Source organism: Enterobacter sp. CC120223-11, assembly GCF_900215375.1.
GTDB lineage: Bacteria > Pseudomonadota > Gammaproteobacteria > Enterobacterales > Enterobacteriaceae > Scandinavium.
This window is the reverse complement of record NZ_OBEF01000026.1, coordinates 1-53,575: the sequence shown is the minus strand read 5'-3', so window position 1 is coordinate 53,575 and position 53,575 is coordinate 1. Positions and strand designations below refer to the sequence as shown.

42 protein-coding genes and 10 pseudogenes are annotated in these 53,575 nt (G+C 48.9%); 22 read left to right on the top strand and 30 right to left on the bottom strand.

Translation table 11 applies throughout. The annotated features are described in order from the left end of the window. Positions 1 to 306 precede the first annotated feature (306 nt). The 4 pseudogenes from CRO87_RS21465 to CRO87_RS22995 form a co-directional block, all read left to right on the top strand. A pseudogene (locus CRO87_RS21465) lies at positions 307 to 814 on the top strand (antirestriction protein ArdA). Positions 815 to 935: 121 nt separating this feature from the next. Beyond that, positions 936 to 2,284: pseudogene (locus CRO87_RS23000) on the top strand (conjugative transfer relaxase/helicase TraI domain-containing protein); the annotation flags it as partial. A 60-nt stretch (positions 2,285 to 2,344) separates the two neighbouring features. Beyond that, positions 2,345 to 2,575, top strand: a pseudogene (locus CRO87_RS21455) (type-F conjugative transfer system pilin acetylase TraX); the annotation flags it as partial. Between the two features lie 512 nt (positions 2,576 to 3,087). Continuing rightward, positions 3,088 to 3,180 (top strand): annotated as a pseudogene (locus tag CRO87_RS22995) (DNA-binding protein); the annotation flags it as partial. A gap of 16 nt (positions 3,181 to 3,196) precedes the next feature. Here CRO87_RS22995 and CRO87_RS21450 read toward each other — a convergent pair. After that, positions 3,197 to 4,300: an agmatine/peptidylarginine deiminase gene (locus CRO87_RS21450; protein ID WP_097164935.1), complete on the bottom strand. Its 1,104-nt coding sequence runs from the start codon at positions 4,298 to 4,300 to the stop codon at positions 3,197 to 3,199. A 1,216-nt stretch (positions 4,301 to 5,516) separates the two neighbouring features. On the opposite strand from CRO87_RS21450, the gene CRO87_RS21435 reads away from it, so the two are divergent. After that, a complete protein-coding gene (locus CRO87_RS21435) occupies positions 5,517 to 7,034 on the top strand; it encodes an EAL domain-containing protein (RefSeq protein WP_097164933.1) in 1,518 nt (505 codons plus the stop codon). On the opposite strand, the gene CRO87_RS21430 is transcribed toward CRO87_RS21435, so the two are convergent. The 9 genes from CRO87_RS21430 to CRO87_RS21390 form a co-directional block, all read right to left on the bottom strand. After that, positions 7,035 to 10,520, bottom strand: coding sequence for a transporter substrate-binding domain-containing protein (locus CRO87_RS21430; RefSeq protein WP_097164932.1), 3,486 nt, complete (start codon positions 10,518 to 10,520; stop codon positions 7,035 to 7,037). After that, positions 10,517 to 11,122: a response regulator transcription factor gene (locus CRO87_RS21425; protein WP_097164931.1), complete on the bottom strand. Its 606-nt coding sequence runs from the start codon at positions 11,120 to 11,122 to the stop codon at positions 10,517 to 10,519. The genes CRO87_RS21430 and CRO87_RS21425 overlap by 4 nt, the downstream gene beginning before the upstream one ends. A gap of 266 nt (positions 11,123 to 11,388) precedes the next feature. Next, on the bottom strand, positions 11,389 to 11,835 hold the full coding sequence (locus CRO87_RS21420) for a hypothetical protein (protein ID WP_097164930.1): 447 nt from the start codon (positions 11,833 to 11,835) through the stop codon (positions 11,389 to 11,391). Continuing rightward, complete coding sequence (locus tag CRO87_RS21415) at positions 11,832 to 14,432, bottom strand: fimbria/pilus outer membrane usher protein (RefSeq protein ID WP_097164941.1); 2,601 nt, start codon at positions 14,430 to 14,432, stop codon at positions 11,832 to 11,834. Before CRO87_RS21415 ends, CRO87_RS21420 begins: the two co-directional genes overlap by 4 nt. A gap of 59 nt (positions 14,433 to 14,491) precedes the next feature. Beyond that, positions 14,492 to 15,226 (bottom strand): molecular chaperone, encoded by a 735-nt coding sequence (locus CRO87_RS21410; protein ID WP_097164929.1) that lies wholly within the window; start codon positions 15,224 to 15,226, stop codon positions 14,492 to 14,494. Between the two features lie 4 nt (positions 15,227 to 15,230). Further along, entirely contained in the window at positions 15,231 to 15,950 is a 720-nt protein-coding gene (locus CRO87_RS21405; RefSeq protein ID WP_097164928.1) for a molecular chaperone, read from the bottom strand. Between the two features lie 7 nt (positions 15,951 to 15,957). Next, complete coding sequence (locus CRO87_RS21400; protein ID WP_097164927.1) at positions 15,958 to 16,515, bottom strand: fimbrial protein; 558 nt, start codon at positions 16,513 to 16,515, stop codon at positions 15,958 to 15,960. Next, entirely contained in the window at positions 16,490 to 17,218 is a 729-nt protein-coding gene (locus CRO87_RS21395) for a molecular chaperone (protein WP_097164926.1), read from the bottom strand. The genes CRO87_RS21400 and CRO87_RS21395 overlap by 26 nt, the downstream gene beginning before the upstream one ends. A 42-nt stretch (positions 17,219 to 17,260) precedes the next feature. Beyond that, positions 17,261 to 17,818 (bottom strand): fimbrial protein, encoded by a 558-nt coding sequence (locus CRO87_RS21390; protein WP_255252531.1) that lies wholly within the window; start codon positions 17,816 to 17,818, stop codon positions 17,261 to 17,263. 798 nt (positions 17,819 to 18,616) lie between these two features. Here CRO87_RS21390 and CRO87_RS21385 point away from each other — a divergent pair. From CRO87_RS21385 to CRO87_RS21355, 7 genes and pseudogenes are all read left to right on the top strand, one after another. Next, positions 18,617 to 20,893 carry an inverse autotransporter beta domain-containing protein gene (locus CRO87_RS21385; RefSeq protein WP_097164925.1) on the top strand — a complete coding sequence of 759 codons (2,277 nt, stop codon included), beginning with the start codon at positions 18,617 to 18,619 and terminating at the stop codon, positions 20,891 to 20,893. Between the two features lie 606 nt (positions 20,894 to 21,499). Continuing rightward, positions 21,500 to 21,774 (top strand): annotated as a pseudogene (locus tag CRO87_RS21380) (YjbH domain-containing protein); the annotation flags it as partial. A 30-nt stretch (positions 21,775 to 21,804) separates the two neighbouring features. After that, a complete protein-coding gene (locus CRO87_RS21375) occupies positions 21,805 to 22,944 on the top strand; it encodes a polysaccharide export protein (protein WP_097164924.1) in 1,140 nt (379 codons plus the stop codon). Next, positions 22,932 to 23,375: a protein tyrosine phosphatase gene (locus CRO87_RS21370; protein ID WP_097164923.1), complete on the top strand. Its 444-nt coding sequence runs from the start codon at positions 22,932 to 22,934 to the stop codon at positions 23,373 to 23,375. The genes CRO87_RS21375 and CRO87_RS21370 overlap by 13 nt, the downstream gene beginning before the upstream one ends. A 17-nt stretch (positions 23,376 to 23,392) precedes the next feature. Continuing rightward, positions 23,393 to 25,576 carry a tyrosine-protein kinase gene (gene etk / locus CRO87_RS21365; RefSeq protein WP_097164922.1) on the top strand — a complete coding sequence of 728 codons (2,184 nt, stop codon included), beginning with the start codon at positions 23,393 to 23,395 and terminating at the stop codon, positions 25,574 to 25,576. An 83-nt stretch (positions 25,577 to 25,659) separates the two neighbouring features. Next, positions 25,660 to 25,893 carry a hypothetical protein gene (locus CRO87_RS21360; RefSeq protein WP_097164921.1) on the top strand — a complete coding sequence of 78 codons (234 nt, stop codon included), beginning with the start codon at positions 25,660 to 25,662 and terminating at the stop codon, positions 25,891 to 25,893. A gap of 256 nt (positions 25,894 to 26,149) precedes the next feature. Continuing rightward, positions 26,150 to 27,232 carry a hypothetical protein gene (locus tag CRO87_RS21355; RefSeq protein ID WP_255252530.1) on the top strand — a complete coding sequence of 361 codons (1,083 nt, stop codon included), beginning with the start codon at positions 26,150 to 26,152 and terminating at the stop codon, positions 27,230 to 27,232. 16 nt (positions 27,233 to 27,248) lie between these two features. On the opposite strand, the pseudogene CRO87_RS22920 reads toward CRO87_RS21355, so the two are convergent. Continuing rightward, positions 27,249 to 28,078: pseudogene (locus tag CRO87_RS22920) on the bottom strand (helix-turn-helix domain-containing protein); the annotation flags it as partial. 559 nt (positions 28,079 to 28,637) lie between these two features. Here CRO87_RS22920 and CRO87_RS21345 point away from each other — a divergent pair. Then, positions 28,638 to 28,889: a HigA family addiction module antitoxin gene (locus tag CRO87_RS21345; protein ID WP_176504355.1), complete on the top strand. Its 252-nt coding sequence runs from the start codon at positions 28,638 to 28,640 to the stop codon at positions 28,887 to 28,889. 1,403 nt (positions 28,890 to 30,292) lie between these two features. Here CRO87_RS21345 and CRO87_RS22640 read toward each other — a convergent pair. The 9 genes from CRO87_RS22640 to CRO87_RS21305 form a co-directional block, all read right to left on the bottom strand. Continuing rightward, the gene (locus tag CRO87_RS22640) at positions 30,293 to 31,138 is read right to left on the bottom strand and encodes a hypothetical protein (RefSeq protein WP_141398729.1); all 846 of its coding nucleotides are present in this window, start codon (positions 31,136 to 31,138) and stop codon (positions 30,293 to 30,295) included. Between the two features lie 321 nt (positions 31,139 to 31,459). Then, positions 31,460 to 31,957: a fimbrial protein gene (locus tag CRO87_RS21340; RefSeq protein ID WP_255252529.1), complete on the bottom strand. Its 498-nt coding sequence runs from the start codon at positions 31,955 to 31,957 to the stop codon at positions 31,460 to 31,462. Between the two features lie 50 nt (positions 31,958 to 32,007). After that, positions 32,008 to 32,544, bottom strand: a complete 537-nt coding sequence (locus CRO87_RS21335) for a fimbrial protein (protein ID WP_369680105.1) — start codon at positions 32,542 to 32,544, stop codon at positions 32,008 to 32,010. 15 nt (positions 32,545 to 32,559) lie between these two features. Beyond that, entirely contained in the window at positions 32,560 to 33,102 is a 543-nt protein-coding gene (locus tag CRO87_RS21330; protein WP_097164917.1) for a fimbrial protein, read from the bottom strand. A gap of 10 nt (positions 33,103 to 33,112) precedes the next feature. Further along, the gene (locus CRO87_RS21325; RefSeq protein WP_255252528.1) at positions 33,113 to 33,775 is read right to left on the bottom strand and encodes a fimbrial protein; all 663 of its coding nucleotides are present in this window, start codon (positions 33,773 to 33,775) and stop codon (positions 33,113 to 33,115) included. 42 nt (positions 33,776 to 33,817) lie between these two features. Further along, entirely contained in the window at positions 33,818 to 34,633 is an 816-nt protein-coding gene (locus CRO87_RS21320) for a fimbria/pilus periplasmic chaperone (RefSeq protein ID WP_303622083.1), read from the bottom strand. A gap of 29 nt (positions 34,634 to 34,662) precedes the next feature. Continuing rightward, positions 34,663 to 37,257, bottom strand: a complete 2,595-nt coding sequence (locus CRO87_RS21315; RefSeq protein ID WP_097164916.1) for an outer membrane usher protein — start codon at positions 37,255 to 37,257, stop codon at positions 34,663 to 34,665. Between the two features lie 107 nt (positions 37,258 to 37,364). Further along, the gene (locus CRO87_RS21310) at positions 37,365 to 37,856 is read right to left on the bottom strand and encodes a fimbrial protein (protein WP_097164936.1); all 492 of its coding nucleotides are present in this window, start codon (positions 37,854 to 37,856) and stop codon (positions 37,365 to 37,367) included. Positions 37,857 to 38,037: 181 nt separating this feature from the next. Beyond that, positions 38,038 to 38,559: a fimbrial protein gene (locus tag CRO87_RS21305; RefSeq protein ID WP_097164915.1), complete on the bottom strand. Its 522-nt coding sequence runs from the start codon at positions 38,557 to 38,559 to the stop codon at positions 38,038 to 38,040. Positions 38,560 to 39,085: 526 nt separating this feature from the next. Here CRO87_RS21305 and CRO87_RS21300 point away from each other — a divergent pair. Beyond that, positions 39,086 to 39,412 carry a hypothetical protein gene (locus tag CRO87_RS21300; protein ID WP_176504354.1) on the top strand — a complete coding sequence of 109 codons (327 nt, stop codon included), beginning with the start codon at positions 39,086 to 39,088 and terminating at the stop codon, positions 39,410 to 39,412. A gap of 613 nt (positions 39,413 to 40,025) precedes the next feature. Here the strand turns inward: CRO87_RS21300 and CRO87_RS21295 are convergent. Continuing rightward, a complete protein-coding gene (locus CRO87_RS21295; RefSeq protein WP_097164914.1) occupies positions 40,026 to 40,901 on the bottom strand; it encodes an ATP-grasp fold amidoligase family protein in 876 nt (291 codons plus the stop codon). 319 nt (positions 40,902 to 41,220) lie between these two features. Between CRO87_RS21295 and CRO87_RS21290 the strand changes: the two are divergent. Further along, positions 41,221 to 41,901: pseudogene (locus tag CRO87_RS21290) on the top strand (tyrosine-type recombinase/integrase). 297 nt (positions 41,902 to 42,198) lie between these two features. On the opposite strand, the gene CRO87_RS21285 reads toward CRO87_RS21290, so the two are convergent. From CRO87_RS21285 to vapB, 4 genes and pseudogenes are all read right to left on the bottom strand, one after another. Next, positions 42,199 to 43,188 (bottom strand): RepB family plasmid replication initiator protein, encoded by a 990-nt coding sequence (locus CRO87_RS21285; protein WP_097164913.1) that lies wholly within the window; start codon positions 43,186 to 43,188, stop codon positions 42,199 to 42,201. 581 nt (positions 43,189 to 43,769) lie between these two features. Continuing rightward, a pseudogene (locus CRO87_RS22990) lies at positions 43,770 to 44,021 on the bottom strand (hypothetical protein); the annotation flags it as partial. A 66-nt stretch (positions 44,022 to 44,087) separates the two neighbouring features. Further along, positions 44,088 to 44,516: a type II toxin-antitoxin system VapC family toxin gene (locus CRO87_RS21275; protein ID WP_097164912.1), complete on the bottom strand. Its 429-nt coding sequence runs from the start codon at positions 44,514 to 44,516 to the stop codon at positions 44,088 to 44,090. Continuing rightward, complete coding sequence (gene vapB, locus CRO87_RS21270; protein ID WP_097164911.1) at positions 44,513 to 44,743, bottom strand: type II toxin-antitoxin system VapB family antitoxin; 231 nt, start codon at positions 44,741 to 44,743, stop codon at positions 44,513 to 44,515. Before vapB ends, CRO87_RS21275 begins: the two co-directional genes overlap by 4 nt. Here vapB and CRO87_RS22985 point away from each other — a divergent pair. Continuing rightward, positions 44,700 to 44,860: pseudogene (locus CRO87_RS22985) on the top strand (hypothetical protein); the annotation flags it as partial. The gene vapB and the pseudogene CRO87_RS22985 sit on opposite strands and share 44 nt — an antisense overlap. A gap of 231 nt (positions 44,861 to 45,091) precedes the next feature. On the opposite strand, the gene CRO87_RS21260 reads toward CRO87_RS22985, so the two are convergent. Further along, the gene (locus tag CRO87_RS21260; protein ID WP_141398728.1) at positions 45,092 to 45,889 is read right to left on the bottom strand and encodes a hypothetical protein; all 798 of its coding nucleotides are present in this window, start codon (positions 45,887 to 45,889) and stop codon (positions 45,092 to 45,094) included. Between the two features lie 53 nt (positions 45,890 to 45,942). After that, positions 45,943 to 46,572, bottom strand: coding sequence for a hypothetical protein (locus tag CRO87_RS21255; protein WP_097164909.1), 630 nt, complete (start codon positions 46,570 to 46,572; stop codon positions 45,943 to 45,945). A 551-nt stretch (positions 46,573 to 47,123) separates the two neighbouring features. Between CRO87_RS21255 and CRO87_RS21245 the strand changes: the two genes are divergently transcribed. The 3 genes from CRO87_RS21245 to CRO87_RS21235 all read left to right on the top strand — a co-directional run bounded on the left by CRO87_RS21245 (position 47,124) and on the right by CRO87_RS21235 (position 49,016). After that, positions 47,124 to 47,438: a hypothetical protein gene (locus tag CRO87_RS21245; protein WP_097164908.1), complete on the top strand. Its 315-nt coding sequence runs from the start codon at positions 47,124 to 47,126 to the stop codon at positions 47,436 to 47,438. Positions 47,439 to 47,518: 80 nt separating this feature from the next. Continuing rightward, a complete protein-coding gene (locus tag CRO87_RS21240) occupies positions 47,519 to 48,070 on the top strand; it encodes a hypothetical protein (RefSeq protein WP_141398727.1) in 552 nt (183 codons plus the stop codon). A 151-nt stretch (positions 48,071 to 48,221) separates the two neighbouring features. Next, a complete protein-coding gene (locus tag CRO87_RS21235) occupies positions 48,222 to 49,016 on the top strand; it encodes a site-specific integrase (protein WP_176504357.1) in 795 nt (264 codons plus the stop codon). A 489-nt stretch (positions 49,017 to 49,505) separates the two neighbouring features. Here CRO87_RS21235 and CRO87_RS21225 read toward each other — a convergent pair whose 3' ends face one another. Further along, the gene (locus CRO87_RS21225; protein WP_097164904.1) at positions 49,506 to 49,793 is read right to left on the bottom strand and encodes a type II toxin-antitoxin system RelE/ParE family toxin; all 288 of its coding nucleotides are present in this window, start codon (positions 49,791 to 49,793) and stop codon (positions 49,506 to 49,508) included. Next, positions 49,790 to 50,041, bottom strand: a complete 252-nt coding sequence (locus tag CRO87_RS21220; protein ID WP_097164903.1) for a type II toxin-antitoxin system Phd/YefM family antitoxin — start codon at positions 50,039 to 50,041, stop codon at positions 49,790 to 49,792. Before CRO87_RS21220 ends, CRO87_RS21225 begins: the two co-directional genes overlap by 4 nt. Positions 50,042 to 50,334: 293 nt before the next feature. Here CRO87_RS21220 and CRO87_RS21210 point away from each other — a divergent pair, with 293 nt between their 5' ends. Together CRO87_RS21210 and CRO87_RS21205 are read left to right on the top strand one after the other, a co-directional pair. Continuing rightward, on the top strand, positions 50,335 to 51,540 hold the full coding sequence (locus tag CRO87_RS21210; RefSeq protein WP_097164901.1) for an AAA family ATPase: 1,206 nt from the start codon (positions 50,335 to 50,337) through the stop codon (positions 51,538 to 51,540). Beyond that, complete coding sequence (locus tag CRO87_RS21205; RefSeq protein WP_176504353.1) at positions 51,540 to 52,514, top strand: ParB family protein; 975 nt, start codon at positions 51,540 to 51,542, stop codon at positions 52,512 to 52,514. Before CRO87_RS21210 ends, CRO87_RS21205 begins: the two co-directional genes overlap by 1 nt. Before the next feature lie 81 nt (positions 52,515 to 52,595). Here the strand turns inward: CRO87_RS21205 and CRO87_RS21200 are convergent. Then, a pseudogene (locus CRO87_RS21200) lies at positions 52,596 to 53,096 on the bottom strand (DUF4113 domain-containing protein). Here CRO87_RS21200 and CRO87_RS21195 point away from each other — a divergent pair. Continuing rightward, positions 53,075 to 53,491, top strand: a complete 417-nt coding sequence (locus CRO87_RS21195; RefSeq protein ID WP_097164899.1) for a DUF1380 family protein — start codon at positions 53,075 to 53,077, stop codon at positions 53,489 to 53,491. The pseudogene CRO87_RS21200 and the gene CRO87_RS21195 overlap by 22 nt on opposite strands. The last annotated feature ends 84 nt before the right edge of the window (positions 53,492 to 53,575 follow it).

Sequence of the window (53,575 nt, the reverse complement as noted above, 5' to 3'; positions counted from 1 at the left end):
TGTCATCCTGAATGCTGGCCGGAGGGAAACCTCCGGCCTTTTGCTTTGCATCAGGATTTCGGTGCTTCCGCTGTTTTGCCGGCGCCACCCTCCGGACCCGGTCGCAGTTTAGTTCAAAGGCATTTTCCGCCGTCTTCCCGTTGTTTTCCGTCTCAGTTTTCGCCGTAAAACCGCCCAGCCAGCTCCCGCTATTTACTGCGCTGCGGCTTCGGTGGCGCCCTTGGATCCTTCGCTTTTTGCCCGGTTGGCGTGTGTCGGTACGGCGTAAGCCGGAACGCTCACGATATTAACCACGGAGGATTATTTATGAGCGCATCAACCACCACACCTGCTGTCTACGTCGCACATACCACAAATACAACTGCGGCAGCATTTTCGGCAAATGGTTCAACCTGACGGAGTTTGATGGCCGTGAAGATTTTTACGAAGCCTGTCAGGCGCTGCATGCCGATGAATGGGATGCCTAATTTATGTTTCAGGACTGGGAGGGCATTCCGTCACAGTTTGCTTCTGAATCGTCCATTGACTGGGATTTTATCGCTGCTTACAAACGCGCTAAAGAAGAGGGCAGGGAGGCCCCGCTTTTGTAGTCTGGGTAGAGTATACCGGCGAATGTGATTATGATGCCTTTGAAGGCGCGTATTGCGATGAAGCAGAAAGTGAAGAAGATTATGCCGTTCAGTACGTCGAAGATCACGGGCTGCTGGCGGGTATGCCTGAGTTGCTGCGCGGCTATTTCGATTATGAGGCGTATGGACTGGATTTATTCATGAATGACCTGACGCTGATTAGTGGTTACGTGTTCAGCGCTTAAGGCAACCGGTATACAGGCAGGTGGCTATGCTGCCTGTCAGCCCGCGTTGAAACCCCGGCAGACCTTCTGCCTGCCCCCTGATGATTTCAGGGCGCCTGCGGTGCCTGTATTCATCTTCTGTGCACAATATACCGGGGCCATGGCCATGATGAACGAACGGTACTGGACGGAGGCAGATGTAAATGCCCGTGACGCCGTGGTCATACTGCGTAGCACAGAGGGAGAATCGATGCTTATCTCACCGCAGCAGAATACCGCCCAGGATATCTCCCCGTTTACCTCCCGTAAAATGATCCTCAGCCAGGGAGACCGGGTGCGTTTTACCCGTTCTGATACCGACAGAGGCTATGTGGCCAACAGCCTGTGGGACGTCGCCGGGTTCACGGACGATGGTGCGGTACGTTTTCGTAAGGGAAAGCTGGAGAAAATTGTCGACCCGCAGGCGATGGTTGAAGACCGACATATCGTTTGGCCTATGCGTTGACCGTCTACGGCGTTCAGGGGGCCAGTGAGCGGTTCACGATTGCGCTGACGGATAGTGAAGGGGGCAGGGCCAGAATGGCCTCGCTTGAATCGCTATACGTGACATTGTCACGCGCAAAAGAACATGTTCAGGTTTACACGGACAATCAGGAGTGCTGGCAGGATCTGGTGAAACAGTCAGACAGCGGTAAAACCGCACATGATCTGCTGCATTGGGAGAGCGATCGCGAAACCCTGACGGGAAATCGCCTGCTGGGGACTGCGTCACCGCTGGACAAAACCGCGCTGGGACGCCGTGTTCTGGCCGCGAATGGACTGGAAGGCGACACGATGGCCCGTTTCATTGCTGCCGGGAAAAAATACCCCTCGCCGTATGTGGCGCTGCCGGTCTGGACCCGGCGCGGAAAAGAAGCGGGGTGATGCTGACGGAAATCCATCTGGAAAATTGGGGACGACAGGTGATGCTGAGTGATGAAACCCGTTTGCGGGCCAGTGAGGATGCGCTGTTTGCCGGGCGCAGGCGAGTCGGAACGGACAGACCCTGGTCGCAGACAGTACGGAGGCGGCCATCCGCATGGCGCAGGAAAGCCTGGAAAGCGGCGTGATAATTCGCCTGAACGGGGATGACCGGCTTCTGAACACGGTACGGCTGACCACCGTGCCGGAAGAAACGGAGCAGACCGTCAGGGCGGCCGCTAAGGCGACGGCGAAAGCTGACGACCCTATTGGTCTGATACCGGACGAACAGCAGAAGCAGGAAGAAGCCCGGGAGAAAGCTGCCCATGAGCTGGCAGAGAAAACCGTCTGTGACGGGCTTCCGGATATGGCATCTCCTGAAGAGGTGAAACGTGACCCGCTGGTTTCGACGGATGATGAACGCACTACGCAGCAACTGGTTCGCAAGCAGTGCTGCGTACTGAACGGGAGTGGGTTATCAATCAACCAGAGAAAGCCATCGAGTTTGAAAAAACGCTGGGAGGTGACTGATGCCAGTTCAGTCTTCAGTGCCGGTGCAGAAACGCCGCTACCCGCTTACCTTATCTCCGCCGCAGCGTGGCGTTTCTGGCGATGGGAATGGACTATCTCGCCACGGCCTTTCAGCTGTTTGCGTTGGTGAGCGGGTGCAATCTGGCCGGGCACACACAGCGCCAGCTTTCCCTGAACCGCCTGTGGCTGATGGCACAGCCCGGGTTCTGGCTGGCCTTCAGGGAGGCTGGTATGCATCTGTTTGCCTTCGTCGTGGCCATGCAGGTGGTTCGCTTCCTCCAGGCTACGACTGCGCGCAATGTGTAGTTACAACATTCAAAAGAATGTTTACTACCATCCCACCTGCAGTAACCTAATCTTTCTGAAGCAAAGAGTCCCTCTCAGGCAATAGTTAAACTCGAGCACAGCTGCAACTCTTTAGCCCAACCCACCACTGAAAAGCCCCGCCGCTCCCGGGCCGAAGGCCCGGAACTGCATTGCTTTTAATAATGGATGTTGTAACTAGTATTTTGCGTCGCTGTGAGTAATGTCGCTGAAGGTACTGAATAACACGCACGTAAGCGGCCCATACGGCCCGACTGCGGCCCGACTGCGGCTTCGCCTTGACGTGAGCGCAATAAACACCCTGAGCAATTTTTAGTGGGTCATAGCTTTGCAGGGCATACGTCAGCCGGAACAGGTCGTTCTGCTCAGACAGTTCGCCGGTGCAGGATCGCCAGAGGTAGTTCAGCTTGCTGGCCAGCTTCGCGCTGGCGCCCCTGTTTAAGCTCCGGCGCTACGTTCTTCTGGCTCAGCTGTCAGCGGCCACCCTCAGAACGGCGGGTCTGACCATCGTCAGCGGTGAGGTCGAAGTGAGCGACAGCCTGACCGACACGACACGGCAAGTTCCTGTGTACGCCTCACCCGCCCTGCTTAACGGGGCTGCTGCTGGGTGGTGCAGTGGATACCACCACCGCCCGCGGCTATGCCATCGATATTCAGCTGAATAATTTTACGGTCAGCAAACAGTTCCTGCAGAATATCCAGGGTATTACGGTCAGTCCGTTTATCGCCGAACTCTGGTGCAATGACCGCCCCGTTGCAGACGTAGAAATTAATATATCCCGCGGCAAAATCATCGCTCGCGTATTTTTGCCGTACTGACGCGGGCCCTTCCAGCACCACCACCTTCAGGCGTCGGCCTTTGGCATCCGTCGCGCTGCGTAATATTTCCAGATGGCGTCGGGTGACGGCGTAATCAAACATCGACGAGTCCTGCTCAAGCCCGGCCACCACCGTACCCGGATGAGTAAAGCGCGCATAAAAATCGGTATGCCCGTCGGTGATATCTTTTCCGGCAATGCCTGGCAGCCAGATGATTTTTTTAAGCCCCAGCAGCCGCATCAGCTCTGCCTCGCACGCCGCTTTGCTGATGCCCGGATTGCGGTTCAGGTTCAGAACACAGCTTTCGGTAATAATTGCCGTCCCTTCACCGTCCACTTCTATTCCACCGCCTTCCAGTATTAGCGATGAGCGTATAAACATCGCGCTGGCTTCTTTCGCCACGAACTCTGCGACGTCAGCATCGTGCCCGTGCTCCTGCTTATTGCCCCAGCCGTTAAAATTAAAGTCCACTCCAGCAAGGCCGCCGCTGCTGTTTTTCACGAATACCGGCCCGGTATCACGCATCCATAGATCGTCTATCGAATGTACGATGAGATTTACCGACGGTCCGCAGAGCCTGCTCGCAATATCATAATCTTCTTCCCGTACCAGCATATTCAGCGGCTCAAATGCGGCAATCGTTTTTGCCACCGTCGCCAGGTTCTCGCGAACCACCGGTAATAAATGCGGCTCCCAGATCGCTTCACTGGCGCCAAATGCCATCCAGGTAGCCGTGTGAGGCGCTCCTTCATCTGGCATCTGCCAGAGATTATCCTCGCGGGCAAACGCGATGCTGCTGCCCACGGTTCCCGCCACGAACATACCTGCGGAAGCCATCAGGCCCTGCCTGACGAAAGAGCGTCTTGTCATCATAGGGATAAAACCTTATGTTTTTATTCACCACAGTCACGATGAATAAAGTGAATAAAATAATGAATTAAAGTCAGCACGTTACTTATTAAATAAATAGTAATGTTAACACTATAGTCAAAGTGCGGACGGCTGAAATATAACACAGACGATATATGTTGCAATGTCCGCATTCTATATAACGCCAAAAGCATGTAGAAAGTTGCGTCAGAAATAGTGTGCCTGCGGCAGAGTCCCGGAACAGAAACCCCGGCTTCAGCCTCACGGAGAATACTGATGATCTATTCGTCGGAAAAACGCTTCCTCATAGAGAGGCCCTCACGTTGCGTGATAAATGACATTACTAACATCACGGTGTATTAATCAACGGGGAGCAGGTCACACCTGTGTTTTTAGAGTTGAGTATATCACCTCTGTCTAGATGGGGAAATTTAGTAAACCACTACAACCTGATATTAACAATGCTTCAAGTGACATAATTGAAGTGAAATGAGCAGTTTCCTGCTCCCTAGTGTTTAAAGTATCAATTTTCCCGTCGGGGTAAATTTATTGCCAGTAATAAATCTTAATAATTTCATTTCACTGGAAACCCTTAGCTTAGCCATTAGTTTGTACTTATAGTTCCAAATTGTTTTATACGTGAGATTGGGAAAGAAATCGAAATCTTTTTTTATAGTCCCATGTTCTAAGATATGCTCAAGTATAATAACAGAACGGCAGTCCAGTGTTAGGTCAGAAAATGGGAGGTTAAATCTGTTACTGCAATTAAAAATGACTGACAATAAATTACTACGCAGAAAATGATCGCAAGAAATAATACTTACTGTTCGGTCGGAGGAAAACACATTAAAGCGGAGATCATCATTCAGTATGACAATATGCTTAATCTCCGCAGTAATGTTTGCTGCAATGCAACGATGAATTTTGCGCAAATTTTCACTTTTATAAGCACATACGATGAGTGTAGATTCCATAGCATGACAATTGAATTCAGGCTCTTTAAGTAGCTCACTTAAACCAATTGAAAAATAAAAGTCATTACTACAGTTGCAATATGGCACTTCTGAAGCCTTAGTGTTCTATTTTATTTAGCCAAATACTACTAAATGATTCGAGAGTCTGGTATAAGGTGCATCTGATACTTATGTAGCCTTTTTCTTACATTTCAAATGAGAATGGCTCAACAAGGTGCTATTTTATTGGGTCACCGGAGTGTTTTATGAGTCTGTATCGTCCTAAAAGGAAAGTAACCCTCAGGTTTGTTGTTCAGACCTTGCTTTTGGCTGCACTACCTTCATTGGCCGGGCTGGGCATGCTCTACTTCAGTGCAAATTCTCAGATGCAAAAACAGGCTCACAAAGAATTAGAACTAAGCTATAAGCATTTTGACAAAATCTTTGCTATCGCAGACAAAGTTGCTGTTGATAACAGGTTCATGGCACATCGTCTGTGCGCACAAATCCTTCCGGAGCTAAGACGTGAAGCAACGCGCCAGCTTTATATACGCTCTATTAATATCATCGGCAATAATAAAATATACTGCAGCTCGGTACTCGAGAATGATGAGGAATATCTAAAGGTCTCCCCTGAGGTACAAGAAGGGGGAGTACTGGTCCCTGGGAATGTGATAACGCCAAATTCCTCAGTGCTTTACATACGCCATGGCGACATTATGATGGCAATTGATGGCAGATTGCTGTTATCTTTTTTACAAAGCTCAGTCAGTGGGATTAGACTGTATTTTGTCGTTGGGGGCCGCGAATTGCATGCCTCTGGTTGGGTATATCCTTCAACCTTCTCTGAGCAGTCAATCATTAAATCCTCAAAAGAAACAGGTTTCAGTGTCCGGGCCTCAACAGAACCAGGGGCTGAATGGAATATTATTTTTGGAAGCTACCTGCCACTCTTCTTCATATTTGGCCTGACAGGTTTTGTTGCCGCTTTATTCTATTCAAAAAAATACTTCTCAGCAGAGCTTACTGAGAAAGATCTACGCAATGCAATCAGTAAAGGGGAAATTATCCCCTGGGCTCAGCCAATATTTGATAGTTCGGGGAAGGAGATTTGGGGAGTAGAAATCCTTGCTCGATGGAAAAATCAGGAAGGAAAAGTTATTCCGCCAGACCTCTTTATTCCACTTGCGGAGAAGTCCAATATAATAATGGAACTTACTCGCTCATTGATGATGCAGACTAAAGAAGTGTTTTCTGCAAACATTAATTTAATACCACATGATTTCCATGTGTCATTTAATATCAGCAATCGGTGCTGCAAAACGGATGCACTGGTCGGGGTATGTCAGCAATGGTTGCAAGGCATGGACAATAAATTATCTCTGACGCTGGAGCTTACAGAAAGAGATAGTTTCCAGAATAGTGCTCATTTTAACGTGCTGATGGAAACGTTAAAACAACATGGTGTGAAACTGGCGATTGACGACTTTGGAACCGCAGGCTCTAACCTTGATTATCTAAAGGAAGTTGCTTTTGATTACATCAAAATTGATAAAAGCTATGTTGCGGGGATTGGCTCTGGTACATCCAGCGAGCATATCATCGACAATATTCTCGATCTTGCCCAGAGACTGGGGATGGACGTCATCGCAGAAGGCATTGAGAACGCTGAACAAGTAGACCATCTGAAAGGGAAACATGTGATTCATTTTCAGGGGTATCTTTATTCAGCGCCCGTCCCTCTGGAGACGTTTACCTTAAAATATTTTCATCCTCTGCTGTAATCATGCCAGCATTTCAGCAATGCTTTCTTCGAGCAGCAAAGTGAGGCGCCGGCATTCATTAAGCTGGCCGCTAGCGGCAGCGGCTTCCAGCTCACGACAAATCGTCACAAGGTCGTCATATTTGCCGATAACGAGGCCACCTTTCACACGGTGAGCCAGTTCAAGGATGCTTTTAAAATCTCCTGCCATTATTGCATCATGAATGTCGCTGACGCTGTTACAGGAGTGCTCAAACAAGGAGAGTCTGAATCTCGGGTCACTGGTGTAGTCTGGCTCAATGATAACAGGTTGGGGCGGGTTTTCTTCGTGACGGTACAGCACATGCTGAGCCAGAGTAGAAGAGAGTATTTCAAGCGTTACTGGTTTAAAAATACAATCGTTCATACCACAACGAATGCAATGTTCTCGCTGTTCATCGCGGGCATCAGCAGTGATGCCAATAATGATCGCCTCTTTACTGGCTGCGCGTATTTGCATGGCAAGTTCCTGACCACTTAGACCCCTCATATTACAGTCCGTTAATACAACATGAGGCTGATGAGATAGCCAAAGATCCCAGGCCATCAGAGGATCCTCACACTCAATAACCTGGTAACCAAGATAGGTCAGTTGTTTATTGAGAACCAGCAGGTTGGGGTAGTAATCATCAACAATCAGGATCATGGTATCCTGGCGAATATGAGTTCTGACAACCTTAGAGACTTCATTGGTGACATTGCGCGAGGGAGTTGCTTCCACCGCAAACTCCATTTCTACCGTAGTTCCTTTATCGACTTCGCTGTATAGATTTATTGTTCCTCCCAGTGCTTCGCATAGGCTACGGCTAATAGCCAGCCCCAGGCCAGTTCCCTGTTGGCGTTGTTCTAGCCTGGCAGAAGCCTGAGTAAAAGGCTTAAAAAGTTTTTTCTGCTCAGAAAGTGGAATTCCGCATCCGGTATCAGTAACGCTAATTTTCATTGCGGAGTATTGTTTTTGTGATGAAGGGGAAAGCTCCACCCGAACATAAATATCTCCGACATCGGTAAACTTCACAGCGTTGCTCAATATGTTACTGATAATCTGGCGGAGTCGAAGCTCATCCGTCCGGATCGCCATACTGCCTGATAAATTATCAATATCGAGATGGAGGCCAACACCTTTACTGGTGGCATTACTCTGAAAAAGTAGCATAACCCTTTCGAAAAAGTAGCTTAACTTGACCAACGAATAGTGAAGAACCAGACTGTCTGATTCAATTTTACTTATATCCAGTATATTCCCGATTAGTTCCTGTAACGTCAGTGAGGCGCCTTGGGCTACGCCAAAAGCCGTGCTGTCTACAACGCCTTTTTTCAGGTTATTATTACCAAGCTCAAGCATACCGATAATGGCGTTAAGAGGCGTCCTGAGCTCATGGCTCATAGTAGCAATAAAGGCAGATTTTGCAGCATTAGCCTGTTCTGCCGTAATTTGCGCCTGACGTAATTTTTCCTCAAGAATCTTGCGTTCAGTGATATCGAACCAACCACCAATAATACCGATGACCTGACCTGACTCGTCCATATAGGGTATCAACCAATGATAAATATGCATAACTCTGGAGGAGCCCTTAAATTTTATCTCTCGATCTTTTGCTATCGCAGTTTTTTCTCTGAGCACAAGGGAGAAATCATCACGATATTCAGTAGCAGTATCGGAGCTAATGTCATTGATAGAATTTTGATCATTATCTTTACTGATACTCAGCGACTGAAGGTAAGCTTTATTGCAGGAAATTAATTCGGAGTCTCGGTTCCTTATGTACATGGGATTGGGTGTGCCATTAATAAGAGAGCTAACCAGCGATAATTGATTATCAAGTTTTTGGCGAATGCTGCTTATTTTTCGCAAATTATTTCGTAAGCTTACACCCCACATCAATGCGAGAGTGCTCAGAAAGACAAAGGCTATGAGGAATGATGCAAGATGTATATAATGTTGCTCTATGAATGTTTTTTTTACTGGCGGCGTAGACCATGTCCTGAATACTAAGTCCATCTCGGCGTCCGAAAAATGAGTCAGTGCTTTATTAAGAATATTATAAAGCTCAGGATCCGTTTCGGCGACACCAAAAGAAAGTTTGAACTCTTTGCCATTAACAGGGCTGAACATGTGATAGCTGCCTGGATTTTCAAGGCTTAAATAACGAGCAGATGAATAGATATCTATCACCGCATCAACATCCTCTTTTTGCAACATCGAATATGCCTGACTGGCTGAAGTGACCTGGAGGAGCTTTATCGATGGAGGAAGGAGATGGCTAATCTCATTAATATTAAGTGGCGTAGCGATGATTTTTGGCTTAATTTTTAGGCTGCTTTTATAAGCGCGCTTTGCCGAAATAACCATGACCATCGCTGATTTTGCATAAGCCCGGGTAAACTTATAGCTGTTATCAAATGAATAGAGTGAACTGCTTGCACCATAAACCGTTAATGCATCATCCTGGGTGGTTGTTGTGGAGCGTTGGCTTTTGAAAATAAACTTGAGCCCTACATTTTTACTAATACTGCGTAACAACTCTGGTGAAATACCGACGAACTTGTCGTCTACCAAGGATGAATAGGGAGGCATATCATCAGGTAGTACAACAGTAATCTCTGGATTGTTTTTTATCCACGCCGACTCCTTATCAGTAAGGTAATCTGGCAATCCAGGGATAATAAAGTCGCTGGATGTATCCCATGTTCTAATGATATTACTCAGATCTGAAAATGATATTTTTGACAACCCTTCAGAAAGCACACTCCGTGTTTTTTGATCATTTCGTAGAAATGTCAGGTACATTTTCACTGCGCTATCAGTATTGATTTTTTTCTGCACACGCAAATTATAGTATATTGAATTCCCAGAGAAGTACCCAGTGGAAATAGCATCTCCGATGAATAAATCATTGGTTCCTAATGAAACCGAAAGCATTGCGTTGAGTGGTGTATCAAATTGCTCAAATTCTGCGTCCGGATAAATAGGGTGAACTAAGGATTTTATAGCACTTCTGGATACAACAGCAATGCGAAGCTTTCTATTCTGATGGGTAATATGACTTTTATTTTCGACTGCGACTAAAGAATTATTTTCAATATAAGGTAGTCTGTCAAAACTTTGGGCACAACTTCCCGCCGCTAAATTTTGCACTGTCAGTACGTCTATATCGCCAGTGCATAAAGCACTTTCCGCGTCGGCAATAGTATTATACGAATAAATTATTATTTTTTTGTTTTCTGTCAGGCTAATTCTTCGTAGGACTTCAGCATTAATACCATCGTAATATTGGCCGCTAACAGAAATATCGAATGGCGGAAAATCAGGGCGAACAACCCCAACAATAATTGACCCATCATAAATAGTATTATTGTATGATGCGTCCGGAAATAATGTCAGCTTTTGATAACTATGTTGAAGATGATCTGCATGAGAATAAAATGGGAACAGTAAGATAAGCAGAATCAAAAGCTGAATGGCTCTCATTGAAGATCTTCCTGCTTTGCAATAGTAATTAACTCAACCAGTGACGTTGCTCCGAGCTTTTCCATAATCCGAGTTTTATATGTGCTGATGGTTTTGTTGCTTAAACACATAACTCCTGCAATTTCATTATTAGTCATACCTGCTGCTAATTTTCTGAGCACATCAAGCTCCCGATTTGACAATTTATCAATGGTTGCTCCATTTCCTGGTTCAGGAAATGAAAAATTAGGGAAAAAGTTGTAGCCAGAAGTTAAGGCTCTGATCGCTGCTGCGACATTATCCATTGAATCATTCTTTGAGACAAACCCTGAAGCGCCGGCTTTCATACAGCGGGAAGCATATAGCTCCGACTGTTGCGCAGTATAAACAAGAATTCTACTGTTAATCTCAGCTTTGCGCACAGAATGAATAACGGACATTCCATCCATACCAGGCATACCTATATCTAGGATAACAATGTAATAACTTTCCTTCTTAATATACTGAATAGCCTCTATGCCATCAGCACACTCGTCAATCATCCTGTAACCCATTTGATCAAGTGTGTAACGCAATGCCATACGAACCGGTGGATGATCGTCAACAATGAGTGCTTTTTTCATTCTCAGCCTTCCTGAAATAGTGGCTATTTAAATGTTAATCCTGCTGAATATTATAACTTATAGGTACGACAGAAGCTAATTAAAGAAATAACCGGACGTCTGATGTGGCTATTGAAGTGACTATGTTAGAAGCGTTGTGAACAAAGAGGCGGTTCCGGAACCGCCATCAGTCTATTATTAACATTAATTAAAGGTCACTGACATTTCAGCTAATGCGGTTACTGCCCCAGTGGGCAGGATGTTTCCTCCCGAACACAAACGCCATGTCAGCAGAATAGGGGGTTGGAGTCATACAGGGAGGTAAACGTTATAGCAGGGTCTGAAGTTGAACTGCCCTGCGTGATCGGTAGCCCTATTGTGCCACTCATGTGCTCTATTTGTTGAGTATTAGCTCTGGCATAGGAGGCAGTTACTCTGGCACGGGGAATCAAACCAACTCCTGCTCCAATTGGATAGGCCAAATAGCCAGCAATCATTCTTAAAGAAGAGATACCTATGCAGAGTTTCTCTTTGGCAGAGATAGATGCCAACCCAAAGCTGAGACTAAGAGTTTCGTAGTCCATAGGGCCAACCAGATTTTTATGAAAAGGAATGCCCTCCCATAGGGTCCCTGTGCCCTTGCCAATAGTAATAGTTGTAGCTTGGACTGGCGCTACCATTAGCCAAAGACCAGTAATATCGTAGATTATTGTTTTGATATAGCATTGCTTCATGATTGTCCTTCCTCACACAATATTTTTAACATTCGCACCGGATTATTTTTAGCGGTTATAGACTGACTCATGTCGAATGATGTCCGGCACTGTTGGGCCGTGCTCCGACCCCAGCTCGCCGTTAATTTGCCTTTTTCCGGTAACCCGCTGAGGTACACCTGGCCTGCATCGCCGACGATGCCGCTGCTGGTTTCTCCCCCTTGCTTCGCCAGCGTCACCAAGGTGCCAAAGGGGATTGGCTCACCGGCACGGGTCAGGGTTATCAGAGCCTGATAGCCTGTGCGTGGAGAAAATTTGGCCACCACTACGGCTCCTTTGGTGGGATAGACGTTGGCACTGCTTTGGGGCAAATCGACATCTTCCGGAAGCGTTGCCGGATTCAGGGTGACCATGTTTTTCTGGTAAGGAGAAAGATAGGGCACCACGGCATAGCCTCGGCCGTCCGTACGGACACCGCCGCTCATCACGCTCACGCCGCCTGCACCCGGGGCGCTGACCAGCGCCATGGAGGTACCCAGTGACTGGCTCAGCGTCAGACCGTACGGATGAATGATCAAACCGCCGTTGCCACTTATATTCAGTGAATTGTTGTGCCTGCTGTAGCTGTAACCGCCACTGACGATGCCTTTGCTGCCTTGCCAGCCCAGATTGAGGTTGCTGATGTTATCTCTGCCAGCATTAGCGCTGTCGTTCGACCAGCCCTGCATCAGGTTGTAGGACAAACGTTCTTCCATGGCCGTACCGCTGATCCCTGCCTGCTGTGTCACTCGTCCCTGACTGTCGTTTGCCACCTGATAGCTGGCGTAGCTTCGGTTTAATCGCGGTGACGCGCTGAAGACGCTGAAGGGGACCTGCATCGTGAACGCTAGCTGCCGGTTTTGCGGCCAATCGCCACCAGACTTGATCCGGTCAATGCTGTAAGCGAGGCTATAGCTCATCCCGTGCCAGCCTGCGTTGTATCCCATCGAAAGCGTATTGTTAACCTGTGAATTGCCCCAGTAGTCACTGCGGGAGCCCGACAGGAACAGCGAACCAGCGTTGCCGAACTGTTGCGTGAGGCGCAACTGAAAATCTGAACGCTGACGGGCCAGAGCCCAGGGTTTTTGATCTTCATTCAGCTGGTAGCCGATGTTATTGAAATCGGCAAAGCTGTAATAATTGCGGGTGGAATAACGATAGGCGGTCAAATCCACAGAAGTGCCAGTGCTGAGCAGGCTTTTGGCATAGCGTACCCGCCATGACTGACCATTTTGCTTCTGGCCGTATAAATCAGCAGAAGACAAGGTCACATCTGCCGATAATGCCCCTAGTTCCCCTAACGACACGCCGCTGCCAAGTACGGCGGAGGCGTATTTCTCGGCTATCAGTCCGCCGCCGTAGAGAGTAATGTTATGCGGGAAGCCGTAAACCAGCGTGGCCAGAGTGAAAGGCGCTTGTCTGGAATGCGTGGTGATGCCCCCGTTATAGCGCCCGGCCGTCAGTTCATATTTCACCCCGCCAGGGCGCTGCATTACCGGCAGGGTCGAAAAAGCCTGTCGCCAGGTGCGCACACTGCCGTCCGCTTCGGTGACCGTGATAGTCAGATCGCCGCCCTGGCCGGTCTGGTTCAAATCGGTAATACGAAACGGTCCGGGCGCAACATAAATCTGATACACCGTGTTGCCATTCTGAGTGACGGTCACTCGGGCATTGCTCTGTGCAATACCGCTAATGACGGGAGCAAATCCACGCAGTTTAGTGGGGAGCATCTCTTCGCTGGACGTTAACTTCATGCCAAGAAAGGGGACGCTGTCTAAAACGTCGCTGCCAGTACTATTTTCCCCAATCAGGATATCCGAACGCCATGCCTGAATATCGCGTTGCAGATAGGTATTTGAAAAGTTGCTCCGGCGGCTGCGCTGATCCATACCATGGCTGTTTCGGCTGTCATTGAAGGTATATGTCATATCGCTACGCAAACGCCAAGCCTGCCAGTTCAGCCCGCTACGCAGTCCAAAGAAAAGATTGGTCTGCTGGCTGGAGGTTTGTCCTTGCTGGCTGTTTCGCCCGCCGTTGAGCGTATAGCTGAGCAACATTGCAGGTATGCCGTGATCCCATAGGGTAGGATCTACCTCGTTGCCAGCGTCCGGGCGCATCGCGACCTGCGGAATGCTTAACTCCAGACGCTGCTGCTGAAAATCAAACTTTATCGAGGCATCCGGGATAAGCGTGGCGAGATCGTCAATCGGCTGGTCGACCGGCAAACCGCTCAAAGCAGGAACTGCCGCGGCATTCACCCCCATCTCCACCAGAAAAGCTGGCGTCAGCACAGGCAGAACCTGACCCTTTTTATTGGCCGAGAAGGTCACATTCTGTTGGCCTCGCTCGTTGCGATTCACTAGTATCGTGACAAGATAAGTCCCCGGTGGGGTCTGCCCGGCGCTTTCAAAGGCACTGAGATCGGTGATACTACTCGTATTGCTACCGTCTCCCCCCAGTGAAAGCAGCGCCGGATCAAAGTAGTCACGACCCCACGCAGGGAAAAGGCAGATAAGCAACAGACTTGGGGAAAATGCAATGGCAGCGCCTTTGCGTCTTTTACTCCGGGAAATTGTCATCTTCATATCCGTTTGAGAAGTGCTCATTCCTCTCTCTGCGGAGCAGAGTGGAATAATCATTAATCCTGGTGTTCGGCAGGCGTATCCCAGCCATCCTCGTCGATCAACTGCCAGGTAATCTTTCCGGCAGAGGAGGCGGGCAGCGTATAGGACTGTTTGCCGAAGGGGGGAACCATCAGTCGCAGCGATGGCTTGTCAAGCTGCACATTCCCGACGCTCAGGCGGGAAAATGTCAGCCAGTAGGGGGTCGGATTGCTCGCCGTTAGCTGCTGACCATCGCGGGTGAAATTTAGTTTCGGCGCCATATCCGCAACGGCGCGCTTTTCTAATCCTGCGGGGCGGTAAAACAGTTTGATATTACTGACCACTGTCATCACCATTTGCTTACCGACCGACTTCTGTGCAGGTAATGCCTTCATCGAGATGAAAAAAACTGATTCGCGGTCATTCGGTAATGGAACATCGTTGCGACGGATCCGTAGAACCAGTTCATTGTTCGCCTCCAGGCGGGAAAGCGGCGGGGTGACGATAAAAGGCATCGCCGGCTTTCCTTTCCAGTTGAGATCGACATCCCCAGTACTAAGATCCACGGGCCTTATCCAGGACTGCATCAGGTAGGAGGCAGGCGTCTTGTTGTAGGCGGTCAGCGTCACGCCTTGCTTATCTCCCTCCGGGTAAATTACCCTCAGTACATAAAAAGAGATCCCCGGCGTGTTCTCTTCCGCGGCCTGCGCAAAGTTCACACCGCCAACGGATAACAGCAAAGCTGTGAGGATGTTTATCAGTATTTTCATGGCGTTATTTCCCTGCGCTATCGCTCTCGATGGTTGTCGGCCTGCAAGGTTGAGATAATCCGCCGTAGTCGGTGATGGTTTGCCAGGACAGAGCGTTGAGCGATCTCGTAACGGCTATATTGGTGCTGCCAAATGGCTGGATCATGGCCGACTGTGGATCTAATGCCGCAGTTGTTCCATTCACCGACACGTCGCCCAGCGTTTGAAAATAGGGAGTAGGGTTGGTTATCCGAACGCCGTGCTTTTCACGTTTGAATGTCAGCAGGCAAGCGCCATTATCAGCCAGCGGAGAAAGGCCAGAAGGGCGATAAAAGAGCTTCAGGGCAAAACGAAATCCTACTGATAGCCGATCCGCTGCCAGAACAGGTTCGGACTGCGCAGGAATGGCTGAGACGAAAAGATAAAACACAGACTCTCTGTCGGCAGGTAACGAAACCCCCTGCGGCAGAATGCGCAGTAACTGTTTGCTCTCCCCGGCCAGAGAGAATAATGGCGGTGTGACGATAAAGGGTGCTGCTGTCGTATTATCCGGATCGATTTGAACCCGAGCCTGGATTAAATATGCTCGCTTTCCATTATTGCGAACGGTGACGGTTTGCGCTTTATCCGCGGCAGAAAAAATAATCCGTGTCTGCCCCAGACTGATGCCATCACTTTCGGCCTGTAAATTAAGACTGAGGGCTAGCAGCAGGCATGGTAATGTCCGAGAAAGTCGTTGAATCATCTCATCCTCACTGATAGGCAAAGGTGAACATCAGCTGTGCCGTAACGTCACCTGTTGTCACCGCTGCACATCCCGTGGTGCCCCCACAGCTCATTCCCGCGTAAAAAGTTAATGTCTGGTCGGCCACATGGCCGGTATTGCCCACTGAAAGCACACTATCGTGTCTGACTTCTTGCTGGTTATAGGCTGGCAGGGTATCGCTTTGGATCACCAGGATACCTGTGCCTTGTGCCGTTCCGGCACTACGAAACAGCCACTTGTTGTCCTGGGTGACACCATTTCCTGTGACAGTGACAACAGGCTTAAGGCTACCGCCTGCCTGACCCGTGCAGCTATGAACCGACAGGACAAAGGGTTGAGGAGCCGTAAGCTGGTTTGGGCGTAGCTGTGATTTGGAGATCGTTCCTAATGCCAGCGTGCTTTTATTTAGGCTCAGTGAACAAGTGCCGTCGGTCAGTACAGCAGAAAAATTCAAGATAACAGCCTGCACCTGTGTGATACCCACCGTAAAACATCCCAGCAACAAAGCCAGCACAGGCCTATGGCAACCCAGCACTAAACGCATCCGCGCCTCCGGTATCGTTGATGGCTTGCCACTGCACTTTCTTACCCGGAGCAAGATCGGATGCTTTGACGGGCCATGTATGATTGCCAAAAGGAGCAAGCATTCGTGATGCTGGCGTATCCAGCTTCAGCTTTTGACTTCCTACCTGTAATTCAGCCAGGTTGACAAAATAAGGGGAGGGATTAGTTACCTTAAGCCCATTGGACTCCGAGGAGAACTGCAATCCCTTCCGGGCATCAGCTGACGAAATACCCAAACCTGCGGGCCGATAGAAGAGTTTGATAATGTTGCCAACACCGAAACTCAACTGCGCCTTTATATCCTGCTGACCCTGGCCGTTATTTGCCTGCGAGCTGGTTGGAATAGCGACAGTATGAAAATAAAATACGGATTCACGATCGGCTGGGAGTGGCTGACCGGTGAAGGCAATGCGTAACTGATTAATACTTTGTGGCTCTAGGCGGAAAAGCGGTGGCGTCACAGAGAAAGGTGCGGCGGTTTTATGCTCTTGTTGACCGCTTATCGATGCTTGCACCAGATAAGGCTCGTGACTGAGAGTGTTACGCACAGTGACGCTGATACTGCTAGCACCTTCAGGATAAATTAGCCGGGTCGCGTTAATACCAAACCCGGCGGCCTCTCCTGTGAGTGGAACGGTTAATAGGCCTGTCATCAGCGTAAGCAGGGAAAAAGTGCGGGTCATTCTAAGCTCCTGAAAAGCGGGCTGTCGCCCGCCTTAAGTCCATCAGTTGTAGGCAAAGCTGAACAGGATTGGCGCGCTAACCATACCGTTATCAGGAGCGGTGGCTGATGTGGATGCAAGGCCCGCCTGCAGGCTCAGCGTTTTGTTGTTGAAATCACCTGCGCCAGGAGTGGCACCTGCTGTGGCCACTTCTAACTTGGTACCTGAAGTAAGATATGTTGTTGGGGCTGAGGCCAGGCTTAACATGACGCCGGTATTAGTACCGGTGCTGTTAAAGATATTCGGGTTCCCCCCCAGCGTCTGGCCGGTGATCAATAAATTAGCTTTGTCACCAGCAGTTTGTGGAGCTTCACAGTTGCTCAGGCCAATGGTGAATTTTTTAATACTGTCTGTTACAGGCTTAGCAACATCAGTAAATGCCGCTTTGGAATGGTTACCCAAGTCAAGATTGTTGGTGGACATGGAAACATCACAGGTCGCGACTTCTACGTTTCCGGTAATAGTGATCTGTGCGTTATTTTTGGCCTGGACGGATCCCGCCGTTACCAACAGAGTAAAAATAGCAGGAGCCAGAGTGAAAACGGATTTCTTCATATTCATACTTTACTTTCTCTTATCGTGATTTAATGGACCGCTGGCACCTCTAATTAACTTACAAGGCACATTTTGGCAGGTACAATTAAATCGAAGTGATCGCAACTTGATTGACATCTTATAAAGTTATTGCTGATTTATTTCGCAATATTTCAAGATGAGTTTTGTCGTTCGGCAGTGAATAGGATTATCTAATTCATTCGAGCCGAGGCCCGTTTGCTAAACTGCAGATAATCTAATATGTGAGGTTTCTCAGCAATAGCGGAATATTCTTACGAATCTGTAGGAATATTCCTCACACCTTTTCAAATCGAACATTTGGCCAACAAAAAAGCAACACTTAATAAACAAATATTTATTTTTTATGATGCAGATCAAATGAAATGACCATTCTCGTGATTGAGAAATTTCCAGTCATGACAAAGATTAGTTTTCTCATTTTTAGTTCAATTTTATCCTTGAAATCCATTGCTTATTGTCAATGCGGAAAATTCCTACACAAATAAGGGATAAGGCTGCTTTACGCTTTAAATGCTTATTTATTAAACTTTCATTTGTCGGGTCGACAGCTCGCAGCTCGCCTCGGACTCAGCCACGGGACAAGGAAGATGTACTGGAATAAATTGCATAATCCAAATCTTTCTCTTTTTATGGCATGTGGCCAGAATCCTTGTGGTAAATATCAATTAGCACGGGAAGTTTTATAATAATTCTCCTACACGTGGATGGGTTTTGTCTATCAGAGGCTCATTTTAATTATGTCTACATTTTCCACAATTAATTTTTAATTTACCAGGTGATTTTGTGTCTGAAGAAAAAGTCAATTATTGGACCCGGGCTTTGAAAACTCCCCTATTTTTCGTTTGTTTAATGGGGACTGTTGCTGGACAAGCCAGTACAGAGAATAAGGGGAGTGGCGCTGTTCTAGCGGAAAAAGAGCTTCCCTCACTTGAGCAGAATGGCATCAACAGTGCTATAGAGGTTGGGTATATGCAATCTCTTAATAATTCAGAAGCTTCGCAGACTGATTCATTTTTCTCAGGTAGATCAGGCAGTAATGAAGTTGGCCATTTTGCAAGTAGTACAATATCGGGTGTTGCCAATAGAAACGTGCAGCAATGGCTGGGACTATTGGGGACTGCGCGGGTAAATGTTGACATCGACGAGAAGTTTTCCCTTAAAAATACTCACGCCGAACTACTTGTCCCTCTTTATGAAAACCAGGAGTGGCTGGCTTTTACTCAGGGAGCGCTATACCACGCTGACAGCAGAACACAATCGAGCCTGGGTTTGGGTGCGCGCTATATCCGTCCTCATGATTTAGCTGGCGCAAACTTGTTCCTCGATCATGATTATTCTAATGACCATACCCGTATGGGAATGGGCGTAGAGTACTGGCGTGACTTCCTGAAACTAAGTGGCAATGGTTATTTTCGATTAACCAACTGGAAAGATTCATCCGGTCTGTCGGGATATGAATCCCGACCAGCAAATGGCTGGGATATCCGCGCGCAGGGATGGGTACCTGCTTATCCGAAACTGGGTGGAAAGCTTAGTGTCGAACAATATTACGGCGATGAAGTCGCTCTGTTTGGTAAGAACAAACGCCAGCGGGATCCTTATGCAATGACGGCGGGTGTCAATTATACCCCAATTCCGCTGCTGACTTTTAATATGGATCAGCGCCAGGGAAAATCAGGTACAAATGATACCCGCTTTGGTCTGGAGATAAACTACGATCTGGCCATGTCGTGGCAGAACCATTTTGAATCTGATGCTGTAAGGTCACTGCGTCATCTGGTGCGTAGCCGCTACGACATGGTTGAGCGGAATAACAATATGGTGTTGGAGTATCGTAAAAAGGAGGATATTCAGCTCAGTACTGCAAATGTGATTACAGGATATAGTGGAGAGAGAAAATCACTGCAGGTCCGGATCACCAGCCAGCATGGAGTGGCGCATATTGACTGGAGTGGCCCTGAATTTATTGCGGCAGGTGGAAAAATTGTTCGTGAGAACGATGGCGAGTACAGCGTTGTTCTTCCTTCCTGGCAGCAGACCTCCGGTAGCGTTAATAGCTGGAAAGTTCGTGGAACAGCCATAGACAAAAAAGGCAATACGTCAATGCCTACCGAGACAGTGGTATCGGTATTAGGCACTGCCATCAAAAAGAGTCTGAGTACATTTACGCCTGACAATATTGTATTACCAGCAGACGGAAAAAGCTTTCAGACATTAGTCCTGACGGTTAAAGATGAGAAAGGGCTGCCCGTGAATGTGGCCGATTCTGAAGTGGCTTTCAATATCTCTGGAGCCAAAGAAGCATCGTCTTTTACAATGAAGAAAAAGCATCCTGGAATTTATGAGGTTACTATCAAGTCGGGATTAAAGACCGGAGATTATACCATTACCCCAACTATTGGTGGAGTCGAGTTATCTTCGGCCAGGATAAGTATTGTTGAGCCAAATAATCCAGTTGTGACAAATTCTTCAATAGCTACGAATAAAAGTAATTACTATTACGGTGAAGATATTCATGTGACCGTAGCGCTAAGAGATGCTGCGAATAAAGTGATAACTGGGAAATCTGCATTATTGGCAACGTCAGTTTCACAATTAAGGAATGTGGTACAAAAAGGAAACTGGACGGATAATGGCGACGGCACTTATTCGATTATTTATGTAGCCCAGAATTTGGGGTATGGTCTCAGGATGGATCTGACCTTAACAGGAACGACAGGTAAGGTACAGTCTGCCCCATTCAATATTGTTGCTGGCCCTGCGCGCGAAGGAAACTCTACTCTTTCCATCGACCGAACAAGTTACAGGTTAGGTGAGAATATTCTTGTTACTGTGAAACTAAAAGATGCCAGAAATAATCCTGTGTCGGGTGAAACCGACTGGCTGTCCCGTAGTCTCTCGGTACCCAATTCCAAACAAAAAGGAAACTGGATAGACCATAATAATGGTACCTATACTATAATTTATGAGGCCAGTAAAACGGGAGGTGCCATTGCGAGCCTCTATCTAGGCGGATGGTATGAGCGTAAAAATCGGGTGAGATTTACTGTTCATCCATGATGACAGAGCTGATGACGAAGGTAATGGCGGTGGTTAATTAAGACCGATAATGTCATATTCTAAAAAATAGAGCAGTGTCATTAATTAATGGCACTGATTAATCAAGTCTCTATTTTTATGAAATGCAGTATCTTTTCCGAGTGAAAAATCGCCACCCCAACAGTAGTTCTTGTTCACCAAAGTGGGAGCATAGGGTTGCTTTTATTTGTTATTATTGCGCAATGATATTGAAGGCATAACACCCTGATTAATATTCATTATTACATTGGCCTTGGTCAGATTATCTAGAATGATATTCCGCCCCTTTTGGGGCGGAGGTCTGCCCCGGGTATACACTCGGTTATCAAGCCTGAATATTCAGGTTCAGTCAGTCCATTCATTGAATGAAAAACATAAATGAAAAAGACACTTTGTGCAGTTATGGCTGCGCTGTCTCTGGCAGCAGCAGGTGCTACGGCTGCAACCGTAGGGACTTACCGGCGGTGTGGCCGCGGGTGCAGTAGGAACTACAGCTGTTGTTGCTACCAACGACAGCAGTTATGGGACTGAAAATACCGCCACGCGTTAATACTGTCTGCGCTGAGTGATTCATTCAGCGCTTATACCCAAGGCGTCACGCTTGATGTCGCGAAGCGATTTGATAGCGGCGTCGCCGTGGGTTTGTGGGCGGCGATCAGCAATGTTTCCAAGGACGATTATGGGGAAGGCGGATTCAGCAAAGGCTTCTATGTCTCTGTACCGTTGGATCTGATGACCATTTCGCCAAACCGCAACCGGGCGGTGTGTTTCTGGACACCGTTAACCCATAACGGCGGGCAAATGCTCAGCCGCAAATATCAGCTGGCATGACCACTGAACGTGAACTGCCGGTAGGGCAATAACCCTGAACACCTGTTGAATGATATTGATAAATGAAAAAGCGAATTTTTAAACTTACCCTGCTGGGTCTGACGCTCGTGACGCTCAGCGCCTGTACAGTTGTGCCAGGCCAGGGGCTGAGTACCCGCGGCAAAGATGTTGTTGAACTGCCAGACAGCGGCTATGACCTAAATCAAATGGTCAACGTCTATCCGCTGACACCCGGCCTGATCGATTCTCTGCGCCCGAAGCCTGTCAGCTCTCGCGCTAATCCAGAGCTGGATGAGCAGCTTACACGATACGAGTATCGCATCGGTGTGGGTGACGTGTTGATGGTGACCGTCTGGGATCACCCGGAACTGACTACTCCTGCGGGCCAGTACCGCAGCGCCAGCGACACCGGTAACTGGGTGAATGCCGATGGGGCGATTTTCTATCCCTATATTGGCCGAATGAAGGTGGCGGGAAAAACGTTGACCCAGATTCGAGCCGAGATCACCGCGCGTCTGGATAAAGTGATTGAGAGCCCGCAGGTGGATGTCAGCATCGCGGCGTTCCGCTCACAAAAAACCTATGTGACAGGCGAAGTGGCGAAGTCAGGCCAGCAGCCGATCACCAACATTCCTTTGACGGTGATGGACGCGATTAACGCCGCAGGTGGCCTGACTGCCGAAGCAGACTGGCGCAATGTAGTGCTGACCCATAAGGGTCAGGAAACCAAAATCTCTCTCTATTCCTTGATGCAGCGTGGCGATCTGACGCAGAACAAACTGCTACATCCTGGCGACATTCTTTTCATTCCACGCAATGACAACCTGAAAGTCTTTGTGATGGGCGAGGTGGGCCGCCAGAGCACGCTCAAAATGGACCGTAGCGGCATGACGCTAGCCGAAGCCCTGGGCAATGCAGAAGGCATGAAGCAGGATATGTCAGACGCCAGCGGCGTGTTCGTGATCCGATCGCTGAAAGGTAAGCAGGACGGCAAAATTGCCAACGTTTATCAGCTCAATGCAAAAGATGCCTCGGCGATGGTGCTCGGCACAGAATTCCCACTCGAACCTTATGACATCGTCTATGTCACCACCGCGCCGCTGGTGCGCTGGAACCGAGTTATCTCACAGCTGGTGCCAACCATCACTGGCGTTCACGACCTGACAGAAACCGTGCGGTTTATCAAAACATGGCCAAATTAAGTTTCCATTCGATTCTGGTGGTGTGCACCGGAAATATTTGTCGCTCGCCAACCGGTGAACGCCTGTTACGCCAGATGCTGCCCCAGATTCAGGTCGATTCAGCGGGTACCGCAGGTTTAACCGGGGAAGCCGCTGATTTGGCTGCCGCTCAGACGGCAGCGAAAAATGGTTTATCTCTTGAGGGTCATATCGCCCGCAAAATCACGCCTGCCATGGCGCGGGAGTATAACCTGATTCTGGTGATGGAGTCTGGGCATATCGCTCAGGTGACAGCGATGGTGCCGGAAGTTCGGGGGAAGACGCTGTTCTTCGGACAGTGGCTTAAGGAAAAAGAGATCCCTGATCCTTACCGAAAAAGCCAAGAAGCCTTCGATCATGTTTACGGCCTGATGCAACAGGCAAGCCAGGAATGGGCGAAAAGGCTCAGCTAAATTCACGGAGTTAGTTTATGTCGACTAAAAATCTTAGCGCTCCGCAGGGCGCAGCCACGACAGAGAATGAGATTGACCTCGTGCGCCTGCTTGGTGAACTTATCGATCATACGAAGCTGATCGTCGGTATCACGACGCTCTTCACCACAGTTGCGGTGATGTATGCGCTGTTTTCCACTCCGGTTTACCAGGCCGATGCCATGATTCAGGTGGAGCAAAAGCAGGGCAATGCACTGCTCAGTAGCCTGAGCCCGATGATGCCCAACGCCTCGCCGGTATCCGCGCCTGAAATGCAATTGCTACAGTCAAGAATGATTCTTGGTAAAACCATTGATGACCTGAGTCTGCGGAACGTCGTCAAGCAAAAATATCTTCCGGTATTTGGCCGCGGCTGGGCGCGTTTAACCGGTGAACAGCCGGGTGAGCTGGCGATAAGCTGGATGAACATTCCTCGCCTTTATGGGCAGCCGCACACCCTAACGCTGACCGTTGGCGAAAATGGACGTTATCACCTGCAAGGGGAAAACGTCAGCGTTGATGGCGAACAAGGCCAACTGCTCGATGTTGACGGCATTTCGCTGAAAATTGCTGATATTCAGGCTCGTCCCGGTACACAGTTTACGATCAGCCGGCAGTCGGAGCTGGAAGCTGTCAGCGATCTGCAGCTTAACTTCAGCGTCAGCGAGCGTAGTAAAGACAGCGGTATGCTGGGTTTGACTATGACGGGCGACGACCCGCAGCTTATCGCCCGTACTCTCAACAGCATTGCGGATAACTATCTGCAGCAAAATATCGCCCGTCAGGCCGCTCAAGATTCTCGTAGCCTGGAGTTCCTGCAAAGCCAGTTGCCGAAAGTGCGTGGCGAATTGGATCAGGCCGAAGATAAACTCAACAGCTATCGCCAGGAACGTGATTCGGTTGATCTCAATCTTGAGGCCAAATCGGTGCTGGAACAGATTGTGAATACTGATAACCAACTGAATGAACTGACCTTCCGCGAAGCAGAAATTTCACAGCTGTACAAGAAAGATCATCCAACCTACAAGGCGTTGATGGATAAGCGTCAAGTGCTGGAGCAGGAGAAAAAACGTCTCAACAAGCGCGTTTCTTCGATGCCCGTCACTCAGCAGGAAGTGCTGCGTCTGAGTCGGGATGTTGAATCTGTTCGCGCGGTGTATCTGCAGATACTCAATCGCCAACAGGAGTTGAGCATTGCTCAATCGAGTGCGATTGGTAACGTGCGAATTATCGATTCAGCGGTGACTCAGCCACAGCCGATCAAACCGAAAAAAGCGATGATCGTGGCATTGGGGCTGATATTTGGTCTGTTTGCTTCCGTCGGTCTGGTGCTGGTGTGTGCAGTGCTGCGTAAAGGGATCGAATCCCCGGAGCAGTTGGAGGATCAGGGCATCAATGTGTATGCCACCGTGCCGGTATCCGAATGGCTTGAGAAGAGAACGCGACTGCGTAGCAAGAATACTTTCTCAACGACCTTCCGCCATCGAGCTAAAGAATTACCGTTTCTGGCGGTGGATAACCCGGTCGATCTCGCCGTTGAGGCGGTTCGCGGCCTGCGAACCAGCCTGCATTTTGCGATGATGGAGTCATCGAATAATCTGCTGATGATTTCTGGCGCTACGCCGAACAGTGGGAAAACGTTCGTCAGCAGTACGCTGGCGGCGATTGTTGCGCAGTCCGGGCAGAAAGTGTTGTTTATCGACGCGGATATGCGCCGGGGTTATTCACATGAGCTTTTTTCTCTGGAAAACGATGTGGGACTTTCCGATGTGTTGTCGGGCAAAGCCGATGCCGGTCGCGCTGTTCGCACTTTTGATAACGGTGGATTCGACGTAATCACCCGTGGCCAGGTGCCGCCAAACCCTGCAGAGTTGCTGATGCATGAGCGCTTTGGTCACCTGAGCCAGTGGGCAAGCGAGCAGTACGACATCGTGATAATCGATACCCCGCCGATTCTGGCAGTGACGGATGCGGCGGTCATTGGGCGTACTGCCGGAACCAGCCTTGTTGTCGCACGTTTTGGCATGAACAGCGTGAAGGAGATGACTGTTTGTGTGCATCGCTTGGAACAAGGCGGGGCGAACATAAAAGGCGCGATCCTCAATGGGGTGGTCAAACGAGCCAGTAGTCAGTATGGCTACGGGTATCACCATTACGGCTACAGCTACTCCGAAAAAAAGTAACTCAATGCCCCCGCCCCGCGGGGTATTCCAGGATTTTTGTTCCCGCAGGCCAAATGAGAGCCAAATGAACCTATGATGCCAGGATGTGGCAGACAATCGAGGTTAAAGCCCGAGTTATCGAGCAGTTCCGTATCAGTTCACTGACAGACCGAATAATCGAAGATATTGCCGGTGATGCAGCAAATGCTGCTGAGATGAAAGCCAACGCGACTGGTAACCAGCTCATTTTCCTGCAGGTGAAGATCGACGCCGATAAACGCAAACAGGAAACCATGTACCTATCTGCACTCCCGCTGGTAATCGTATTTTCAGTCTGAATGTAGCGTGCTGCCAGACGAATGGTTATGGTGCTAACGCCGTCATCGGTGCGCAAAATATATACTGCAACCCATAGCGTGGGAATTTCCCTACGCGCAATTAGGATTATGACTACTCCCTCTGCACTCTTTTATTCTTATTATAAGAAATAACGTAATAATTCATATTAATTTCCCGGGATCGCGAGATTGAAAAAATGCTATTTCATAAGTTGATCATAAAAATGGGAAATTTCGAGTATCAAATGGTTATGGTATGAAAGTCAAATTCATTTTAATGACATCATTAATATCTATCAGTATAGCAACAACATCAGTCTCAGCCCAAACCGTTACAGTAGGAAAAGGGGCTGGCATATTATGGAGGGGATTCGAATTTGATATAACTCATACATTTAAAAGCGAGAGCCAAAGACACCCACTTAATAGTGGCATACTTGGTGTTAGTTCGTGGTCGTCGTCCTTAAGTTGCATTAACAAAGGGATAAAAATGATAGCTGGTTATCCCGCATTCTCAATCGGCGACGGATTGGGGCTTGTTGTAGAAGCAAGAGGTCATGCATCTTATACAAGAGTTGATGGTACACACGAAATATTAAGTGGTACCATAGGTTTCCCAGAAACAAGAGGGAGTTCAACATCAAGGTCAACAATAATCCCAAACAGTGGTGATTATTGGTGTTTGCCCGCTTCAGCGACTGATAACCCCCATTTTTTCAAGACAAATAGTTCCATAGTGACGACACTGTCAGGTTCATGGCTAATAGTCGGAGACGGAACACAGAAAACAGGGAATTATCGTTTATTCCCAATGCTGCTTTCCCGTGCGTCGTACGCCAGCCTGAATCAGGACGTACAAGTATTTCCTAGCAATGTTGATATACGTGTAACCACATTAGATTGTACTGTAAATACTCCAGCATCTATTAACTTTGGCGGTGCTACACGCAACACTCAACCCGGTGCAGAACTGGCAGTGCAAAGCGTTCCATTAATCACAACGTGTGGACAGCACTCTGATTATGTCAATGCTAATATCAATCTCCAGTTTCGTGCTATCAGCAACCTATTCGACAATACACCTTCCAGACTAGCCCTGGACCAGGGGGCGGGCTATATTACGGGAGAAATTAATAACGGCGTGACAGGAAGTGGGGGGTGTGCAGGAATAAGCGGCCTGCGTTTCGATAATAGCCCGATAAAGGTTGGCAACCTAACCACTAAAGACATCAGTAAAACCTTCACTAATCAAATTACCTGGCGATTATGTTCCGGTGGGAATAACCTACCTACAGGTTCTGTTTCAGCGGCAGCAGAAATGTCTGTGACATTTAACTAAATTTTCTGTAGGTTCACAGATATATCATTTTGCCATAGCGGAATGTCAGTGTTTTAGACAGTTTACGCAATTTCTGCCAGGCGAAGATATCATCCAGCTCTTCGTTGCTTTCAGCCACGGGTCGATTCAGGTCTTTAGGGGATTTTGCTGGTCTTGCGAAGCGACGATTGAAGTCAGCGATGAATGTATCCAGCCAGGCGTTGGCTGCTTCAATACTACTGATTCCCTCGAGACGCATCTCCTTGATAAGCCGATCCTGAAGTGTCTGGTTTGCCCGTTCAGCGCAGCCTTTGGCTGAGCCGGCATTAGCACAGATCCCCGTAATGTTCAGCTCATTCATGGCGCGGCCGAACTGAGTCTGACCATCACCACCTGTGGCCTGCTATCGATGCTCACTGCCATCAATCTTTATCAGCTCGCCGGTACAGGCTCGTCGCGGGCGTGGCTGATGTACCCGGGGAGCCCGTAACTTACGGGGGATCCATAAACCATCCCGGGTCATCAGCTTACGCACAGTCTCTTTAGCCAGATAGCCAGATAGCCAGATAGCCAGATAAAGGGTCTTTAACTTCAGCGAGCTTCTCACAGGCTAATGTCGGCCCAAAATCAGAGTAACGTTCACGGATGATGTGTAATGCACGTTCAGCGAGGCCTGGCATCAGTTACCGGTTCCCTGGCTGGCCACGATGATGGTTAACCAGTGAGAGCGGACCGTGTTCGTGGTAGCGTTCGAGCAAGCGGCGGCAGTGCCTGTCTGAGATCTCCAGCCGGCTGGCTGTAAGAACGTGTTGTGAGGCGCCGGTCGATAACGTCCTGAAGGATCCTGAGTCGGTTTACATCATTCATTGAGAAAAACTCCGTTCCGTATGCCGTCATAAGTCTCATCCTTTGAAATCAGCGATCGCTGTAGTGAGACACTAGCGCGGACATGTCTATATTTTGGTCAGAAACGGACATATCAAGAAAGAAAAAGGTTCTTACCCGGTAAGTCCAGATAACTGCCAAAGCGCAAAAACAGCCGCTTGGCTTTACAAGCCAAAAAAGTGGCTGATACTAACTCACGAAGGATGATTTGTTTATGGTCATGGTTTTATAAAAGATTATTAAATTTCTTTTTTTCATCGCCTTAATCCCTCATAGCATGTTTATTGTGTAGGTGAACCGTGCTTATTCTGTAGGTAAACTGTGGTTATTATTTATGTGCCGCACAAAAATGTAGGTATTCTGTGGTTATTATGCAGGTATTCTGTAGGTAGCCTATCTGACTGGCATAAACCGATCAAAACTACAGGCACGACGGCGATGTATACACGGGGATAAATCCCCGTGTAACAATCGCGTGCCAAAGGGGACGCCCCTTTGTAACCTGTTAATGCGGTTCTACGAACCTGGAAGGAAAAATCAAATGACCAGTACTAAAAAAAATATTCCTCATCCGGGCGTTATCGTGCACGGTGAAATGGAGTATCTCGGGATTACGGATGACGAACTGGCGCAGCAGATGAGTCTTGAAGTAGAAATTCTTCGGCTGCTGATCGAGGGAAAATGTAGCATATCGGAAGAAATAGCCAAAAAACTTGAACAGGCGATTGGCAGCACGGCAGAGCAATGGTTGCGAATTCAGGAAACTTACAATGCTCGTGAGTCGTTAAACTGATCTAACGCGCCTGCGGCTTGTTTAACGCTTCATGCCGACAAATTTTATTTGCCGTTTTTCACCGTTTTCGATTGGAAAGCGGCTCTCGCAAACCAGTTCGAGGTCCACCAAAGGTGGGGAGCTATGCCGTTTCATATATTATCGTTCTCATAAATCCTTTATGATGCTGTTTTTTATTGAATTATTATTTTTTCATGTGCCATGACCTTATCCAAAGGTGGGGAACCATGCCGTTTACGTGGCTCCGATCGCTTCAAAAGCGATTTAAGCATTTGCAAATCGAAGATGAGTGAAGGTATCGTCAAACCCATTTGATGCAGTTGTGAGCGCCCAGAAGCCTGACATCTTCAGGAAACCGAAGTCTTTGTGTGGTAAGAGGCAAGTAAGGTGCATGAGCCATTGCATTGCCGCAAAATTCATTCGGCCTATGTCATTGCAGATGTATTTGCCACGTTTCAACTGGTGAGGTGTCGGCGTGGCCATCCGTGCAGCATAATCACTCACAGACTGCGATTGTGATGATAGTTCATTCAGGAACGCGACGAAATACCGGAAATATTTCCGGTGTTTTGGCGGGTTGGACAAACCGGAGGCGCGTCAGCATGGCATTGAATCACCTGAATTACACGTTTCTGGCCGTGGTATTGAACAACAGACCTAACAGATGGCAAGCGTGATGGTATCAGCGCTGGAGAAAGAGCTTTCAGAGGTCATTAACGACCAGCCCAACGGGGGACAACGCCCACAAAACTCCGGATTCTGTCTGACTCTAAACGCAATTTTGCGGTGCGTATAATCTACCTTATGTTAAATAATTGTTTTTATATCATAATTTCAATTAGTTACATTCCACCTAAACGTTTGACACGCTTTGCAGTGACTCCCATTGCCGCTGGCGAACAGCATTTCGCTATCAGTCCATTAATATCGCTGACAGCTGCAGGATGGAATTTTCGACGGCCAGTGCATAAAATCCCTACAAGTGTAATCTTCTAACCCAATGCCCCAATTCGAATAGGACATGGGTCTTATCATTCATATTTAGAAGGTCACTGTCCCCCAAATCAGCAACATAGCCAACATAACCATGACTAGAATCATTAGGCTTGCATATAAAAAATGCATGGATTTCACCCAGTAAAATTACACGCGAATTAAGAAAATATACCCAACCAAAAAATAGATGATTTTAAGTTATAGGTGGGGGGTGCCAATCAAAAAACATCCATTTTTTAACACACCTAGTGACATTCACGTTCAGACAGCAATCCGTATGAACAATGCTTCGCAGCGATGAAATTCGAGTGTGTATTTTATTTCTTCCTAACTTTCTGCTCATCATTCATTGATTGTTTCACAAATTAATTTGATAATGGTAGTTTTGCCAAGCGAGAATAATAAACCTAGGGCAGGGCTAGGATTAGAATTGTATTCCCACTATAATCCCCAGCGCTTACCTTTGATGTTTTGTTAAGAATTGACTTCATGGGTAAATAATTTGCTCCGGCCAATAGGGATACCTCCACACCAGACTTTCCAAGTACTTGATTATTTAGATTCAGGGTAGATGTTAAACCTGGAGTGAGGACTACGGTATCGACAGCTGAGTAAATCTTTGCACTCATAGCTGAGTTACAGTCAACAATTAGGCTGGCAGATTTTTCATTCCCCTGCAGATTCTCCGAAGAGAGGGCCCCATGATCAAATTCAAGGATGCCAGGCAGTGAACATTGCCCTGCAGGTGGTGGTGCTACACCACAAATCATAGAAGGTAGCATTGGCATTCCTTCAGCACCATCAACAGGAAGAAGGACACCCACTGTAGTTGAATAGAACATCCCAACACATTCTGTTGATAATTGCTCCCCCTCATGCCTCATTATTCCGGAGTATGGAAACGGAAAAGACGAATTATAGCACTGGCCCAATTCTCCAATAGTAGGCGCTGTTGCCATACAAGGGAGATTAATAATACTGCGGATAGATGAGTATTCAAACATCGGCCCGCTCGTTCCTGCCGCTACATGGCGATGCCCAATAAATAGCACACCTTTATTCCGCATGTATAATGGATTCGGAGTTGGGTCAGAATAGTCCCAGTTATGCATAGTATATAAATAGTCTACTTGTTTGCATCCCCCGTTAGGGAGACAATCCTTTGTGTTGATTGATGAGTCAATGGTGGAATTTATTCCGCATAAAGCAGGCATGGAAAAAAACATAAGAGAATAAGTTATTATCTTTCTCACGATTAAAACTCCCGATGTGGTATTAGCACTGAACCAATGCATATATCAGCGATGCTAGTTATTTGATTGTCAGCCACTAAATATAATAGCGATCATCATGCGTTCGCATTGTTTTATTGATGAAAACAGAAGCCCATTAACTTGTTGTCCCCTTCTATTTTTATGCCTAAACGTACTCACACAACATCCAAAGGCGCCGAGACGTACAATGCTCCATCAAATTTATTTTGACAACAGTGGCCTCCAGAATATATAGCGGACCTTTAAGTACTCACCCTTACTAAGAGTTATTTAAATGTCACTAGTAAATATCATTTAAAATTACTCATATTCCAGATTGAATATCGCTGTAGCAGTAAACGTTCCTCGACCGATGTTATGGTCGATAATGGCCTGCGGCTCTCCCTGCACGTATGCTTTTAGCGCTATCGAGCTATTACCATTCAGCAGCGGGAACGCATCGCTTTTCTTGTTGATGGGTAGCTGCTGGGCGGACGGTGTCTCCAGACCTATAGCAATTCCCGAAACATTGCTACTACCATCCAACGCTAATAACCCCGGAAGCTGTGTATTTTCCGAACCTGTAAACTTCACTTTAACAGTTTTTCCCAAGCTTATGTCACACTCCGAAAGCCGAATATCAAATCCCAGCCCTTGCGTGCGCGTATACTTGTACAGGTATTTGTCCATTATGGTTCCAAAATCCAGCTGGATTTCCTCATCTCCCGGCAGTATCACGCACGGCTCCGCCACCAAGGCGCCGTACAGATGAACGTTGTTAATTGTGGCCTGTGTCGGCAAGCTACTTATTGCGAGCATCAACAGTCCCCCCATCCTTGTGCGCCGAGTGCGTATCATTATTCGTTTCCTCATTGGTAATCAGCTCGCAGCGTCGCCCACGCCTCAAATGCCCCTTCAGTCAACGTGCTACCGATATTCTTGATGGGAACCGCTTCCAGGATCGGTGGGCTGTTCAAATCAATCGCCACCGTACTGTTCGGTGAGAACGGTACATTACCGCGGTAAATCCGAACCCCTAGATTGTCTTTGTCGGTCACCAACGCCTCATTGTCAAAACTCGCCGGCGACCCCGTTAGACTCAAGTTCAACACCCATTTGCCGGTCGTGCCACGGTTGGCGCTTTTACAGGTAATCTGATAATTCAATGGGGTACGGTAGTTACTACCATCCACCTTGTTAATCCCAACCCGATCCCCAAAATCAACCTCAACCCGGTTATCATTATTAATGACACATGGAGGCGGCTCTATCAGAGTGCCGTGGAATGTCATATCCGCACTGCGGTCAGCTGACCACGCAGGAAGAGTAAGGCTCAACATGCAGGTCAACGCCATGACGGTCATCGTCATCAGTGTTGTCGGTGTGATGTTTATCTGTATTTTCATCGCTCTCCGACTCCTTTATTGATACGCCACATTCATGATCGCCGCTGCAGAGAACTCTCCACCCGTCAGGGTAGCGCCTCTCTGTTGCACAGGAACCGCATATAGTTCCGGTTTTCCTGGGTAGGTGAATTTAATTTGGTTGTTTATCGTGTAAGGTGCGCTCCCTTCCAGCAACCGGACACCCAGACCGGCCTTGTCGGTCAGCAGCGCTGCGCCATCAAAGCTGGTCGCATTGCCCGCTATCGTCAGCGTCAGTGCATTGCTGTTCCCACCGATGCAAGTCAGGCTGTAGTTCACTGGCATCTTGTAGTTATTGCCGTCCACCCGGGTGGTCATCACCTCACCAAACTCCACCGTGATGGGCTGATCTCCATTGACGACGCACGGTGGCGGCGCTATCACCGAGACCCTGACCGTCACCGTGCTACTAGCCACCGACTCCATTAACGGCAACGCCATCAGCAGAGCAATAAGCGGGCGAAGCCAGACCTGGCCCGCCTTTTTAGAGGCTTGCTGGGGGCTACATCCGGTGCCGTCTACGACTGCTACTAGTGTCATGACATGCTCCTCAGTCATAGCTCAGATGAAAATCCACCACGGCTCGATAGCTACCCGCCATCAGGCTGGCTGACGTCCGTTCAGGCGTGATGATATACGTAAGAGTATTCTGGCCTGGCGTCAGCAATAAAGGCTTTCCTCGACTGCCCAAGCGTACATCCTCGCCCCTCCAGTCCTCCAGGCGCAGTCCCAGCCCAGCGACGCCCTGTACCTTCACCAGTTGTGGACTATCCGCATCCCGGGTCGATTGAAAACTAACCGTAACTGCAGGCTGGTCATTACCCCACGCCAGGCCACCAGTACGCAGGTCACGACTGCTGGCCGGACTGCGCAGGCAGTCCATTAGGCGCAGCTCAACCCGTACTGGTTCGCCCCTGTCGCCAGTGTTCTTCAACTGCCCAGTACCGATAGCCCCGAGATTGACATCCTGACGTGCGCTGTCCATGTCCAGACGGCAGGCACTCTCAGTCAATGTACCATGTACGTACAGAGAACCGTTGGCTCCGTCCACGTCCCAGTTGTCTACCTCCGCATAGGCCGGTGGTAAAAAAAACAATATCGTCCCCAGCGTCAACGGTACCATCAGCGCTAGTCCGCTCTGCGTACCACAGTAACCCGCATCACTCCACACTTGTGAATGGCGCCTCGCGGTGTGTTGTTCATCCCTTGCCATCTGTTCCTCCCCCTGGCATCGATGCCCGAGTCAATCAGTTGATTACTTGCTGCCCTTCTTCTCTGGCACCACTGTGCAGCTGCTGCCATTGCATTTAAAGTTCAACTCCGGACGACCGCCATAGTCGTTGACGTAGGTTAGTACCGGGCTATTGCCCACACTGGTCGCAGAAGTGGTCAATGGCAGGTGGCCCTTTGGGGGCACCATCATCGGTTCAAAACCCTTCACACCATCACCACCCTTCCTGCTGCTCGCATCCACAATCGTCACGTAGTACGGTGTCGGATTGTTCACTGTGTACTTGTCACCCTGCTTACTTAAGGTCAGTTGTTCCTGCGGTGGTGGTGCATTTTTGTCCATGGCAATCGCTGCCGGGCGGTAGAACAACTTGATACGTGTCTGCAGTGCAATCTGCAGCGTGTTAGGCTTGCTGCTCTTCGGCGGGATTTCCCGCAGGTTGAAGTAGAAGAGCGACTCCTTGTCCTGTGCTAATAACTTGGTCGCAGGTAAAGCCTGTACTTTCAACTGGCTCGGCTTGCCCGGCTCAACACGCTGTACCGGTGGCAGCACCGTTAGCGGACTCTGTATTTTGTTACCCTGCACATCCTCAATCCAAGCCTGCGCCAGGTATGGCAACTGCTTGTTCTGATTACTGATGTTCAGGCTTACCGAACTCTCACTGCCATCAAAAATCACCCGAGTGCGATCGAGAGCAATGGCCGCCTCCGCAGATTGCGCTGTCAATGCCCCCAACAACAGGGTGACCGCCGCGATCAGCGCCTGAGAGGAGTATTGTTTTGTTGTTACCTGTTTGGTTGTCGTTGCATAGCAGTTTGACATCATGGTCTGTTCACTCATCAACATCATTGGGGTCTTCGCGCGCCGTCTTAAAACTGCACGCCCTTATCATCAAGGAAAATCTGCTCCTGGAGCGATTTCTTACCGTCATAGACCGGGGCAGGGAAATTCAGTGGGTGACACGGCAACAGTAATGTGTTCATCAGCATGTCCACCGGCAGCGGTGTCGGCATGCGCACCTCACACTGCGCTACCCCATTCCAGTGCACCGTCATAACGTCACCGGCATTGATACCACTCAGATAAACGCTTCCTCCGTCATTGACCAAGCCAGTCCCCTGCTTGCGGGCATTCATCACCGTGGCACCAAACGGCGGTTCGCTACCGTTAGCCAGCTTGATAACCGCCATCGCTTTCTCGCCGGCAATCACTTCAAGTTGACGGTAACCAATGGCTCCTTCAGTCAAGGTCGCCTGAACGACCGACTTGGTCGCCTCGGCCTTGTCACCCAATTTGTTCAGGTCGATACTGGCCTTATTGCGGTAGTAGCTGTTAACATCACTGATAACTACCTTGCCCCAGGTATTGGTACGACTGGTGCTACCGTAGCCGCGCACCGGAACATTTGGTACGCCCTCAGTATCAATCAGGATGCGCGTCCCCCCCATTGTACTGGCACGATGCAAGGCCCCTCCCTCGGTAGTCAACGTCATCCCACCCTGGGCCGACAGGCCGAATGCGCTGTAACGCCCTTCTTGGTAACTGGTGTTGGCACTCAATCGAACCACATCCCCTTCATGGTTATAATACCCTCCCAGATTGACGCCACTGCGTGAACTGCCCGCACTTAATTGGTAGTTATTATGTTCATCAACTCGGTTGTAATAGCCAACGCGATGCGTGATGTCGCTACGGTTCACAGTGGTGTTGTAGCTCACGGAGGAGTGGCCGCCCCATGGCATCGACAGCGACAGGTATCCACCGTTATCTTTGGTGCCGTTATACTCATTGCGATACCCCGAAAGCGACAGGCTAATATTGCGGAACGTCCCGATATCGAAGTTACGTGACAACGTAAGGTTGTAGCGGTCATTTGGCGCCCGATCCCAGTAAGTCTCATGGCTGTAATTGAGATAGGTGCTCAGCCCCCAGTCACGGAACTGCTTATTAAAGGTGATCGTGTACATCTCCTTTCCATTCCCGGTTCGCGTACCATGATAACGCGCATCCAAATACTCAGACATGCTCATGAAATCTTCTTGTGAGAAGCGATAACCAGCAAAAGTGACCTGACTATCCAGCGCATCAAAATTCTTCGAGTAACTCAGACGATATGAACCACCAGTCAGGGTGCCTTCCTCTTGTTGCGGCAACCGTGCCCGTGATTGAGTGGCATCAAACGACAGTGCTCCCAATACCATCAGGTCGCGCCCAACCCCGAGCGACAGGGCGTTATAATCGCCCGCTACCAACGCCCCACCGTACATCGACCAGCCATTGCTGATACCCCAAGAGAATTCTCCAGTACCAAACAGAGGCCCGCGCGAATGATGCCTCCAATCGGAGGGTTTCCCGTTCGCCAGTTTAAAACGTACCGAACCTGGGCGCGTCAGATACGGAATGTGGGCAGTGTTCATAAGAAACTCATGCACGCTTCCATCCTGCTCTTCGACACGTACTTTCAGTTCACCACTAACCGCATCATTGATATCCTGAATACGGAATGGACCTGACGCGACGGTGGTCTCATACAGCACCCTGCCCTGCTGGCTGATAATTACCTTTGCATTGGTGCTCGCCACACCCACAACTTCCGGGGCGTAGCCACGCAGGTTCGGTGGCAACATATTGTCGTCGGACACCAGACTGGCACCGATAAAACGGAAACTATCGAATATCCCAGAATCCAGATACACCTCACCCAATGTCAGCTTGGAGCGTAGCGACGGAATAGCGCGATAGGCGTAATAGCGACTCCAGTCCAAGTTTTTGCTGGTTGGCTGCCCAGAGCCAGTTTGATGATTAAGGTTACCCTGCCAATCAGCACGCAAGCGCCAAGACCCCGCATTGGCACCAGCAGTCCCGTTACCACTCAGGCTGTAACCACTAGCCCCTGTTTTCTGCTGACGCTGATTCTGGGCATTGATGTTATAATCGAACAGCAACCCTGGAATTCCTTCATCCCATCGGGAAGGTGGATCCCAGTTCTCTGCGGTGTACTCCAGAAAGGCCTGAGGAATACTCAGGTACAGTGATGAAGTCGACAAATCACCGCGACTCTCCATACCCTGCAGACTGGCTTCATCCAGACATTCCCCCCGGTGCCACCAGACCATATCTTTGAGCACCCCTTCTTTCAGACCCAGTTGTTCAACCAGCGCCTTGTTTATACAAGCCCGGCTGCCATTGAGGTCGTTGTCAGGAGGATAAAACGGGATCGGTAACTCCTGCAGGTCACTATTGTTGATGTGCACCACCATATTGTAGGTGCCCGGCATGATGTAACCCCCGCGGGAAAACTGACTCAGGTCGATGTTCTTGCGGTCGTTGACATCTAGCACATCAGTGTTGAATTGAATGTCGTCAGCGGCGAACACCACCGTGGAGGGAACACCCAGTGCCAGAGATATACACAACCCCGCCCTCTGAAGCTGTGCGAATTTACCCGTCGGTGACAATTTCATACCCCTAACCTTTTTATCGTTATCCATTTTATGACGTGCACGTCAAGCACCCAGCCAGGATGTGCCGATGACACAAGAAAACGCCCCATTCTCCGCAGGACGCGTATTCAGAAGTAATCTAACTTGAAGCGAATGGTAGAGAAGTAATCCCCAGACCTCAGTGCGTGGTTATTGGCAACCAGTCTCAGGGTATAATCGAGCTGCAGATCACCAGGGATGATATTTTCCAAGGGCAGCGCCTTTCCGGGCATGGCGACATTACCGACTTTGTCGAGAATGCGTAATGCAACGCCGGAAGCGTCACCACGCACTCCAAACAAGTCTCCTTCCGCATCCCCGTCAAACGTGACCTGAAATTGCTTCCAGTCCGGCTTGTTACTGTATGGACGCTCCAGTACGCAGTTCACCAGTTTGATGGAAAAATCACGGCGAATGCCCTGACCATCGCGAATGATGTCGGCAATTGGCACCCTCCCCATGTCTATCACTTGCTCGCGACTGTCCACTGAAATGGCGCACGCCGTATCAATAATGGCTCCTTGCATGCTTACCCGCCCTTGCCCTTGCTGGGTTGCGGAAAACGCTCCTGAGGCAAGCATGAAAGAAAACACTAACCCTGCTGCTTTGATTATTTGCCCCATGAGCCCACATTCCTTATGCCATGACAATTGATCAGCCCATGCCTCACTGCATGCCTACTGAGGGGGGGCGTTATTGGTCAGTGAATTGCATGCAGGGAAACTGCATACAATTCATATAGGTGTTGCTATTAGTCGAGGCTTACTGGTATGCCAGGGTCCAGTTAGCCACAGCAGTGAAGTCACCCGGGACGATGGCGTTAGCCTTTCCCTCGCCTTGTAGGTGAGCTGCAAAGTGGATGGTGCTATCGCCGTTAGCCAAGATGAATGGAGTGGTTGCGTCACCCAGTTTCACAACACTGCCGTTGTGAGTGATAGCCACACCCGCACCACTTGCACTACCAGCAATGCCCAGCAGGTCAGCGTTATTGGCAGAGGCCACTCCGCTAAAAGTTGTTGTCACAGTTTTCAAGGTGGCGACATCACACTGCTCCAGCTTGATATCGAAGTTACGAGGAATAGATTTTCCACCATCTTTCAGAGCTACATTGGACACTTGTCCCAGATTAACCACCTGATCTTCAGAGTCAGGATGGATGGAGCATGGTGCATCGATGATAGAGCCAGTAAACGTGACTTTGCCGCGCCCTTGGTCAGCAGCGTGAGCAAATGAAGATACGCACAGAGTCATTGCAGTAGCCAGCATGATTTTGTTCAGATTCATAAAACAGATCCTTCTTTAATATATGATGAGATTAAAGTTATAACACGGCGATAATAACAAATAGATGGTGTAACAATATTATCAAAATATCATGAAGATTAACTGATACACACATCATACAATGGGAATGCGATAGCAATAATATAAAGATCCGTATCACACAACCTATGCGAAGCACCTCTATTGATTGTCTCACATTCTCGCTGAAACATATTTTCTCAAATATCCCGAAAATTAAAAGATATTTTTGATCAAAAAAGCAAATGCGAGACTTCGCATCGCAAACAAATGCGTTCAATGCGACTAAGTAGTGGAACAGATCGATATTAAGACATGTTTAGCACAAAACACCGAAATTGACGCAAAGAGGAGAGTTACTGATCGCGAATGGCAATGAATCGCTATAATAGTTTAATGAGATACCAATTCATCGCACCTTCTCCTGACGATAACAGCACATGTCATTGCACTTTATTTTCTTGAGAAAAACCGTTTCGAAAATGATATTAAGAAAAAGAAAGCAACTATGAAGAACACATCCAAAGCCAAAAATGCATTACATTTAGAGATATTGATTACTCTGAAGAGAATTTCGCCACCAATAAGTGCACCTGGCCAAACCACTCCTTTGCCATCCACCTGGCCGTCCACTCGCCAAATTTCTGAGGCTCACGACATCAGTATTTATAAGGCCCGTACTGAATTGCTTAGCATGGTCGAAAATGGACTGGTAATAGTCAGTCCATGTGCCATTAATAATTCACTGCGCTGGCTGCCACGGATGGGCGTAGAAGTAGGAATGGAGGGTGGAGACAATAGCGGAAAGTCAAAGAGTGACGCCGAAGAAAAATAACCCTGGAAGCGATAAGCTATTTTGGAACAAATCGTGCTGATGTTAACTTTCCCTTCATCAGGGAATGCTATGGCACATCATTAGGTTCTTGGAATGCCCCATGGCGGAGCATCTGTTAGTAACAGATGCGGGTATGGGTAATATATTTCGGAGCAAAGTAGATAATGGTCGACGCCTGCAACAGTATGCTATCAGTCTAACAGGAATTACATTAAGAGACATCCCTCCTCATTCCTCGTATCTTGCTCAACATTCAACGAGAGGGCACCATCATTTACTCTGTGGTTATAAAAAGCTGTAACCCTTACTTCCATCAAGGGCGTCCGTGTTTCCTAACCATGGACAGGGAAAAAGCCACTATGATCATAAGTGTTCTCTCCAGTGATAAGTGATAGTCCAGTTTTGCGGTTTTTTAGGTCACACATCACCGCATTGCTCGGCTCCCTGCGAAAATCAGGACTGATAAACTTCTAGTCCTCATACTCGACGCAATCCATAGTATCCATTACGCCACTAGTAATGAGATTACACATCAATTATTCTCCACTTACTTTTAAGAGGATCTATATGCGAGGTGATATATTGATGTGTCAATTTTATTGCCCACAGTATCTCAGCCGTACTTCCAGAGTTGACCAAAGACTTCATCCCACTCACGAGGCATAAATTTTAGCCTCCCGCATTCCGGCGTAAATGTAATTTCGCTGAAATATACTTTCCCTATCGCACAAAACAGATCGACTCTACAGTAATCGAAGTTTCCTGCGACTATATCAGCAACGTTAAGGCACTCCAAAAAAACTTCCGGGACTTTGATGTCTTTATTGCTATTATTCAATAACCCCATTGTGAATGGCTGCAGGTTCCATTTACGGTCATAGACATTAGATGTCTGGTTGTTATCATCATCTGTAAAGTCAGCTTCAACATATGAACACTGACCATTAAAACAATGGAAACGTAACATTTCAGGAATGCACTCGCGCTGACTATCAACGTATACATCAATGTACTCTTCGCACAGCACTGTCGGAAATACGCCTTTGTACTGCCTCTCTCTATTGATGTAATAATAGTCCTGCTTCTGGCGGAGCGACAGCCATCTCACTACGGCTCGGGTATTTATCTCTTGTTTGTTACAAACAATAGTGCTTCTGCTATCATGGGCACATTTTAAAACGAATTTCTCAGGAAGAACGTCAAAGTTGATGTCCTCTGCCTTGTGATAAACGGCTATTAGTGGTACGAGGATACTTTCATTAACAACGCTTCTGACATATTCACGAGCCATCAACTTATCCACGAATGGGGAAAGATATCGGTGTTCATGACTGATCATCCTTTTCGCAATCTTTTCCGTAAACTTATTGGGCTGGTTAAATTCTGGATAAACGCCATGATAGCGGCGATAACGCTCTCTTACATATCTACAATCGCTGATAAACTTGGCTCTTACGTATTTTGACAGATATCTTATCCGGGATGCCATTTCTTGAAACTCCGTGCCATTGATGACAATTAAAGCAAATGTAAGGTGACGGAAATTTTATCGGAAGAAGATAAATACGATCAGGCTGAGGGAATTTTCCTACTTTGACCAGTTTTGGCATCGAGTCTGGAGAAGTACCAGCAGCATCTTGGGATTACGACATTTCTCCCAGATAACGCTGATTCACCTGCAACCCCTGCCAGGGCTGGCTTCCGGACCGTTTACCCAGTCAAAACGGCCCTTTACGGATTTGGGTTTACCCACAATAATGCAGGTAATCAAAATAAAAGGATCCGCGCAGACGGACCAGAATGTCGCTATTCCGACGACAACGTCGCTACGTGAAAAATACGTCATTCCCCTGCAGAATTCACCAGAACGCGTTTCGTTTCTCCCTATTGCCCCGGGCGTCGATTTTGCGACCGCGGTGACCATGCGTCGTCTGGCCACTGCGAACGGGGTTACACCGGCGTATCTGCTGGTACCTGAAGTCAGTGCCCTCCTCTACTACATGCCGGACCTGCGTCATTACATGCTGTTCTCCACGTTCTGGAACACCGGCTGCGAATAGGGGAATCCCGGACGCTGACCCCTGAGATCGTTTGATCTGGACGGGATGCGCCCGTTCGTGAAGGTGCTGTCAGAAAAAGTGCAGGCCCGCCGGGGCTGCCCACCGAAAGACGAAGTGCGCTTGGTACCTCTCACCGATGAAACCATGCGCAACTGGCTGAAGATGGCCATTGCGCTTGCGGAAACGGACGGGGTGCATTTTTCGGTGCCGGTGACGCCGCATACGTTCAGGCACAGCTATATCATGCACATGCTCTGTCACCGCCAGCCGAAGAAGGTGATTCAGGCGCTGGTTGGCCACAAGGATCCGCGCTCGATGGAGGCATGTACCAGAGTGTTTGCGCTGGAGCTGGCCGCGACGATTGCCATTCCGTTTACCGGAGACGGCCGGGATGCAGCGGAAATCCTCCGCGCCTTCCCTCCTTTATAGACAACACAGTTTACCGCACAGATAAGCTATAGCGAGTAGTAATGGCTGAATATAAACTACAGTGCGTAATATAAACTGTAGTGAGTAGCGTAATAGAGAGGAAGGAAGGATACATACGGGCGGGTAATGCAGCAGTCATACCGACCCAGACGGCATGACATCATGCCGGAAGAGCACTGAAGAGAATCTGCTGACACTTGTGCTTATATAAGCTGTAGTAAGTGGGATAACTCATTATCGATGTGAATATAAACTGTAGTCAGTAATGGGCCGGGATTTACTGGCTACAGTTTATGTTTAGCGGGATTTGAACAGCTTCTCGAGGTCCTCAAGTGTGATCCCAAGCTTCTCCAGCACTTTGAGTTTTTCAGCCATTTCGGGGCTGACCTGTTCCTGTACGGCCGGAGCCGGCATGTTTTCCGAACTCTCATCATTGGGGGCTTTTAATTTTGGACGCCGGTAATGGATGCAGAAGAGCTTGGTCCGGCCGCGCTGGATTTCCGTATAGTCGAGATAACCTATCTCACGTAGTTGCTCCATTGCCCGCCTCACCGTCTGGTTTTGAGAGAACACCGGTGATTTCAGGTTCAGACGGGCCCTGAGACGCGCCAGTGATATCGGTGCCGGATCCCGCGGCAGACTCTCAATAAAGGTATAAAGCGCCTGAGCCGACTCCCTGCGCTTTAGCGCATTGATGGCTTTCAGCTGCAGCAGGACCTTTCTGTCAAACTGATAGAGCTCAAACAGGCGAGGATCGGCCTGCAGCTGGACAATGTCTTTCTCTGTATCGTAGTAGGCCGACTGCACCAGATGGGTGATATACTCTTTCGTGTGATTCTCAGAAGTTCTCGAAAAAGAGATAACCGTTCCTGCAATACGCTTCAGGGAAGGACTGATTCGCTCGCGGAGCTTGCGGGAAGACTGGCTGGAAGGAATACCACAGAGTTTGGCAAACTCCACAAATGAGAGCTCGACCTTATCACCGATGACCTTGTGTCGCGCGAAGGAGTGAATGATCCCGACCCAGGTTTTAAAGTCATTATCCATATCCAGCCGCGGGCCAGTTATCTCGACCTTATCAAAACCTTCTGCTCTTGCGAGAGAGAGCCGTGTCAACTCCTCTGTCGCATCTGTTCGGGAAAGTGTGTTCTTCTTGCTGTTATTCAGCGACTTCAGTGTCGGAACAAAGACACCAAGGCGCATCAGCGCCACCGGCTGCACGGTATTACCTGCGTTAGGTGTTAGGCTGACGACCTCCCCCGAAGACTTGTCGACCTCTTCAAACAGCGCTTTGATGTCCAGATTGTCGTTTTTCAGAAGGCCTCCGTTCGGTGGAAAAAAAATAACTTATCGTCATCAGTTAAGGTACGGCTCGCTAACTTACTGAATTATCTGAGCCTAGTTATGCACAGTCTCACCAGCCAACCTGGCTACATTACTAACTTTAGTTTATGTGATTTACTCGTCACAGTATATAACGGACTGGACACAGCTTATCGATTTCCAGTCACAGCTTATATTTTTCCTACTACAGTTTATGCGATCATCCTCTCAGACCAGTGCTGGCAAAGGCTCAGACGATCGTGGGATCTCTTTTGGATCTTACAGGGATCATCTATTGGATCTTCTTATTGGATCGATAGAGTGTATAAGTGGATAACTTGCTGAAATATAGCCTGTTCAGAAAAGCAGGCATCGGGCGTACGTGCTCATTCCGGCTCCAGTAAAATGGTGCTTCCTCGCCGTTCGCTCGCTATGCTCGGTCACTTGCTGTGGTGAGCACTGCCGAATGAAAAATTTCGATACGCCGACAGAGTTTTGTGACCAGCAATCAGAGGTTCGCCTTCTCGCCAAACTCAACGCCTGTCAGGAAGCAGCTCCGTACCTTTATGGCGCGCAGCTTTGCACAATGCCTTAAACTCGCCGGGATCGAAGGTAATCACACCCACTCCAACCTCAGCCGCTTTCGGGGCACTGACGTAGTCGCGAATATATCTGTCGGGTGCCCTGGTATAGCGAAATTCTTTACCTGCTCGGGTATGAAGATAAAAATCTACCTTGACCCAGCAGAATACATTGCTTGATAACTCACAGTGACACCCATATACGAATTGAACCACTCACAGGGATGACGAAACCGATTGATGACACGGAGCCCGGAGTATACTTCTCCGTGCATTACCGTGCTACTTCACCCAGTCTTCCAGTTTCAGACCCGCCACCCGCTCAAACTCTCTTGTATTATTGGTCACCAGCACAGCGCCGGCCGCAATAGCGTGCCCGGCAATAGCCGTGTCGTTCGGCCCGATTGGTGTGCCAGCGGCGGCCAGCGCTACCTTTATCCCCGTGGTGGCATCCACAGCGGCTTTATCCCACGGCAGAATGGCATCGAGGCGTGCGCAGAACGCGTCAACCAGCTGCGCGTGGCGCGGTGAGGCTTTCTTGCCGATCGCGCCAAACCGCATTTCTGCATAGGTAATGGCCGACACCACAATACGGTGGTTGCGCAGCACCGCCTGCTCGAGGCGTTTCAGCACTTTTTCCGGCTGCTCGCGCATGATGAACGAGCAGATGTTGGTATCGAGCATATACGTCTTCGTCCGGGGCTGTTTCATAGCTCAAAGCGTCCTTCGTCGCTGACAATTTCCTCGCGCTCCGCCATAAAGTCCGCATCAGCACTTTCGAGCTCAAAGAACGAGCCCCAGGTCGGCCGGACGGGACGCAGGATGATGCTGTCGCCTTCGCGGACGATTTCGAGCTCGCTGACGCCGTCAAAATCCAGATCGCGGGGCAGACGGATGGCGCGGTTGTTGCCGTTTTTAAAAATGGATACGGTTCTCATGGGTTCCTCCTGGCCGAATGGCCTTTATGTATGTGCTCAGTATATGTAGATGCAAAGCATATGTATAGCCGTAACATATGCAGATGTACAGCATATGGATATGCTAAGCCTATCCTTGCTTTCTTCATTTTCTTATAAGATCCGAAAAAAGGTAATCTCGGTATTCGTGTTAGCTTCTAAACGAAGCCGTGGTCTGACTGACCAGACCATTACCGGGTGCAGAACGTCGCTGTTCAGATAAGGCACTTGCAACATAGAAGGCGACCAGACAGCAAATCAATCGCCTTCAATCAAAAAGCCGCTTACGCGGCTTTTTTTTGACAGGCACCGGTTCGTTTCTTCAGCCTGTTATTTTTTCAGGATAAACAACCTGCCAACGGGGGGATGATGGCTGAACAGGGCGGTGTGATTGTCAGCCATGGTACTGAGGTGCTCCATCAGAGCCTGATACTGCTTTTCCATCCCTTCAGCCGTTTCGGTTTTCCTCAGCGCCAGTTTAATGGCACTCCAGTTCAGGCTGTTGTAGCGCAGCGGCGGCATTTTAGCCTCATACCGTAGCCTGAGATCGTCACTCAGCAGTTTCAGCAGCCACTGTGAACTGTCCAGGGCGTCGTCGAAGGCGCAGGACATCCGGGTGAGATCGGGCTCATATCTGCCGGCTACCGTCAGCCCATAGGTTGACAGCCTGAACCGGGCTTCCTTTATCTCCCGCTGCAGCGCATACCCGGCCTCAAGCGCGATCAGCAGTTCATCAAGAGCGGTTGTGCAGGCTGATATCCGGTCGGGATGATCTTCTTCATTCACCGCGCGGAAGGCCTGCATGGCTTTTTCGGCGTGACCGGCCAGATAACTCTCCGGACCGAGCTCTATATACTGTTCATTCACCAGGCGGATCGCCTCCTTATAGCCTTCCTGGGTGGTGAGCTGGGGTAGCCAGCTTCGGGCCACCTTAAAGGCCGCCCAGGCTATCCCCACAGTGGCGATATTACATGCCACTGAGACCCAGTCCGCCGCGCTGCCGGTTTCTGACATCCTGTAGATCCACACCCCCAGCAGAACGGACAGGCAGGCTATCCCCCCGCCGGCAGCGCCAGCGAGGCAGGTGGTCAGGACCGTGCGTGCTATTCCTGGTGGTTTCTCAGACATCTTCGTCGCGCCTCCCTGCCGTGCTGTGCGTCCGGATGAATATACGCCCAGGATCAGGCCGCCGGGGCATCAGAGGGCTCGCTGTACACCACGGTAAAATCCCCCTGTCCGTCCGGCGTGAAGCTGATATGACTGGTATAGTAGAGGGCCAGAGACTGCTCGTGATCGTTCAGCGTGGAATACGCCCGGCCATCCAGCGCCGGGAGGCTTTCCCGGTACTGGCGTGCGAGATCTTTATCATGTGCTCTGGCCGCACGGAGTTCGTCCTCATTCATATCAAAATCATCCGCCGTGAATAACTGGGCGGCCGGACCAAAGACGGGCATCCATAACCGCTGTTTCAGTCGTTCCTTCATGACAGTATGACAGCGCTCGTCTGACAGTCTTTGCCAGGTATCCGAATGGCCCGCGGCCAGCTTTTCAAAATTGTATTCTGTGATCCCGGCTTCCGGCCAGCAGGCGACCACTTCGGCCCAGGTCTGTTCGGCCAGTTGCTGCCAGACGCTGTCCCTGGCCGACATGGCGGACAGAATATCGTTATCGGTGATGTTGCCGATGCCGGTCTGGATAGCCAGGCGCAGTACCTCCACTTCTTTTACCGGCTGCTGGGTCAGGGTCACACAGCGGACATACAGATCGTCCAGCAGTGCGGCGGTGGCATCGTCAATGTGTTTCGTTGGCATGGCAGCCTCTCTTCTGAGAAAATGGATTCAAATGTTAATAAACTTAGAACTTATTATTGATGACTAAGTTTATAAGTTTGTTGTTTTATAAGTATCGTGAATTAAACATATCAGAACTGATTTTCCATGCAATAGCTTCTCAGCTATTTTTGTCTGTGGCTTTTGTCTTTTCGCGGTCAGATCCGATTTCTGGTGGTTCCGGATCTTCTCCCTGCCCCCCGGTGCGCTGCGGCCAAGAAACACAAGATGTGCCACGCTGTCAGCTGAATTTTCTCCCATATGTTGTGTTATTCCCCTGCCCCGTGATCTGGCGCGCAGCCGCAGAAAACAGTGCTTTGCTTACTTCCTGACCGTGGTACACTTCCGAAAATATGGAATAGGCCTGTAAATCGGATCACCTGAAAACAGTCACTCGGTAATTTACTGGCGGTGTTATATGTGTGCTTATTATCAGGATAGTGATGTTTTCGGTAGGTAAAGTCATTTGAGGTGACGGTCTGATACGTCAGTGAGTGATGATTACGGTATGAGACTATTTTCGAGAAAACTGAATGGATATTGAAGACCTTTTCTGTGAACTCTGTGAAAGGCAGGACCAGGATGCGTGGTTTCATTCTGTCACTGGTCCTGTTAATGAAGAGGGGCAGCCAACGACACTCATGCTGTTACTGGACAGAGATGGCTGGGAAATTGCACGTTGCCAGTACAGCCCGGATCCTGAGCTGCGGGGATGGAGAGTCACCTTGTGGCCAACTGGGCCATTTTTTCGTTCCCTTCCCTCTACCGATTATCCGCTGGATTTGGGTGATGAAGCGGGGTTCTCTCTGGGTATGTCAATGCTGGAGTCGGTCTACAAAGATTTTTAGTGCCGTACTGCGTTGCTGAAATACTGCAGGCGGGATTTCCGAAACTAATATGGCGAGACATACAGCAGGATGAGCATTTTATGATGTCAGAGAAGTTGATCGCTTACGTAGCAGGGATCACTGTGGTTATTGCTGGTACTGTGTCAATGGCCGGAGCCGCCACCCGGAAAGAAATGCAGCAGATCGATGCCGCTTATCCACCCGGCAGCGTGGTGGTCTGTCATTCCGACATTCCCGGAGACGGTAAGCTAAATTATCCTACGACTATGCTCTCCCGGGGGACCGTCACGTCTACCGGACAGGGCCGCACGATCTATGATGTTTCGGTCACCTGGCGAATGAAAAGCCAGGCAGGGCGCGCAGATACGGATCTGACACTGACATTCAAGATGCACCAGCGCAGTGATGCTACTGGCCAGTACACGCTGATCGATCGCGACAGCATGGCTGTGTCAATGCCAGCTGCCGGGCCTGCCAGTGAAGCTATCGCTCTGGATGGATTTCGTCGCCGCTTCGGCGGAACGGAAAACTTTACGCCTTACAGCCAGTTCGAGATCACGACGTTTCCGTCGTATATCAATCATACGCCTGGTGAAGCGCCAATGTACTGCCACAAAGAGGCTGCAAAGTGAAGAGTGCAGACGGAGCGACAAAAGTGATGACCCGTACTGGTAGCGTAAAGGAAATGCTACTGACGGCGATCTCACTGTCTGTCCCGGGCGACACTCTGGTCACACCTTGCTGGATTGAAAAACTGTATGGTACAGGAACAACAGCATGAACATGCCAGCTATTCCGTCCTTGCCGGGCGGCCATCTGGGCGTTACAGAGCGATTGCTGCCGGTGGCCATTGATTATCCGGCGGCACTGGCGCTGCGGCAGCTGGCGGCCCTGCATGACGATCTGCCGAAATATCTGCTTGCCCCGGAAATCAGTGCCCTGCTTCACTATGTACCGGACCTAGAGCGCAAGACCCTGTTTGCCACGTTGTGGAACACCGGCGCGCGCATTAACGAAACGCTGGCGCTGGGCAGGAGTGATTTTTTACTGCAGCCACCCTACCCGTTTGTGCAGTTGGCCACGCTGAAGCAGCGTGAGGAAAAAGCGGCCCGCAGTGCCGGGCGCGCACCGGCCGGAACTGTGCTGCACCGTCTGGTCCCCTTGTCCGATCAGCATTACCTTTCGCAGCTGCAGATGATGGTGGCCACACTAAAAATTCCGCTTGAGAAAAAAAATAAACGTAGCGGCAGGATGGAAAAGGTGCGGCTCTGGACCATCACCGATCGAACAGTGCGAACATGGCTGGCTGAGGCCGTGGTCGCTGCAGCAGCAGATGGCGTAATCTTCTCTATACCGATTACGCCGCACACGTTCCGGCATAGCTACGCGATGCACATGCTGTACGCCGGTATTCCGCTCAAAGTGCTACAAAGTCTCATGGGCCATAAGTCGATCAGCTCGACGGAGGTGTATACCAAGGTGTTTGCGCTTGATGTTGCCGCCCGTCATCGGGTGCAATTCCAGATGCCTGAAAATGAAGCGGTAAGCATACTGAAGAGTCTGACGTCGGGACGTTGAGACTGCAGACGATATACTGATTCGCTGACGCACCTATCCGGGTTTGTCCAACCTCTCACCCGCCCGGAATCAACTTCCGGGCAGACTCACGGTTTCTGTTATGGGCCAATAAAAATAAATACGGTCATCGAAAATATTTTCTGGACACTTTTCCGATAATGCCGAAATGTCTAAGGCAAAAAGCACTTATAGTTCGTTGCAAAGACATCCTGAGGCGAAGGCGTATCAAGTAAGTAATAATATAGACGTCCAGCTTACTAGGGGGTTGCTGCAACCCAGCCTTTAGCTCCGTCATAATCATTACCACCTTCGGCAATGAATACGTGATTATCAGCGTCAACTGCATATGCACCAGGCTGTTTATGGCCAGGATTTCGCTGCTTGTCTTTACATCCATAGACTTCATTGTTCCATACCAACACAACGCTGTTAACGTACTCAGGGTGCTCCTTACGCCACTTTTGCACGGCCTTTAAAATATCTATGAAATTACCTCATTCGTTCGCTGGCAAGATTATATACATTACTTCTTTCGCGTTTACCTACGGCAACAACAGCGATAATTAATTGATTATCAATGACCTGATAGACCAGGCGAAAACCAGACGCACGAAGTTTAATTTTGTAGCAATCCTTTATTCCGCTCAGTTTCGCTGAGGGGATATGTGGATTTTCGCTGCACTTCTTTAGCTTTTTAGCAAATTGCTGCTGAATGGCCTTATCCAGCTTCTGCCACTCTTTTAGCGCATCTTCCCTGAATTTGACCGTATAAGTCATAGATAGCTATCAAGGTTTACATCATGCAATTTCTGATCGCTGCGTTCGGCTACGAGTTTAGCCAGTTCCTGATCGTCAAGGGCATCGAGTATCTTTTCGTACAGTTCAGCCGGAACGCAATAGAAAGCAGGTTGGTTGCGGTTCAGGATTGCCACCGGGAAACCATCCCCTGCGCTAACAGTTGCCATCGGGTTTTTCTTGAGTTCACTGACACTGGCGCTTGTGTCGGTCAGAATGATGTGAGGCATATATCACCTATAAGACTGTTTAACCAGTCTTAAAGGTAAGGTATTAAAGACCAGTTAACAAGTCTTCTTGTCATTTCTTATGCAGGTGGTTAGAGCTACCTGTTTGTCCTGCTGGTGCGGAGTGTACGTAGCAAGGAAAGCTTGCAAGCAATTCATCAGCTACACCAGCGCATTGAGCTGAGTTACGGCGAGCGTTACCCCTACTCTTGAGAGTGAAATCAAAATAATATGATTTTTTACTTGCAACATGACTCTTTTTGTTCAAAATGACAAAAAACGTCATGAGGTGATAAATGGAAAATATTGAGCAGTTACGGAAAGTCGCCACACGTGCAGGTAAACTTCTGACATCTTTGAGCGAAAGTATCCGCCAGCAAAAAGAGGAATTGAAGCTTACTGAGTTCTATCAGGAATACAGCAAAGCCGCCCTTTATAAACTGCCTAAGCTCAGTAAAGGCAGTGTTGAGTATGCTGTGGCCGAAATGGAAGCCAGTGGCTACATTTTCAAAAAGAAACCTTCCGGTAATACGATGAAGTACGCAATGACGATTCAGAATGTCATCGATCTGTATTTCCATCGTAAAGTACCCAAATACAGAGATCGCTTCGATAAAGCCTTCACGATTTTTGTATGCAATCTTAAAGGTGGTGGTTCCAAGACAGTTTCTACTGCTTCATTATCACATGCTTTTCGGGCTCATCCTCAGCTTCTGTTTGAAGACCTGCGTATTCTGGCCATCGATTTCGATCCGCAGGCGTCTCTGACAATGTTCCTGAGCCATGAGAATTCAGTCGGCCTGGTTGAAAATACGGCTGCTCAGGCCATGCTCCAGGACGTGTCTCGTGAAGAATTACTTTCCGATTTTATTGTGCCGTCAATTATCCCGGGTGTTGATGTAATTCCCGCATCCATTGACGATGCATTCCTTGCTGAAGGCTGGAAGGGATTGTGCGAAGAACATCTACCGGGGCAAAATATTCATGCGGTGCTTAAAGAGAACATTATCGACAAGCTTCAGCATGACTACGACTTTATTTTCCTTGATAGCGGTCCGCACCTTGATGCGTTCCTGAAAAACTGCATTGGGGCGGCAGACCTGATGTTGACCCCTCTTCCACCGGCTACGGTTGATTTTCATTCTTCCCTGAAGTTTGTGGCCAGCCTCCCTGCTCTCATTGATTCGATCGAACTGGATGGGCACACCTGCAATCTCATCGGTAATGTCGGTTTCATGTCCAAAATTCTGAACAAGTCTGATCACAAAATTTGCCATAGTCAGGCTAAAGAGGTATTCGGTGCCGATATGCTCGACATGGTTCTGCCGAGACTGGATGGTTTCGAACGCTGTGGGGAGACTTTTGACACAGTTATTTCTGCAAATCCAGCAACCTATGATGGAAGCACAGATGCGCTTAAAAGCGCAAAATCAGCAGCGGAAGACTTTGCGAAGGCAGTATTTGATCGCATTGAGTTCATTCGTACTAACGGAGGTATGTGATGTCGAATGAGAAAAGAAAAACCATCGGCAGACAGTTAAATACTCAGGCGTCAATGGTCGAGATGACTGACACCGGGAGAAGCCAGGTATTTAACTTAAAAACCGGTAGGAAGGTAACATTCAGATTTGTTCGGATACCTGTATCTGACGTTGAAAGTAAGACCTTCGTAAACCAGGAAAACAATGGAAGAGATCAACTGGCTCTGACCAGGGAGTCCCTTAAATCCATTATCCAGACAATTAAGTTTCAGCAGTTCTTCCCCTGTATTGGTATTCAGCAAGGTGAAAGGATTGAGATACTGGATGGTTCAAGACGGCGAGCCTCTGCGATTTATATCCGTACAGGCCTGGATGTAATGGTTACCGATGAACATTTATCAGCTGATGAAGCTCGCCATCTGGCTAAAGATATTCAGACAGCTAAAGAGCATAACCTTCGGGAAATCGGCCTGAGATTGATGGCTCTGAAAGAGTCCGGATTCAACCAAAAGGAAATTGCTGAACTGGAGGGATTATCCCAGGCTAAGGTCACAAGGGCGCTGCAGGCGGCGGCAGTACCGCAAGAATTGATTTCTCTGTTCCCTGTTCAGTCGGAGCTGTCATTTAGTGACTACAAAATTCTTTTAGAGGTTAATGAAAAACTCAGTGAAAAAGGCTTAACGTCTGAAGAGCTCATTCAGTCTGTCTCAGATCAGCACGATGCAATTTTAAGTGATTACGAGCGACCAGAAGACGAACAGAAAGCCAGTATACTGAAGCTGATTTCTCAGGCATCTCAGACATTGATAGCTCCCCCGCCCAAGGAAAAGTCAGTGATTTCCCCACTCTGGTCCTTTGAAGAAAAGGACAAGTTCGCGCGCAAACGTGTGAAAGGGCGCACGCTGACTTATGAGTTTAGTCGTATGTCAAAAGTGGTTCAGGATGAACTGGACAAGGCTATCAATGAGGTCCTTGACAGAAATTTGAGCCAATAATTTCGCCACGGCGATTTCACTACTAAGTTATTGTAATCAGAAAGTTTAGGTTGAGAATTTCAAGGTGAAATCGCCAAAATTTCACACCAGTTTCGCGGCAGGAATATCTGACCAGAGTGTCGTATAAGCAGGTGAAAGCATCTCCCGTTTCATCTGCCATTATGGCGCAACACCGCTGCCTGCAAACCATACTTTTCCCAGCCCCGAATGATTAATACCATCGAGCACTTTCATTAACGCATCGCTGTCCGGGCGCGGCTGAACCTCATCAAACAGGTTCAACTGCGACACGCCTGTGGGGGTAAAATCATTTAGCATGATGCCCGCTTTTGCATATCGATGGCCATTGAGCCAGATACGCTCCAGGCACTTCATCACCGCTGCCACAATGTCCCGGGTATCCCGCGTAGGGGGGATAAGCGCTTCGCTGGTCGCAGATTTTCTGCGCAGCCTTAATGAGCAATTTTTGAGTGTGTATATCCGCGTGCTGGCGTTCTGCGGCTGCTTCCGCGACTGATTAACGCCGGGCGGGGTGGCCGCCCGGTTTAAGGTGAATGAATATGTTTGGAACGCGTGAAGCACTGTGTAAAGAGCTGGAACGGATGTTTACCCACGATGAACCCCTGGAGCTGCTTATCTGGACGGGAGAGGGCGTTCATGTGGCGTGTCGGGAACTGTCACCTACAGATGAAGAAATCACGGCCATACAGGAAGTCATTGGTAATACAGCTATGGGCACATATCGCAATGAAGGTGTCACCAGCGCGTCGGTGTGTGATTTGCTTGTATGCCACCGGGAAGCCGTTAATCGTGAAGTAACTGTGCCGGTGACGGTTCTCACACGCCTGCTCCATGATGCAGAACGGGAGCTTCAGCACCAGGATGGGCTGGCCCGGGAGTCAGGAAAAGGGACACCACGACGTATTCAGCAGAGGCTGGAGGATGTAGCGGCACTGAAAGCCTTGCTGTCATCCTGAATGCTGGCCGGAGGGAAACCTCCGGCCTTTTGCTTTGCATCAGGATTTCGGTGCTTCCGCTGTTTTGCCGGCGCCACCCTCCGG

What these genes read in the sequence shown, in the direction of transcription:
- CRO87_RS21450 (WP_097164935.1), bottom strand. Translation starts at nt 4,300, where the DNA reads ATGATGACAAGACGCTCTTTCGTCAGGCAGGGCCTGATGGCTTCCGCA.
- CRO87_RS21435 (WP_097164933.1), top strand. Translation starts at nt 5,517, where the DNA reads ATGAGTCTGTATCGTCCTAAAAGGAAAGTAACCCTCAGGTTTGTTGTT.
- CRO87_RS21430 (WP_097164932.1), bottom strand. Translation starts at nt 10,520, where the DNA reads ATGAGAGCCATTCAGCTTTTGATTCTGCTTATCTTACTGTTCCCATTT.
- CRO87_RS21425 (WP_097164931.1), bottom strand. Translation starts at nt 11,122, where the DNA reads ATGAAAAAAGCACTCATTGTTGACGATCATCCACCGGTTCGTATGGCA.
- CRO87_RS21420 (WP_097164930.1), bottom strand. Translation starts at nt 11,835, where the DNA reads ATGAAGCAATGCTATATCAAAACAATAATCTACGATATTACTGGTCTT.
- CRO87_RS21415 (WP_097164941.1), bottom strand. Translation starts at nt 14,432, where the DNA reads ATGACAATTTCCCGGAGTAAAAGACGCAAAGGCGCTGCCATTGCATTT.
- CRO87_RS21410 (WP_097164929.1), bottom strand. Translation starts at nt 15,226, where the DNA reads ATGAAAATACTGATAAACATCCTCACAGCTTTGCTGTTATCCGTTGGC.
- CRO87_RS21405 (WP_097164928.1), bottom strand. Translation starts at nt 15,950, where the DNA reads ATGATTCAACGACTTTCTCGGACATTACCATGCCTGCTGCTAGCCCTC.
- CRO87_RS21400 (WP_097164927.1), bottom strand. Translation starts at nt 16,515, where the DNA reads ATGCGTTTAGTGCTGGGTTGCCATAGGCCTGTGCTGGCTTTGTTGCTG.
- CRO87_RS21395 (WP_097164926.1), bottom strand. Translation starts at nt 17,218, where the DNA reads ATGACCCGCACTTTTTCCCTGCTTACGCTGATGACAGGCCTATTAACC.
- CRO87_RS21390 (WP_255252531.1), bottom strand. Translation starts at nt 17,818, where the DNA reads ATGAATATGAAGAAATCCGTTTTCACTCTGGCTCCTGCTATTTTTACT.
- CRO87_RS21375 (WP_097164924.1), top strand. Translation starts at nt 21,805, where the DNA reads ATGAAAAAGCGAATTTTTAAACTTACCCTGCTGGGTCTGACGCTCGTG.
- CRO87_RS21370 (WP_097164923.1), top strand. Translation starts at nt 22,932, where the DNA reads ATGGCCAAATTAAGTTTCCATTCGATTCTGGTGGTGTGCACCGGAAAT.
- etk (WP_097164922.1), top strand. Translation starts at nt 23,393, where the DNA reads ATGTCGACTAAAAATCTTAGCGCTCCGCAGGGCGCAGCCACGACAGAG.
- CRO87_RS21360 (WP_097164921.1), top strand. Translation starts at nt 25,660, where the DNA reads ATGTGGCAGACAATCGAGGTTAAAGCCCGAGTTATCGAGCAGTTCCGT.
- CRO87_RS21355 (WP_255252530.1), top strand. Translation starts at nt 26,150, where the DNA reads ATGAAAGTCAAATTCATTTTAATGACATCATTAATATCTATCAGTATA.
- CRO87_RS21345 (WP_176504355.1), top strand. Translation starts at nt 28,638, where the DNA reads ATGACCAGTACTAAAAAAAATATTCCTCATCCGGGCGTTATCGTGCAC.
- CRO87_RS21340 (WP_255252529.1), bottom strand. Translation starts at nt 31,957, where the DNA reads ATGCTCGCAATAAGTAGCTTGCCGACACAGGCCACAATTAACAACGTT.
- CRO87_RS21335 (WP_369680105.1), bottom strand. Translation starts at nt 32,544, where the DNA reads ATGAAAATACAGATAAACATCACACCGACAACACTGATGACGATGACC.
- CRO87_RS21330 (WP_097164917.1), bottom strand. Translation starts at nt 33,102, where the DNA reads ATGACACTAGTAGCAGTCGTAGACGGCACCGGATGTAGCCCCCAGCAA.
- CRO87_RS21325 (WP_255252528.1), bottom strand. Translation starts at nt 33,775, where the DNA reads ATGGCAAGGGATGAACAACACACCGCGAGGCGCCATTCACAAGTGTGG.
- CRO87_RS21320 (WP_303622083.1), bottom strand. Translation starts at nt 34,633, where the DNA reads ATGAGTGAACAGACCATGATGTCAAACTGCTATGCAACGACAACCAAA.
- CRO87_RS21315 (WP_097164916.1), bottom strand. Translation starts at nt 37,257, where the DNA reads ATGAAATTGTCACCGACGGGTAAATTCGCACAGCTTCAGAGGGCGGGG.
- CRO87_RS21310 (WP_097164936.1), bottom strand. Translation starts at nt 37,856, where the DNA reads ATGCTTGCCTCAGGAGCGTTTTCCGCAACCCAGCAAGGGCAAGGGCGG.
- CRO87_RS21305 (WP_097164915.1), bottom strand. Translation starts at nt 38,559, where the DNA reads ATGAATCTGAACAAAATCATGCTGGCTACTGCAATGACTCTGTGCGTA.
- CRO87_RS21300 (WP_176504354.1), top strand. Translation starts at nt 39,086, where the DNA reads ATGAAGAACACATCCAAAGCCAAAAATGCATTACATTTAGAGATATTG.
- CRO87_RS21295 (WP_097164914.1), bottom strand. Translation starts at nt 40,901, where the DNA reads ATGGCATCCCGGATAAGATATCTGTCAAAATACGTAAGAGCCAAGTTT.
- CRO87_RS21275 (WP_097164912.1), bottom strand. Translation starts at nt 44,516, where the DNA reads ATGAAACAGCCCCGGACGAAGACGTATATGCTCGATACCAACATCTGC.
- vapB (WP_097164911.1), bottom strand. Translation starts at nt 44,743, where the DNA reads ATGAGAACCGTATCCATTTTTAAAAACGGCAACAACCGCGCCATCCGT.
- CRO87_RS21260 (WP_141398728.1), bottom strand. Translation starts at nt 45,889, where the DNA reads ATGTCTGAGAAACCACCAGGAATAGCACGCACGGTCCTGACCACCTGC.
- CRO87_RS21255 (WP_097164909.1), bottom strand. Translation starts at nt 46,572, where the DNA reads ATGCCAACGAAACACATTGACGATGCCACCGCCGCACTGCTGGACGAT.
- CRO87_RS21245 (WP_097164908.1), top strand. Translation starts at nt 47,124, where the DNA reads ATGGATATTGAAGACCTTTTCTGTGAACTCTGTGAAAGGCAGGACCAG.
- CRO87_RS21240 (WP_141398727.1), top strand. Translation starts at nt 47,519, where the DNA reads ATGATGTCAGAGAAGTTGATCGCTTACGTAGCAGGGATCACTGTGGTT.
- CRO87_RS21235 (WP_176504357.1), top strand. Translation starts at nt 48,222, where the DNA reads ATGCCAGCTATTCCGTCCTTGCCGGGCGGCCATCTGGGCGTTACAGAG.
- CRO87_RS21225 (WP_097164904.1), bottom strand. Translation starts at nt 49,793, where the DNA reads ATGACTTATACGGTCAAATTCAGGGAAGATGCGCTAAAAGAGTGGCAG.
- CRO87_RS21220 (WP_097164903.1), bottom strand. Translation starts at nt 50,041, where the DNA reads ATGCCTCACATCATTCTGACCGACACAAGCGCCAGTGTCAGTGAACTC.
- CRO87_RS21210 (WP_097164901.1), top strand. Translation starts at nt 50,335, where the DNA reads ATGGAAAATATTGAGCAGTTACGGAAAGTCGCCACACGTGCAGGTAAA.
- CRO87_RS21205 (WP_176504353.1), top strand. Translation starts at nt 51,540, where the DNA reads ATGTCGAATGAGAAAAGAAAAACCATCGGCAGACAGTTAAATACTCAG.
- CRO87_RS21195 (WP_097164899.1), top strand. Translation starts at nt 53,075, where the DNA reads ATGTTTGGAACGCGTGAAGCACTGTGTAAAGAGCTGGAACGGATGTTT.